A 57671-nucleotide genomic window follows, 5' to 3' on the forward strand; every position below is an offset into this window, starting at 1 on the left:
TTTTTGGGTTCAGGCGCGCGTGAGCGCGGGATCGGCGATGGCGTAGATCTGGCCCAAGGCGTCCTCATCGAAGAGCAGTCGCAGCCCCTGTGCGGCGACATCGGCACGGCGTACCAGGCCATGCACTTCCCGTCCCTGACTCAATTCGGCAAGACCGGTGGCCTCGCCATCCTGCAGGCCCGCCGGGCGCACTATGGTCCAGGCCAGCGCGCTGGTTTGCAGCCAGCTCTCCGCCAGGCTTTTGAGCCGCACCTCGTGACCGAAGGCGGCGCGAGCCCGCTCTGGCAGATATTGCCAGCTGTCGCCACAGCCGAGGGAGGTGACCAGCAGCAGGCGCCTGAGGCCCTGTTGTTCCATGGTATCGATCACATGGCTGTTGCCGAGATAGTCGACGGGGTCGTGCTGGCGAAAGCTGCCGAGGGTGGAGACAACATGGGCATCCTTGCCAGCGAGCGTGCAGGCTCGTGCCACGGCCCCCATATCCAGCGCATCCCCTTCAACGACGTCGACCCCCTGTGTGCGCAGCTCGGCGGCCATCTCGGGGCTGCGTACCAGCGCCACCACCCGGTGGCCTGCTTGCAGGGCGTGATCGGTAAAGGCGCGGCCCAGCCCGCGGCTGGCTCCGAAGATGAGTGTGGTCGGCATAGATGAGGTTTCCTTCAAAGAAAGGGCTAGCCTAGTGGCTGACTCTTTCGATGTAAATGAGAGCTGTTTTTATTTGTGGGGCAAAAGATAAAAAATGCGAGCCGCTTGGGCTCGCATTTTTGCACGGGCTCAGCCGCGATAGTTGCCGATGCTGGGGCGACGGCTGGGGCCGCTCAGGTGGATATCCACCGGGTTGAAGGCCTTGATCGCCTCGTAGCTGAAGTCACCGATCGCCTGATGCAAGGTCTGGGGCGTGTGGTTGGTGATGATGATGACGCTCTTTGACAGGTTGCGGCGCCGGCGCAGCAGGTGGCCGAGGAAGCTGGACTGGCTCTCCGCCATCTTGGCCCGGTTGGCCGACACTTCATCGATGATCAGTAAGTCCACCTCTTCCAGGGCACGGCGATACTGGTTGCGCTCGTCCTGATCGGGGATCACGTTGAAGAACAGCCGATCGACGATGGAGGCCCACTGCTGGAAGATCACCGACTTTTGGTGGCGCTCGATCAACTCATGGGCCACGGCACCTGCCAGGGTCGATTTGCCGGTGCCATAGTCACCGTAGATCAGCATGCAGCCGCCGCCGCTCTTCTCCCAGTGTTCGAAGCCGCTGATAAAGTAGCGGGCGGTTTCGATGGGATATTGCAACGCCGGATCACCGGCATCCATCTTGTCGAACACCCAGTCCGGGTTGAGGTCGGCCTGGGCGATCAGCTTCTGGATCCGCTCTTGGCGCGCCACCTTCTGCAGCTCGCGCACCTCGGCATTGGCCTTGGCATCGTACTCCTTGCGCAGGGTCTCGTAGTCGTACTGGCTGCCGCCGGTCTCCTGTTGTAGACGGCGAATTCGCTCCAGCAGGCTGCCGACGTGGCGTTTCAGCTCGGGGTCGTGGGCGCGTTGATCCTGCTTGGCCTTGGCAATTTTTTGGCGCTTGGCCTCGATCTCTTCCAGCTCCTGGCGCAGGGGATCGTACGGGTCAGTCATGGAGTGCTCCTTCTGCTTGATCAGGGATGGGGGGACAGGGGGCTGATTTTGCCTGTTGGCGGGGGCCTGTATCAATCATTATCCGGTGCCTCTGCTGCTTGTTGCCCCTGGGCCAGCCGTTTGGCCTCCTCGATCATCTCCTGGGCCCGCCGGCTCGGGCCAGCCTCCGCCGGCGCTGGCGTCACCTGTTGGTAACCCCTCACCTCCGTCGGCTGGCGACGGGCGTAGCGGCGGGTCTTGAGGGCGCGGATGAACTTGAGCATCCACTGGTGCTGGGAATCGAACACCTCGGGGCGCCCCAGCCAGTAGGCGATGAACTCCCCCAAGTCCTCTTCGCTGTAACTGGCATCGATCACTCCGCACAGGCGGGCGAGGGCGGGCAGCTCCTCGTCAGGGCGCCATTGCAGATGCATCTGGAACGGGCGATCAGGCAGCGGACTGCGTACCTTCTGGGCCAGCAGCGGCAACTGGAACGGGCACTGATGATAGTGCTCACTCTCGCTTTGTGCCTCGACTTGCAGGAGGCCCGCCTCCATCAGCTCGTCGAACAGCTCGGTCAGTTGGCGGGCATTGACCTGATAGGAGAAGCCGCAAGGATCACTCGGGTCGACCACAGCCAGCGCCCGGCCAAGCTCGGGGTAGTTGAGCCGGGCCAGCTGATTTTCCAGCACCAGTCTGCGCAGCTGCAGGGTATAGAGGCTGCGGGCCGGGTGGGAGAGTCTGGGATGGGCGAGGGCGCTGTATTCGGCTGGGGTCATGGTCTTCTTCATGCTCTGGAGTAAGGGGTATTATCCCCTATGGTGGGGGCTTGCACAATTCGCCCGGCCGGTGCGGGAAGAGGATATCCTTGATAGAAGGCCCGAGAATCCGGGCTCTTCCTCCCGACGGTCGTGCCACTTAGAAGGCTTCCAGATGAGCTGCCGTTATCTTGAATGGCAAAACCATTTCAAATACAGGGTTTTTGTGAGCAAGCTCGGGATTTGCGACCGTTTCTGACGAACTCGCTTCGGCGTTTTTGCCGATTTGGTCTAGTCTTATTGAGTAAATAACAGATTGACTAATAAGGATTTTATAACAATGTCAACAGCCGGGCTAAGGATCCTGGTGGTGGAGGACGAAGCCGTTTTTCGCCACTCGCTTGTGAGCTATCTGATGGGGGATGGGGCGACCGTTTTCCAGGCCGAGGATGGTATCGAAGGGCTGTCGGCTGCAGCGCTTTATCATCCCGATGTGGTGCTCTGTGATCTGAACATGCCGAATATGGATGGCCATGAGGTGATCGCCTGCCTCTCGGCTCGCAGCCCGGATATTCCGGTGATCGTGATCTCGGCCCAGAGCACCATGGAGGCGGTAGCTGCAGCCCTGCGTGCCGGTGCCCGGGATTACCTGATCAAGCCGCTCGACAATTATGTCCAGCTCGAGCGCAGTATTTCCGAGTGTCTGCACGGCGGTGTCGCACGCAGTCCACAGCTGGAACTGATGGATCATGTCGACTACTTTCGGGCTCACGACAGGGCGGCGACCCGCCTGCTGGCGGGTCTCAAGTCGCCGGGTGTGCAGGAGTGGGGCCCTTGGCAGGTAACATTCAAGGGGAGGGGAGCGCTGTTTCTCTCCGATACCTTCAAGGTGGCTGACAAGCTGCTGATGCTGATCATTGAATTGCCGGTGGCGGGAGCGGATGCGGCGTTTTGCGGCGCCCTGGTGCGTTCTTTGATGAACGTACCTTACCGCCAGTTTCAGCGCGAGGAGAGCCAGTTGCTGGAGCAGCCACACAGGCTGCTCGACTACCTCAATCACCAGCTGATGGAGTCCGGCCTGCGCCACTCGCTGGCCATGGCGGCCCTGCTCTTTGATCAGGAAGATGGTCTGGTCTTTGCCAATGCCGGGTTGACCTCCCCTCACTGGTTGATGCGAGCCGGCGGTTTGCCCCTGGGGCTGATGCGCAGCAGTCGCTATGCCTTGCACAGGCGCAGCTGGCATGAACCGTTCGAGCTGCAATTTCGCAACGAGAGTGGCTGCTCACTCCAGGTGCAGGTTCATCATCACTGAGTGAAAGCGAGCTTGCTCCAATAAAAGAGGGCGTCCCGTGGGACGCCCTCTTTACTTGCGTGATGCCAGCCTGTCAGGCAGTGGCAGATTGCAGTTTCTCGTCGCTTGTGTGCGGCTCTTTGGCCGGACCTTCGGCGCCATGCATCCAGTAGACCAGGCGGTTGGCCATGGCCAGCAGGATCAGGGCACTGATGATGGCAGCAAGCGCGATACCACCGAAGATGGCCAAGGGGCCGGACTCGCCAATAAAGGAACCGATAAGGCCGGCTGCGTAGTTGGCAACCGCGATGAAGCCAAGCCAGGCACCCATCATCAGGGAGGCCAGGCGCAGCGGAGCCAGCTTGGTCACCATGGAGAGGCCGATCGGAGAGAGGCAGAGTTCGCCCAGGGTGTGGAACAGGTAGGCTCCCACCAGCCAGAACATGGAGGTCTTGACGCTCTGATCACCGCCCTGCTCCAACACGGCACCCACCATGAACAGGAAGCCGATGGCCAGGAACAACAGACCCATGGCGAACTTGACCGGCGAGTTCGGCTCTTTTTTGCCGAGCTTGACCCAGATGGCAGCAACGATCGGTGCCAGGGTGATGATGAAGAAGGGGTTCAGGGACTGGAACCAGGCGGTCGGCACTTCGAAGCCACCGATCATCCGGTCAGTGTACTCCTGGGTGTAGAGGTTCATCAGACCACCGGCCTGCTCGAAGCCAGCCCAGAAGATGATGGTGAACAGGCCCAGCACCAGGATAACCTTGATGCGATCCACTTCCTGCTTGGTCAGCGGGGCCTTCTGTCCCTTGTCGCGCAGGGCGGCTGCGCGCTTGGCGGCAGGGATGCGGCCGATATCACCGAGGAAGCGTTGGGCCAGGGTTGCCTGCAACACCAGGGAGATCAGCATGCCGATACCGGCGCCGACGAAGGCAGCTTGCCAGCCATAGGCTGTGGCAGCGGCACCGCAGATCACGCCGGTCAGCAGGGAGCCCAGATTGATCCCCATGTAGAAGATGGTGAAGGCACCATCACGGCGGTGATCGCCCTCTTCATAGAGGTCGCCCACCATGGTGGAGATGTTCGGCTTGAACAGGCCGTTACCGATGATCAGCAGAGCCAGACCGGCGTAGAAGACGGTTACCACCTGATCCGGGAACATGCTGTGCGGCAGTGCCAGCGTGAATTGGCCGAGCGCCATCAGGACGGCGCCGATCAGAATGGCGCGGCGTTGCCCCAGGAAGGTGTCAGCCAGCCAGCCACCGATGAGCGGAGTGATATAAACCAGACCGGTATAGATACCGTAGAGCTTGAGGGCATCTGCCTGATTCCAGCCCAGACCACCGTTGGCAGTCAGGTCGGTCAGATAGAGTACCAGTACGGCACGCATGCCGTAGTAGGAGAATCTCTCCCACAGTTCGGTACTAAAGAGCAAAAAAAGCCCTTTAGGGTGACCTAAAAAGGTCCCTTTTGACGGGTTATTCATTGGAACTTCCACCTGTGTCTTATATTTTTTTAAGTTTTTTATGCAAGGGCGAGAAACACGCCTTAATCCTTATAGAACATGCGTAGATAAATTACAACATTATGATTTGATAGGGTTTTATTTATCAAAGATTGAGAAAGTGTTGCTGAAATGAAAAAGGAGCATCGTTTGATGCTCCTTTAATTTGTCTGTAGATAAGAGATTTATCAGCGATTACAACTGCTTGACGAACTGCTTCAGCCAGCCGATGAACTCGCCGTTAAGTTCGTGATGGCGTACGGCATATTCCACATTCGCCTTCATATAGCCCAATTTGCTGCCGCAATCGTGGCTCTTGCCCTTCATGAAGTAGGCGTTGACCTGCTCGCGCTCCATCAGCATGGCGATGGCGTCGGTCAGCTGGATCTCGTCGCCGGCACCGGCCGGGGTTTTTTCCAGCAGCGGCCAGATGTTGGCAGAGAGTACATAACGGCCGACCACGGCCAGGTTGGAAGGGGCCTCGTCACGGGGCGGTTTCTCGACGATGGCCTGCATCGGCAGTGACATGCCAGCACTCAGCTCTTCACCCTTGATATCGGCGATGCCGTATTTGTCCACCTCGCTCTCTGGAACCGCTTCCACCATGATCTGGCTGATCTGGTTTTCTTCGAACATGTGTACCATCTCGGCCAGGTTGTCCTGTTTCGGGTCGCTGGCGGCCTCGTCGATCAGCACGTCCGGTAGCAGCACGGCGAAGGGGTTGTCTCCGATGAGCGGGTGGGCGCAGAGCACCGCATGGCCCAGGCCTTTGGCCTCGCCCTGGCGCACGTGCATGATGGTGACGTCCTTGGGACAGATCTGTTGCACCTCTTCCAGCAGTTGACGCTTGACCCGCTTCTCGAGAGTTGCCTCCAGTTCGAAGCTCTTGTCGAAGTGGTTTTCGATGGAATTCTTGCTGGAGTGGGTGACCAGCACAATCTCCTTGATACCGGCCGCGATCGCCTCGCGTACCACGTACTGGATCAAGGGCTTGTCGACCACCGGCAGCATCTCTTTCGGGATGGCCTTGGTAGCAGGCAGCATGCGGGTGCCCAGACCGGCTACCGGCAGCACGGCCTTGCGAACAACAAGAGGTGTCTTTTTCATGGAGAGGTGTCCAGGAGGAATAAAGTGGGGCCATGATACCCGAAGAAAAATGGGGCAGCCATAAGCCGCCCCATCTGTAGCTTTTTCATCGGACGTTATTTGACCATCATCATATCCCTGTTGGCTTCCAGCGTGGCCGGGCCGATCCCCGTGACATCTGCCAATTGATCTACAGAGGTAAATTTCCCCTGTTTCTCACGATATTCGAGGATGGCCTGAGCCTTCTTCTCGCCAATACCCTTGAGGGTAGTGAGCTCGGCCAGGGTGGCCGTATTGAGGTTGAGTTTGCCACTCTCCTTGGCGGCGGTTGTGGTAGTGGTTTGCTTGGTCTGCGTCTGTTCGGCTGCCAGCGAGGGTTGGCTGAACAGGGGCAGGGTTGAGAGCAACATCACGGCGGCGAACTTGTGTATCTGCATTTTGCTTCTTCCTTCAATGACTGTTTGCATCAGCATATTGATAGATAGCGCAGCAGCAGAATGCGTCACTGTGATAAATGACAGCGGAGTTATCCGGCACTCTTTTTGAAGATTTGCTATAAGCGTTCTGGAAGTTACCTGATATTGATTTAACTGACTAATTCCAATCTGTTTTTACTGAGGTTTTTGAATCTGAGTTGTTGGGATTCATATTGATCTCAAGTGCGTATTCATGAGACAGCTGATACGGGGTTTCACTGGTGGAAATAAGCGTTGTTGGTATCTTTCACTGGTTGTCAAAAGAGAACCAATAAAAAAGGCTGCTCACCTTGGGTGAGCAGCCTTAATGATCTGTTTTTTCAGAGGGCGGACGATTACTCGGCCTGGGCTGCCTGAATACCGGTCAGGGCGATGGTGTAGACGATGTCGTCAACCAGGGCGCCGCGGGACAGGTCGTTGACCGGCTTGCGCATGCCTTGCAGCATGGGGCCGATGGAGACCAGGTCAGCGGAGCGCTGTACCGCCTTGTAGGTGGTGTTGCCGGTGTTCAGATCCGGGAACACGAACACGGTGGCCTTGCCGGCAACCGGGGAGTTCGGCGCCTTGGACTTGGCCACGTTCTCCATGATGGCCGCGTCGTACTGCAGCGGGCCGTCGATGATGAGGTCGGGGCGCTTGGCCTTGGCCAGCTCGGTCGCCTCGCGCACCTTCTCTACGTCCGCGCCGGCGCCGGAGGTGCCGGTGGAGTAGGAGATCATGGCCACGCGCGGCTCGATGCCGAAAGCGGCAGCGGAGTCGGCGGACTGGATGGCGATCTCGGCCAGCTGCTCGGCAGTGGGATCCGGGTTGATCGCGCAGTCACCGTAGACCAGCACCTGATCCGGCAGCAGCATGAAGAAGATGGAGGAGATCAGGGAAGAGCCCGGGGCGGTCTTGATGATCTGCATCGGCGGACGGATGGTGTTGGCAGTGGTGTGCACCGCGCCGGATACCAGACCGTCGACCTCGTTGCGCTCCAGCATCATGGTACCCAGTACCACGTTGTCTTCCAGCTGTTCGCGGGCAACCACTTCGGTCATGCCCTTGTTCTTGCGCAGCTCGACCAGGCGGGCCACATAACGCTCGCGCACCGCGGCGGCATCGATGATTTCGACGCGGTCGGTCAGCACTACGCCCTGCTGTTCGGCGACACGACGGATCTCTTCCGGGTTACCCAGCAGTACCGGGCGGGCGATGCCACGCTCGGCACAGATGGCGGCAGCCTTGATGGTACGCGGCTCTTCCCCTTCCGGCAGCACGACGCGCTTGTTGGCCTGACGGGCCAGCTCGGTCAGCTGATAACGGAAAGCCGGCGGGCTCAGGCGACGGGAACGGGTGGAGCTGACGGTCAGAGACTCGATCCAGTGCTTGTCGATGTGGCCGGCCACGTAGTCTTGTACCAGCTCGATACGCTCGCGGTCATCTTCCGGAATATCGACGTTGAAGTTCTGCAGGCTGACGGCGGTCTGCCAGGTGTTGGTACCGGTGATCATGATCGGCAGGCCGGTGGCCATGGCCTGTTGGCACAGGGCCATCACCTGGGGTTCCGGATGGTAGTTACCGGTCAGCAGCAGGGCACCCAGCTTGACGCCGTTCATGGCGGAGAGGCAGGCGGAGACGATGACGTCGGAGCGGTCGCCGGAGGTCACCAGCAGGCTGCCCGGGCGGAAGTGCTCGATCATGTTGTGGATGGAGCGGGCGCAGAAGGTCACGGTCTGCAGACGACGGCTGTCCAGCTCGCCCTGGTGCAGGATCTTGGCGGCCAGGTGCTTGGCGAGATCCTTGGCGCGCGGGGCGATCAGCTGGGTATTCCAGGGGATGCAGCCCAGGATGCGCAGCGGGCTCTTGCCAAAGACCTGCAGCACTTCCAGGTTGTGGCCGGTGTCGGCGCCATGGTGGTGGGCTTCGAACATCTCGGTCAGGTCGGGACGGGTTACACCGTGCTCGTCAACCGGGGCGCCGACTTTGTTGATGACGCAGCCCACGATGCGCGGGTTATTGACACCACCGAAGTTAGAGCAGGCCAACTCGATGCGCTCTTTGAGCTTCTGGCTGGAATCGTGGCCCGGGTGGGTGACGAACACCATGTCGGCGTCCAGCGCTTTGGCCACGTCGTAGTTCAGCTTGTTGGCAAACGGCTGCTTGTCGGTCGGCACCATGCCTTCGACCACCAGCACTTCGGCCCCGCTCGCTTTCACGTGCTCTTCGAAGCGGGCCACGATCTCTTCCAGCAGGATGTCGGTGTTGCTGGTGGTGATCATGTTCTCGGCGTAGGAGAGGGCGAACGGCTCGGGCGGATTGATGTTGGCAGCGGCGCGGATAACGGCGGTAGAACGCTCAGGACCGGTTTCACCCGGACGCGGCTGGGCAACCGGTTTGAAGAAGCTGACATTGACACCGTGACGTTCCATGGCGCGAACCACGCCAAGACTCACGGACGTTACGCCGACACCAGTGCCGACCGGGATAAGCATAATAGTGCGTGCCACTTTATACCCCTTGTTCATTTTTTGGGATCAGGAAAAGGCCGCCCGAGGGCGGCCTTGCTTTACAGCGAAATTAGGCGCCGACCAGTTCCAGCGCATCGTGGGCGATGACCCACTCTTCGTTGGTCGGGATAACCAGAGCCTTGGTGGAGCCAGCCTTGGTGATCTCGCCACCCTTGCCGAAACGGGCGGCCAGGTTGGCGTCGTGGTCGACGTCAAAGCCCAGCAGGCCCAGTTTGCCCAGAGTGATTTCACGGATCGGGGCGGAGTTCTCACCGATACCACCGGTGAAGACCACTGCGTCCAGACGACCGTCCATGGCGGCGGCGTAGGCACCGATGTACTTGGCAAGACGGTAGCAGTAGACGTCCATGGCGCGCTTGGCTTCTTCCTTGCTGTCGTAGTTGTCTTCAACGAAACGGCAGTCGGAGGTCACTTCGGTCAAGCCCAGCAGGCCGGATTCCTTAGTTAGCATGGTGTTGATCTGCTCAACGCTCATGCCCAGCTTGTCGTGCAGGAAGAAGATGATGGCCGGGTCCAGATCGCCGGAGCGGGTACCCATCACCAGGCCTTCCAGCGGGGTCAGACCCATGGAGGTGTCGACAGACTTGCCGTTCTTGATGGCGCAGACGGAGCCGCCGTTGCCCAGGTGGCAGTTGATGATGTTCAGCTCTTCCACCGGCTTGTTCAGCTGCTTGGCAGCTTCCAGGCTGATGTAGTAGTGGCTGGTGCCGTGGGCACCGTAGCGACGAATGCCGTTCTCTTTGTAGAGCTTGTACGGCAGGGCGTACAGGAAGGCCTCTTCCGGCATGGTCTGGTGGAAGGCTGTGTCGAACACGGCGACGTTCTTGTCGGCCAGGGCCGGGAACACGCGACGGGCTTCACGAATACCGATCAGGTGAGCCGGGTTGTGCAGCGGTGCGTACGGTACGGCGGCTTCGATGCCGGCGATCACGTCGTCGCAGATCACGACGGAGGAGGTGAAGCGCTCGCCACCGTGAACTACACGGTGACCGATGGCGATCAGGTTCTTGGCCAGTTCCGGATTGAGCGGCAGGATCTTGTTGACGATGAAGTCCAGCGCTTCCTGGTGAGCAGCCCCGGCGCCCAGATCGGCATTGCCTTTCTCGCCGTTCAGTTTCCACTTGATGCGTGCATCGTCGAGGTTGAAGCATTCGGCCAGGCCGGACAGCAGGTCATCACCGGTGGTTGCGTCAATGACGGCGAACTTCAGGGAAGAGCTGCCACAGTTAAGAACAAGAACCAGCTTACTCATGAATAAATCCTATCGCAGATTGGGTTGTGTAGGCGGATGGTGTTGGGCGCAGGGCGTCCAAAAACTTTCAACTTATCCTTATGAGGGTTGGCAATCTGTTGCTTGCCCCTTGTATAGTGATACAAGACCCGGAGTCCAGACGTCCCTGACAGGCCAACAGCAAGATGCGGTTGACGCAAAAATGGGCGTACAAAGGATAACCCGATTGTTGAAAAATAACAAAGTCATCCTCAACCTTTGTTACTTTGCATCAAAAAATGTCGAGGTTTTGCCGTCAGTGCGTTCAAAAAGCGCTCGGAGGTTGTATGAGCATGAACATTTTTGGAACTAAGTTACAGCAAGGCCACCATTATATGACGCTTTGGCCCCGTCGTCCCGAGCTCAATTCGATGTTTCCGGAAAATCGGGTGATCAAGGCCACCGAGTTTGCCCTCAAGATCATCCCCGCACTGGCAGTACTCAGCGTCATGCTGCAGTTCCAGTTTGGCGAGCAGCACTACTGGCCTTCCGTTATCACTTCCGTCCTGTTTCTGTTCAGCCTGCCATTGCAGGGTTTCTACTGGCTCGGCAAACGCGCCGATACTCGTCTGCCCCCCTCGCTGGCCAGCTGGTATCGCGAGATCAACGGCAAAATGAATGAGCAGGGCGGGCGTCGCCAGCTGGTTGCACAACCCCGTTATGAAGAGCTGGCCGATACCCTCAAGGCCGCCTTCCAGCAGTTGGATAAATCCTTCCTCTACGAATAATGCACCGCAAGCAAAACAAAGGCGCCATGGGCGCCTTTGTTTTTGTTGGGCATATCGACCATCAGGCCGCCAGCACCTTGCGGATCTCCTGGATGGAGAGCTTGTACTGGCGCGGGCACTGGCGCCACTCCACCAGCATGCGCTGGTATTTGCCGCGCATGGCGATGTCGCTGGAGAGCTCGTCGCACGGGCACTTGAGCTCGGGGAAGCGCTTGTCCACCTCCAGCAGGAAGCAGACATAGTCCGCCAGCTCACGCTCCTGGCTGCGGCTGTAGCCGTTGAATTCCAGCCGGCTGGCCGCGATCTCGGCCTGTTCGGCAGCCTCCAGGTTGCCCCAGGAGATGGCCAGCGCGTGATGCAGTTCCAGGGTGTCGATCACCTCCTGGCAGGTGGCCTGATCCAGGTGGCCGAAGTGCTTTTCCAGCTCGAGGAGTTGCAGGCAGTAGCCGCGCTCAATGATGGTGCTGGCCCGCTGATAGAAGGCCGCCTTTTCCGGATTGAGCTTGGCCAGGATTTCGTACTGGTTGCTCAGGATCAAACGCTCTGCATTACTGATGTTCATGGGATATCTCACTGGAAGATGACACTGGGGTCACGTTAACCCATATCTAGAATGAATTTTTTGATCTGGCGAGGCAGTTGGTGAGAAAAGCGGTGCTAAATGCCGGGGCGGCCGAGAGCACTGAGGCCTGCGGTTGCAGGCCCCGAAGTGGGGGAATTACCCCTTGAGGAATGCCAGTACCACCTGATGGTGAGCGCTGGTCTTGAACTTGGTGAAGTGATGGGCAACCTTGCCCTCTTCATCGATGAGGAAGCTCTGGCGATGGATGCCGTCATACTCCTTGCCCATGAACTTCTTCGGACCCCAGACGCCGAAGGCGTCAGCCACGGCATGCTCTTCGTCCGCCAGCAGGGTGAAGTTGAGCTGATCGCGCTCTTCAAATTTCTTCAACCGTTTGGCGCTGTCCGGGCTGATGCCGAGCACGACCACATTGAGAGCCGCCAGCTCGGCGTTGACGTCGCGCAGGCTGCAAGCCTGGGTGGTACAGCCCGGGGTCATCGCCTTGGGATAGAAATAGATCAGCACCTTCTTGCCGCGCAGATCGGCCAGGCGAACCGGGTTGCCATTCTGGTCCGGCAGGGTGAAATCGGGGGCGGTGCTACCTGCTTGTAAGGGTTGCATGGGATCTCCTCGAATAAACGCCCTCAGGCGTGTTTGCGATTGACGATAAACTCGAACGACTCGGCACCCAGTTCGCGACAGAATTCGGCGAAGGCCGCCTGGGAGCCTTCCGGTTCTCCCTGCTTGGCCAGATTGAGTTGGAAACTCGCTTTGAGCAAGTTGAATGGCTGCTGTTCCAGGGTCATGGTCTGCATCGCCTGGATATCCCAGCCGTGGTCGCTGAAAAACTGGGTGCACTGGCTGACGATACCATGCTCGTCACGGATCAGGATCTCGGCGTTGGCCCCGACATCGTACTGCAGTGACTGATGACGTTCGGTGCGTTTCATCATGGTAATGAGGTCCCACTCCTGACTGCGCAGGGGCAGGCTTATCTCGAGCTGCATCAGGCTGTTCCAGTCACCGGACAGCAGCATGATAAAGGTGAATTCATTGCCGAAGATGCCAAGGCGGCTATCCACTATGTTGCAACCACAGCCACTGACGTGGCGGGTGACCTCATTGACGATGCCGGGCCTGTCCGTGCCGATGGCCGTTACGACCAGGTAGTGAGTCATAAATCTTCTCTCATCCGTTATATGTTGCGAAAGCGCCGCAGGGCCACCGATGCGCTGGTCAAATGACGCTTCCCTGACAGGCGGTGCCGGCTTTCGTTCATGGCGTTTGGAACCGGATGGTAACACGGCTCGCCCCCTCTCTCCCTTGTTTTTCAAAGGGGGCAGCTTTACCATTACGCCCCTGAAAATCGGGAGAATTATCCATGTTACGCGGTAGTATTGTTGCGCTCGTTACCCCCATGCTGACTTCGGGTGAAGTTGACTGGGCCAGCCTGGCCAGATTGGTCGACTATCATGTCAGCGCAGGCACCAGCGCAATCGTGGCAGTTGGCACGACAGGGGAGTCGGTGACCCTGAGCGAACAGGAACACATCGCCGTTGTTGAAAAAACCGTTGAATACGCCGCAGGTCGCATCCCGGTTATTGCCGGTTGTGGCTCCAACAATACCGCCCATGCCATCGAGTTGGCCAAACGGCTGGCCAAAACCGGCGTGGTGGCGGGCCTCTCGGTGACACCTTACTACAACAAGCCCACTCAAGAGGGTCTCTATCGCCACTATTGTGCGATCGCCGAGGCTAGTGGTCTGCCCCAAATTCTTTATAATGTGCCCGGTCGCACCTGTTGTGATCTCAAGCCGGAGACTGTTGCCCGTCTGGCCAAGGTGCCCGGCATCATAGGTTTGAAAGAGGCGACTGGCGATTTGAGCCGCACCCCGCTGTTGCGTGAACTGTGTGGCCCGGATTTTGCGCTTTACAGTGGCGACGATGCCACTGGTTGTGATTTTATGCTGCAAGGTGGCGATGGCGTCATTTCAGTCACCACCAACATTGCAGCGGCCCGGATGGCCGACATGTGTCGTGCTGCGCTGGCCGGTGATGCCGGTCTGGCTCATGACATCGACAATCTCTTGATGCCGTTGCACAAGACTCTGTTCTGCGAACCGAGTCCGACCCCGGTGAAATGGGCCTGCGCCCGACTGGGACTGATTGCAACGGCCACCTTGCGTCTGCCGCTGGTTGACCTCACTGCCGAGGGCGAACAGGCGATGGCGCAAGCACTGACCACTGCGGAGTTGATGGCGAGTGTTTAAATCAAATGGAAAGGGAAATAGAGCCCGTCTGGTGCTGAGTGTCGCGACCGTTGCCGTGCTGGCGGGGTGCAGTACCCCCCAGGATCGCAAGATGGCCAACCGTGGTTTCGAATATGAAGATGCCCGTCTTGAGGGCCGTGCTTTCTTGATCCCCGCCGGATTGAGCGCCCCCACCTTCAACAGCCAGTTCGATATCCCGCCGCTTCCCGAAAGCAGCCGTGAAGGTGCCCTCGGTGCCAAAGTTGACGTACGTCCCCCTGCCCAGCTGCTGACCGTGGTACCGGGCAGCCAGGTAGTGCCCAATGCCAGCGAACCCACCATCGCCTACTATGCCCTGAGCTCTGGCCAGAGCGTGGAGCGCGATACCTGGTCGTTCCTGATGAACTTCCTGGCCAAGTACAAAGTCTCCACCGAGAAGCTGGATCAGCAGGCCGGCGTGTTGCAGACCGGCTGGTTTGACAACACAGTCGCCCTCGATGGCTGGGCTGAAGATGACGAAGACTTCAAAATCCGTCAGCGCTACCAGTTCACGGTTCGCAACGATGAGCAGCGCCATGCCGTCAACATGTCGGTACGGGTGCTGGATCACGAAGAAACCATCGACGGTGAGACCAGCAACCGGATGAGCGAGGCCGAGGCCCAGCGCTATGCCGCACGGGTGCTGAACCAGTTCTCCCTCTACTACGACAGCCAGCTCAAGGCTCGCGAACAGCACAAGGCCAGCGATGGCATGGGGCTTGAGCTGGGTCTGGACAACAACGAACTGGCTGCCTGGGTCGCCAACGGTTCCTTTGAACAGGTATGGCGCCGTCTCAATCAGGTACTGCCGAAGTACGGTTTCATCATCAAGGATACCCAGCAGTCGCTGGGCTGGATCGATGTCGAGTATGAAGAGCCGGGTGCCGAGTTCTGGCAGGCCAAGGGTAGCGAACCGTTCAAGCTGGACGAGGAAAAGTACCGCTTCCAGCTGGGCGAGATGGCCGGGGGCAAGACCTCCATCACCCTGTTCGACAAGGACAAGAAGCCGGTGTCGTCCGGTGTCATCTCCCAGATGTATATCAGCCTGTCCGAGGCCTTTGCCAAGGGCTTGGCCGACCAGGCTGCAAAAGCAGAATAACAACAGGGGCCTCGTGCCCCTGTTTTGTTAGGTTGATCCCCCTGTCAATACAGGGGTTGAAGCGCTTGATATGTTAATCCCCGGAAGCAGGAGCCCGGCGCTCTTGTTTCATTACACCCACAAACAGGAAGTGTTATTAGCCATGAGTCTTGCAGATCAAGTATTGGCGGTGAACGACGATTTGCCGATCCGCACCAATAAACCTGTCCATTCCGGCAAAGTGCGCAGCGTCTACTGGTTGACCCCGGCAGACAGTGCCCGACTCATCCAGGAAAAAGGCTACGATGTGCCCGCCGATGCGCCCCTCGCCCTCATGGTGATCAGCGATCGCATCTCGGCTTTCGACTGCATCTGGCAAGGTGTGGACGGGCTGAACGGCGTGCCGGGCAAGGGGGCTGCGCTCAATGCCATCTCCAGCCACTGGTTCAAGTTGTTCAAGGAGAAGGGACTGGCTGACAGCCACATCCTAGATATTCCCCATCCGTTCGTCTGGATCGTGCAAAAAGCCCGCCCCGTGCTGATCGAGGCGATCGCCCGTCAGTACATCACAGGCTCCATGTGGCGTGCCTACCAGGATGGTGAGCGCGAATTCTGCGGCATCACCCTGCCGGAAGGGCTCGAGAAGGATCAGAAGCTGCCGGAAATTCTCATCACCCCTTCCACCAAAGGCATACTGAAAGGCCTGGATGGCGTGCCGGAAGCGGACGACGTCAACGTCTCCCGTGCCGACATCGAGCGCCACTACCAGGCTTTCGGCTTCCGCTCTCCGGCTGACATTGATCGCTACGAAGTGCTGCTCAAAGAGGGCTTCAACGTGATCAGCGACGCCCTGGCCGAGCTGGATCAGGTCTTCGTCGACACCAAGTTCGAGTTTGGCTATGTCCAGGATGCCGCTGGCAACGAGAAACTGATCTACATGGACGAAGTAGGGACCCCCGACAGCTCCCGTATCTGGGATGGCCCCGCCCTGCGCGACGGCCAGATCGTCGAGAAGTCAAAAGAGGGTTTCCGCCAGTGGCTGCTCAACCACTTCCCGGATCCGGACATCCTGCTCAACAAGAACCGCATGCCGGAACGCTTCGCCCTGGCTCGTGACAACAAGCTGCCGACCGAGGTGATGATGGATATTTCCCACACCTACGTGGGGATTGCCGAGAAGGTCATCGGCCGCCCGCTGGTGCGCGCCGCCAATCCGAAACAGGAGATCATTGATGTCCTGCGCGATCAGTACGGTCTGATCGACTGAGGTTCTTGCTCTTTTTTTGTCGCCAGCAAACAAACGTTTGCTGGTGGCGAAATGAAGCATCGATATGACAAGCCGGCGGGCCCCAGAGCGGGGCCCGTTTTTATTGCCGTGATGACAAGCTACTACCTGCCAGCCCGGTTATTTTTTTGTCATCTTCCCTTGTTACCCTTCGCCCATCGTAGGGATAAGGAAGATGAAAGAAGATGAGTGGTTATCAAAGTTGGCGTAATTTGGCGCTGCTGTGTGCGGCAATGGGGACGGGGACAGTACAGGCCGCGGTTGAGGTGACGGTACCCGAGGATTTCCGGATCCTGGCGGTGAGCGAGGGTCGGCTGCACGACGAGCAGCACGCCACCCTGGCCGATGGAGAACAGCAACTGCTGGTGCGTTTCGAAGGGGTGATCCCCAGTCGAAACAGCAGCGAGAACGATCGCCAGATCCGCTCCGAGCCGCAGGTCCTGCGCTATCGGGCCGACAACCAGTCCTTGCAACTGAGCGCCAAGGTGCCGGACAAAGAGCAGGGGATGGAGGCCTATGCCAGGGAGCCCGTCATCGCGCTGCAGGCCGGTGGGCAGCCGCTGCAGATAGCGCTGGATGCGCTGGTGACCCGTGGCATGCTGATCGGCATGGACTGGAACGCCAGACTCGCAGAGTACAACCGTAGTGGTGGCAAGGCGGCGCTGCGTGTTGCTGCGCCCGGTGGTGCTGTTGTTGCCCCCGGTGGAGCGACAGCCGCGAGCGCGCCAGTGCTCCCGCAGAGCGAGCTTGAAGGGCAATTGCAACAGCTGTTCCTGCAGGCCGACCCGGTCCTTCGCAAGCGCTTCATCGGCTGGGCCGTGCCTCAGCTTTAAGTTTGCCCCCCGTTGCAGTAACGTGAGGGGCTTGCGGCGTGCCTTGCGCCCCTCCTTATACAACGAGGTCTTCATGTTTGAACTGCACTCCCGCCTTTTGGCGGATACCCGGCAGCTCGGGGATCTGCCCCTCTGCCGTGTCCTGCTGGCCAAGGACAGCCAGTATCCCTGGCTTATTCTGGTCCCCCGTGTGGCCAATCTGCGGGAGATCCACCACCTGGCGCCAGAGCAGCAACAGCAGCTGATGCAGGAGTCCTGCGCGGTAGCGAGCCTGATGGAACAGGCACTCAATCCGGACAAGATCAACATAGGGGCACTCGGTAATCTGGTACCGCAACTCCATGTGCACCATGTCGCCCGTTTCACTACCGACAAGGCCTGGCCGGGTCCTATTTGGGGAGCTCACCCATCAGTGCCTTATGAACCACAAGTTTTGCAGCAACAGGCCGATATATGGCGTGCCCGACTCGCCAGGCTGACCGGTTTTACCCCTTTGACTGCTGATAACGGAGTCAACTGAGAGGCACGTCGCTATTTCAGTCCCCGGCCAGCGCTATCTGTTAGAGTTATGGTATAGATAAGCCCATTTTCGATGTTCAGGAAGGTCCCATGATAGTAACAAGAGCCGATGACGATGCCGTATTGACCACAGAGGATGTGCTGCTCAGCCTGTGCAACTCGGTAACGGATGTCTTGAGTGCCGCGACCATGAGCCAGGTGCGGTTTTCCGGTATGGTGCAACGGATCAGCAAGACCTGCCTCAAGCCGGATATCGGCTGTTTCGTGCTGTTTGATGGCGGTTTTTCCGGCCTGGTGGTGATCAACTTCTCCGCCGCGGCCGCCATGGAGCTGTACGAGAGCTACATGCTCAGCATGGGGCTTTCCAAGGAAGATCTCGCCATCTCCCACACCTCGGATGAGGTGAGCAACGTGATGGGCGAGCTGATGAACCAGATCGTCGGCAGCTTCACCGTCAAGGTAGGGCGCGACATGCAGACCCACATCACCCAGAACCAGCCCAAGATGCTGGCCCTGAACAAGCAGGTGATGCTGAGTGTCGATACCAACCTCGACAACCCGGAATCGCGCCGGGTAACCTTCTTCACCGCCCGCAATAACATCTTCTATCTGGAGCTGGCGATGGACAAAACCGAGTTCATCCGTATCCACAGCGACGGCATGGATGAGGAGGAGCTGGATCCGGATGCCCTGATCGCCCAGGCCAAACAGGGGGCTGCCAAACCGGCATCTGCTCCGGCGCCAGCCGCCGGCAACGATCATGATGACCTGCTGGACTCCCTCGGCATCTGAATTGGTATCAGCCAGAAAACAAGAAGGCCACCCTCGGGTGGCCTTCTGCATTGTCGGGCTTTGCTATCAGAAGTTGTAGAGCAGGCCGGTGTTGAACAGCACGGCATTGCTGTCGTAGAAGTCGATATCGGAGTCGGATTTGGAGTAACCGGCGGTGAAGGTCGCCGAGAGTGGCTCGATACCGAACAGGCGATGCCAGAAGAAGGTACCGCTCACGGCAAACTCGTCGGAATCGGCGCTACGGCCAAAGATCGGGTTGGCTTCGTCATACTTGGTCTGACCCAGATAGAGGTTGCTGACGAATGACCATTGGGCTGCGCGCTTGCCATAGGTCAGCTGCAGACCGTTGCTCTCGTAACTCTGGGCGCTGCCGTCGAGATCGGCCTGACGATAGATGAAGGCGGGTTCGAGGATCTGGCCCGGCGCCAGGTGCCACTTGTAGGAGAGTTCCATGGCGTGGATCTTGCCGTTGCGATCCAGCTTGGCGGCGGTATCGGCACCATACTGGCTGCCGCTGCGCTCTTCATCCACCTCGATCTCGCGGGTGGTCAGGCTGCCGTAGAAGTTGCTGCCCCAGATGTTGTCCCAGGCAAAACGTACGCCTTTGGACTTGATGTCGGTGGATTGACGATCCACCCCGATGGCAAACGGATCGCTCCACTGCTCGATGGGCAGGACGTTGAACACCACGGAGCCGGCTACTATGCCCTTGTCCCCCATCTCCTGACGAATGCCGAGTTGCTGGGTGAAGTCGAAGCGGATGGCATCCTGGATCAGGTTGCCGAGGAACACCTGGGTGCGGGTATCGGCAAAGGTGTAGCGAATATCGGCATTGAGCAAGGGGTTGACGCTCTGAGTGCTGTCGGCGCTGCCCAGACCATGAATGCGACGATGGTCATCATCACTGCTGGCGAAGTTGGATTCGTAGTTGATGACATTGACCCCGCCGAGCAGGAAACCGGACCAGCCGGACTCCTTGGGGATGGTCCCGAGATCTGCATACGCACTGTTGGCTACCAGTAGACCCAGGCCGAGCAGGCTAGTGTTACGCATCAAATAGCTCCCAAATTAAACGATTTTTAATTAAGTGGCGGGGATTATAGAAACCCAGCCTTAATGGCAACTGACTGAATCGGGTCAAATATCCTAGCCTACTTCTTTATTCAGGGAATCATTAATTAATTGAGCGAGATAAGAAGAGTTCACCGGGTTGTGCTGGTATTCTGTACCGCGCATATCGGGGGATAACAATAAGATGAAACAGATCAAATCCTGGGCACAATATTACGTCGACCTGATGACCAAGCTGGGACTGGTGCGCTTCAGCATGTTCCTGGCCGCCGGCATTATCGTGCTGGCCGTCGCCATCCAGATGGGGGTCACCCTCTTCCTGCGCGGCAATATCGATGTCATCGACTTTGTCCGCTCGGTCTTCTTTGGCCTGCTGGTCACCCCCTGGGCCGTCTATTTTCTCTCCATCGTGGTGGATCAGCTGGAGGACTCCCGTCAGCGGCTGAGCCGCATGGTGCGCAAGCTGCAGGATATGCGCGAGCGGGATCTTGAGCTAAACAGCCAGCTGCAGGAGAACATCAGTCGCCTCAACGCCCAGATTGCCGAGACTAACCGGGCCGAGAGCCTGCGTCTGCAAGCCATTGAGGATCTGGAAAACGAAGTGTTCCAGCGCGAAAAAGCCCAGCTTCATCTCGGGGAGCGCACCGCCCTGCTGCGCTCCTTCATCGACTGCTCCCCCGATCTGGTCTACTACCGAAACGAAGACGAACAGTTCTCCGGCTGCAACCGCGCCATGGAGGAGCTGACCGGCAAGGCGGAGGCCGAGCTCATCGGTCTGACCCCGTTCGACGTCTACAAGCAGGAGATCGCCAACAAGGTGGTGGAGACCGACAAGCTGGTCTTCGCCAGCAACGAGCCTCTCACCTACGAACAGTGGCTGGAGTATCCCGATGGCCGCAAGGCCTACTTCGAGCTGCGCAAGGTGCCCTTCTTCGACCGGTTCGGCAAGCGGCTCGGTCTGCTTGGCTTTGGCCGTGACATCACCGAGCGCAAGCAGTATCAGGACAAGCTGGAGAAGGCGAGCCGCGACAAGACCACTTTCATCTCCACCATCAGCCACGAGCTGCGCACCCCGCTCAACGGCATCGTGGGCCTGAGCCGCATGCTGATGGATACGCCGCTCGATCCCAAGCAGCATCAGCAGCTCAAGACCATCCACCTGAGCGCCGTGACCCTTGGCAACATCTTCAACGACATCATAGATCTCGACAAACTGGACCGACGTCGGCTGGAGATTGCCCCGGCCCGTCTGGACCTGCCCGCCTTCCTTGATGAGCTGGAGACTCTATCGCGTATCCAGGCGGAGCAGAAGGGGCTCTATCTCCACTTCGATCGGGATGGAGACATGCCGCAATTCGTGATGGCAGACGGTACCAGGCTACGTCAGGTGCTGTGGAACCTGGTGGGCAATGCGGTCAAGTTTACCGATGAGGGTGGGGTGACAGTGCGCTGCCTCTCCCATCCGGCGGACGAACCGGGCAAGCTGGCGCTGCACTTCGAGGTGGAAGACACCGGAGTCGGCATCCCCCGAGCCCAGCAGGAGAAGATCTTCGCCATGTACTATCAGGTGCAGGGTCAGAAACACGCCACCGGTACCGGCATCGGCCTCGCGGTATCCCGTCAACTGGTACAGGCCATGGGTGGCCAGCTCTATGTGGACAGCGAACCGGGGGAGGGCTCCTGCTTCACCGCCGAGCTGGAAGTAGCCTGCGCCGAACCCGTATTGCCGGAGCTGGAGGAGGAGATGCCCTCCCTCGACATCCTGCTGGTGGAGGACGTGGAACTCAATGTGACGGTGGCCTGCGCCCTGTTGACCAAGCTGGGCCATCATGTCCAGGTGGCGCGGGATGGTGGTCAGGCGCTGGCGATGGCCAATCCCGATGATTTTGATCTGATTTTGCTCGATATCCAGTTGCCGGACATGACCGGCTTTGATGTGGCGGCCCAACTGCTTGATCGTTACGGTGACAGCCTGCCGCCCATGGTGGCGCTGACTGCCAACGTGACCGGTGATCGCCAGTATTATCTGGATCGCGGCATGCGGGATGTGATCAACAAGCCGCTGGGCTCGAAAGCGGTGCGGGAGGTGATTGGCCACCTGTTTGCCGATTTGGCGGAAGATGAGGCCGACGAGCAGGCCGATGCCGGCAATCAGGATGCACTGCTGGATATCCCCTTTCTCACCGATTACGCCGATACCGTCGGCAAGCCGGTGCTGCTCTCCAGCGTCGAGCTGTTCGAGAAGATGATGCCGGACTACATGGCGGTGCTCGATTCCAACATGGTTGCCCGGGATCAGGCCGGGGTGGTGGAAGAGGCGCACAAGATAAAAGGGGCGGCCGGCTCCATCGGCCTGCGCCGCCTGCAGCAGACAGCCCAGCTGATCCAGAGCCCGGATCACCCCGCCTGGTGGGAGAATGTCGAGGACTGGATCGAGACGCTGCGCCGCGAGTACCCAGGTGACATCGCCCGCTTGCGGCGCTGGTTGTTGTCTTGAGTCCGATGAAAGCCGCTGGCAAGGAGTCGCCTATGTATCGCCGTTTGATTACCCCCGAGCGCATCCACCCCTGGGGAGATGAGGAGCTGCTGGAGGCGACCGAGCAGGATCGTGCCCGAATTGTGCAGGCCGCCCCGGTGCGCCGTCTGCAGCAGAAGACCCAGGTCTTTCCCCTCGACGTGAAGGCGTCGGTGCGCAGCCGTCTCACCCACTCGCTGGAGGTGCAGGAGACCGGCCGCCAGATCAGCCGCCATATTCTGGCGGCCTTGCCGACCGGAATGGTTTGTGAAGGGGCCTTTATCAATCTGGTGGAGATGTCCTGCCTGCTGCACGACGTGGGCAACCCGCCGTTTGGTCACTTCGGCGAGCAGGTGATGAGCCAGTGGCTCGGCGAGATGCTCGATCCCCTCTATCAGCAAGCTTTGGGCCTGACGCCTTCATCCCAATGGGCGGAACTGCGCCAGGATCTGCTGCTGTTCGATGGCAATGCCCAGAGCCTGCGCCTGGTGCACAGCCTGCACGAACTCAATCTCACTTTGGGGCAGCTGGCGGCGCTGTGCAAATACCCGCAGCAGCCGCAGGCCGGGGTGAGCTATGGCCAGCATCATGGCTGGAGCAGCAAGCGGGGCATCTTCTTTAGCGAGCAGCCCCTCTATCGCGCTCTGGGCCAAAGCCTGGGGCTGGCCCAGGGCTGCCGTCATCCACTGGTCTACATCATGGAGGCGGCCGATGACATCTCCTACTGCATCGCCGATCTGGAAGATGCGGTGGATCGGCGCATCCTCACCCTCGGCGAGCTGCTGACGGCGCTGCGCAGCGCAGACGGGAGCGATTATCTGTCCGGATTGCTCGATGATGCGCTGGCTTCCGGCAGGGGCTTTTTCCCCCACTTTCGCCAGCAGTTGACCCGGGATCTGGTGGCGCTCGCGGCAAAGAGTTACGTGGATGAACACGATGCCATCCTGCGGGGCAGTTATCCCCAGGCGTTGTTACACGGTCAGGCGCCGGCAGCGCGGGTGCTCGACATGCTCAAGCAGGTGGCCCGCGAGCTGGTGTTCCGGCGCCCCGAGGTGGAGGCGCTGGAGCTGGAAGGCTATGCCGCCCTGCGCGGGGTGCTCTCTACTTACGCCTGCCTGTTGGCAATGCCGGCCGGGCAGTTTGCTCGCTTGCTGGCGGGGGAAGGGGGCAATGAACTGTTCTTCGCCCGGCGCCTCTACCACAGGCTCTCGGCCCGCCATCTCAAGGCCTATCGGCTGGCGGTAGCGACCCGTGATGCACGCTTTACCGACGAGGGGGAGCAGGAGTGGTATTACCGGGTGCGCCTGCTGCTCGATTACGTCAGCGGCATGACGGACACCTATGTGCTGGAGGAGTACCGGCTGCTGTCCGGCATCTGACGGCGATCCCGGTTTTTGTGATGGCCATGGCTTGCCAATGAAAACGTTTTTAAAAAGGTGCCATGAGAGACTTGTATTAGATGTGAAGATTTTTTAGACTGCTGCAACCTGTTCAACTTTTACCCGGTAAGGAGACGAAAATGCAAGATCTGATGCTCAACGTTGCATTTGCTCGTTGCCCACATGGCAGCGTGAAATCTCGTGCTCTTTTACCGCGTGGCGTAAACAGGTAACCCCTGCTTATTTTTATCACCCGCGGTTGTCCCGCAGGGTGATGTCCACTTTCTCCGGGGGAACCGCATGTTCAACTGGAGAATGTCATGTCAATCGAACTGGTTTTACTGCGCAGTGTAGAGTCCTTGGTCCAGAAGCGGATCGCCCATGTCGAGCGTCGCCTGACGCAGGTCAACCTTTCGCCGGCCTTGCTCAAGGATATCGGTCTGGAGGGGTATGAGGGGCAGGTTTCCCATGTCACCCACGTCCGTGAGCGGGAGTATCAAACCGGCTTTCGGCTCGGGAATCGAATAACCTGATCAAGGGGGGAGTCATCCCCCCAACCCCTGTGGCGTGACAGGCCAGAGCCTGTCACTTTTTCTGCCATAAAAAGTAGGTCTTTTATTCACTTTTATTAGATATACCTCTATCCTCTTGGCCCCGTTTGTGACGGATGCGTATGTTTTCTCGCCTTGTGGTGCAATTGCCAGCAAGATGGGCGATAGCTGCATTATCGATTTCACTCATCAGGACAAGACGTTCATGCCTCTTTTTCGCCACTTTTTCTTCGCCTGGCTCGCGTGGCTGCTACTGAGCAGTCCGTTAAGCGCTGCGGCGCAGTCTGCATATGAAGATAGCGGTACCGTCGAGCAGCAATCCGTACCCGAACTGGTGGTGGGGGTACCACGGGAAGGCTACCCACCATTTCTCTATGCCATGTCCGCCGGTCATTATGCTGGGCCCCAGCGGGAGCTGACCCTGCGTATTGCCGCCGAGATGGGAAGAGAGGTGCGTTATGTTCCCTACGCTTCCTATGTCGAAGCGCAACAGGCGCTGATCGACGGGAAAGTGGATGCGCTGTTTGGCATCCCGCGCGATAGCCTGGATCATCGCGAAGTCAGCCAGGTCGGCTATCTGGGGAGCTATGATAGGGTGGTGCTGCTGCGAGAACCTGCCCAGATGCTCACCCTTGAGCAGGCCAAGCAACTGCGCTGGGTGTGTGTGCGCGGGTTTGGTTCCTGCCAGATCCTGGACAGGATGGGGATAGAGAACGTCACCCAGCTCAACAGTCGTGACGAGGCCAGCTACAGGGTGAAACTGGGTCTGGCCGATGCCTATGTGGGTCTGGAGCCCGCGCTGAAGAACGCCATGGAGCACATGTCCGGCCCGCTGGGGATCGTCAATCCGGAGTGGTTGCAAGGCACAGTACTGACGATTGCGATCAGGAAGGGCAATATCGCCTTGAGAGATCGACTGCTCGAGGCTTACCAGCGGGTGCCGATCACCGATTCCAGGCTGCGTCTGGGGAGAGATGAATCTCCCGTCAGCCTCGCTCATCTGCTGGATGAAGAGGAGCGGGCCTGGTTGAAAAAGCGAGAAGTGGTTCGATTTGCGGTGGCACCGGCCTTCGCCGGGATCAGTGAAATCGACAAGGAAGGTGTGCTGCACGGCTACGCGGCGGATCTGATGAAGCTGCTGAGCCTGCGCACCGGTATTCGCTTCGAGTTGACGCCAACGGATTCATGGACCCAATCCCTCGAACTGCTGCGCCGCCAGCAGGTGGATCTTATCCCCCTCATTACAGTGATGGATGAGCGGCGAGGCTACGCCTCTTTTACGTCTCCTTTCCTGATGCTCAATTCGTACGTGGTCGCCAAGCGGGGGAGCAAGAACCTGGCCTCTCTCGCTGATTTGCGTGGTCATCGGGTTGGTGGTGTGGTGGGTTCTTACGAATCTTCGGTGGTCAATGCCAATGGTGGCATCCTGGTCCAGACCAGTACGGATAACGAGCTGCTGTCGATGCTGGATGACGGGCGAGCGGATTATGTGCTGCTGACCATGACCAACATCGGTCGTCAGGCGATGCAGGGCTTCAACGACAAGTACCAGGTCGTCTATGCCAGCAGCCAGTTTGGCACGCCGATCAGCATGGCGGTGGCGCACAGCCAGCCAGAATTGACCCGCATCATGGACAAGTTGCTGCTGACCATCAGCGACGATGAGTGGGCCCTGCTGGAGCGCAAATGGCTCAATATCTCCATCAACATGGAGCAGGACAATACGCTGCTTTACCGCTGGCTGGCCTTCTCTCTGGGCGGGGTGGTGGTCATAGGCGCGCTGGCGTTTATCTGGGTCAGGAGTCTGCGACGCCAGATAGCCCAGCGCCAGCGGGCGGAGCAAAAGCTCAACGAACAACTGGTATTTGTCCAGACCCTGCTCGATTCCTTGCCCAACATGGTGGCGCTGCGGGATCGCCAGCAGACCCTGACCCTGTGCAACAAGGCCTATCGGGAGACCTTCATCGGGGCCGAACTGGGGGATGGCTGGAGCAACATGCGTCCGGACGAGCGGGAGCAGATGCTGCGCGAGGAGCGCCAGATTTGGGCGACCGGTGAGATCATCGCCGGGGCGGGGCAGAGCAGCAATCGAGATGGCACCTTGTTCCACGTCATCTATGTGAAACTGCCCTACCGCGCTGCGGATGGGAGCATTCAGGGCGTACTGACGGTGCTGACCGATGTGAGCGCCATCAAGGCGGCCGAAAGCAAGGTGCGTGAAGCCGAAACCCGGTTGAAGGACATGACCGACAGCATGCCCGGGGTCGTTTATCAATATCTGTGGCAGGGTGCGGGGAAAGGGCGTTTTCTCTATGTTTCGCGTGGCGCCGAAGAGATCCTTGGCAAACCGGCGGAGAGCTTGTTGCAGGCCCAGCCTGGCGGGGCGGTATTCGATCTCGGTGAGGAGATGCAGCAGGCGTTCGTCAGCGAGGTGGCGGCCCATGCCATGGCCCTGACGCCACTGGATCTGGAAGTCATGGTACCTTCGCCTGCGGGGACGCGATATCTGCAGGTGCGGGGCAACTTCGTCCCGCAGGAGAGTGGCGATCTGATCCTCAACGGTGTGGTGCAGGATATCACCACCCTCAAGCAGCAAGAGCTCGAGCTGCGCGAGGCGCGCGCGTCTGCCGAGCAGGCCATGCAGGCACGCAGCCGCTTCCTGGCGACCATGAGCCACGAACTGCGAACTCCCATCTCCGGCATGCACGGCATGCTGGAGCTGCTGCGCATGAGTTCCCTCGACGAGGATCAGCGCTACCTGCTGCGCAATGTAGAGAGCTCCACCAACAATCTGCTCTATCTGGTCAACGATATTCTCGATTTTTCCAAGATGGAGGCGGGGCAGTTCCAGCTCGATTACCATCCCGGCCGCCTGCAGTCCGTCATCTGCGATGTGATCCGTGGCCATGCGGCCCAGGCCTACGGCAAGGGGTTGAAGGTGACGCTGCACTGGGAGTCGCAGATCCCCGACCAGGCGGTGCTCGATGCCATTCGCGTGGGGCAGGTGATCTCCAATCTGCTCAGCAATGCGGTCAAGTTTACCGAGCAGGGGAGCATCGGCATCCGGGTTGGCTATCGCGATGGCGCCCTCGTCATCACGGTGAGTGATACCGGCATCGGGATCGCCGAAGAGAAGCAAGGGTTGCTGTTTACTCCGTTCGAGCAAGTGGAGTCCGACATCAATCGCCGTTTTGGCGGCACCGGACTGGGGCTGGCCATCTGCGATCAGCTGGTGCGCAAAATGGGCGGAACACTCTCCCTCACCAGCCGGGCCGGTGAGGGGGCCAGCTTCAGCTTCACCATCCCGCTTTCCGACTGCCGGTGGGATACCCCGGCACTGGCCGGCAGCCACTGGTGGCTGCTCAGTGATGAGCCGCTGCTGCAGGCAACCATGATCCGTTTCGGTGCTACCCTGCATCCCATTGATGGCAGCCAGCTAGATGGGGAGCTGGAAGGCTTGCTGCTGGCGGATGAACAAAGCCTCGAGCGAGCGCTTGGCAGCGAATGGCAACGCTGGTTACAGCACGCCAGTCTCAAGGGGATAGTTATCTCCCCCCGGGAGGCGCTGCGGGGGCGGCTTGGCACCAGCCACTGGTGGCGACTCGGTCAATCCCCCCTCTACCCGGACCTGCTGCTGGAAACGTGCCGCGATCTGCTGGCCGACCATGCCATGCCAAGCCAGGACGAAGCAACGGCAACTCTGGATGGCCGTGTGCTGGTGGCCGATGATCACCCGGTGAACCGGGCCTTGCTGGTCCGCCAGCTGGCGATTCTTGGGGTCGACTGCGAGGTGGTGGATAATGGCGAGCAGGCACTGCGTGCCTGGCAAGGGCAGCGTTTTGCCCTGCTGCTGACCGATTGCCATATGCCGGTCATGGATGGCTATACCCTGGCGAGAACCCTGCGCAGCCAGGGAGAGCAGGCCCCCATCATAGGGGTGACCGCCGATGCGTCCGAGGAGGCGACCCAGAGCATGACGGCGGCCGGCATGAATGGCATGCTGATCAAACCCTATGCACTGGAATCGCTGCGCAAGTTGCTGACCAAGTGGTTGCCTGCAAGCGGCACCAATGCAGCTGAGCCAGCCGACTCGACTTCTGCCCTCGAGCAAGCCAGCCGCTGGCGGGATCTGTTTGGTGATGAGGCCCTGGCCTGCACCATGGCGCGAGAATATCTGGCATCAAATCAGGCTGATTGCCAAGAGATGATGGCAGCGACGGCGGCTCGTGATACCCGGGAATTGATGGAGATAGCCCATCGCATCAAGGGGGCAGCCCGCATGGTCGGTGAAGCCGCACTGGCGGAGCAGGCGGCCAGGCTGGAGTCGGCCGCCCGGTTGAAACAGCTGGATGAACTCGAGGCGTTGGCAGCCGGTGTGAATGCCGCCATGCATGAAGTAACACGCGAAATGGGACTGTGGATCCATGAATAAGAGAGAAGATGAGCTGGTTATCATGGTGGTGGAAGATCACGCCTTCCAGCGCAAGACCCTGTTGCACCAGATCCGCAGCCTCGGATATCAGCAACTGCTGGAGGCGCAGGATGGCCTCTCGGCGTTGGCGCTTTGCCAGCATCATCAGGTCGACATTCTTATCTGTGATCTGCGCATGCCCGGCATGGATGGCATGGCGTTGTTGCGCCGCCTCTCTCTGGGGGGCTTCAAGGGGGGCATTATCCTCTCCAGTGCCCTGGAGGATGACGTGGTGGCGGCAGTGCTGCGAATGAGTGCCGCCTATGGCCTGCAGGTGCTGGGGCGGCTCGAAAAGCCCTCAAGTCCGCAGCAGATCCGGCAACTGATCGACACCTGGTCCCCCGGACAAGAGCCACAACATAGCGAAGAGGGGTACGGCATCGACGTCGTCGAGTTGCAACTGGCCCTCGAGCGGGACCAGATCCTGCCCTGGTACCAGCCCAAGGTGAGCTTTGTGACCGGTCAGTGGGTGGGCATGGAGGCGCTGGCCCGCTGGCAGCACCCGGAATATGGCATGATCTCTCCCGCCCGTTTTATTCCCCTGGCGGAGAACAATGGGCTCATCGATCAGCTGACCGAGGTCATCATCAGCAAGTCGCTCCGTGATGGTCATCTCTGGGAAGAGACGGGTCTGTCATTGAATCTGTCGATGAACCTCTCCACGACATCCCTGATCGAGGGGGATCTCTGCCACTCCCTCATCAACCAGTGTCAACGCTGGAGCATCAATCCCGAGTTGATCACCCTGGAGGTGACCGAGAGCTCTTTCGTCCAGGATTTGGGCAAGTCCCTGGAGGTGCTGACGCGTCTGCGCATGCACGGTTTTGGCCTCTCCATCGATGATTTCGGTACTGGCTACTCCTCCATGCAGCAGCTGGCGCTGCTGCCGTTTACCGAATTGAAGCTGGATCGATCCTTTGTGGATCGCTGCTATGCCGATCCTTCTCGTCTGGCCATTATCGAATCCAGCATCGAATTGGCCCGTAAACTGGGGCTCAAGTCAGTTGCGGAAGGAGTGGAAGACGAGCAGACCTGGCGCCAGCTGGCGGTACTTGGCTGCGATGTCTGCCAGGGATTTTTCTCCGCCCGGCCGATGCCCCGTCACGAGCTGAAAAACTGGCATGTAGCCTGGTTGGAACGCTTGCCAGCACTGCTGTCTGGCTGATGGGGGCTGTGCCTGGCCTATGGGCTGGATAGTGCGGTTGGTGCCGAATGAGAAAGGTTGGCAGGAAAGAGGGTCGGCAGGTTCGAAAGCGGTGGCGGAGCAAGCCGCCACCTGGCGTTATCGCGGCTAATCGAGACGGCGGAAGGTGGCATTCTCGAGGCTGCAGGGGGTCTCCTGGTTGAGCAGGTTGACCAGCAGGATGGCCCGCTTCTCGCCATCGGGTTCCATATAGATGGCTTCAAAACCGGCGAAGGGACCGGTCTCTATCTTCACCTTGTCCCCCTGGCTGGGCAGCCTGGCGTAACTGGCTCTCGCCTCGTCACTGTCATCCTTGCTCATCAGCTGATAGACAAGCGCACTGTTGATGGGCGTCCATTCGCTGCCGAAGTGGATGATCCGGCTGATGCCGCGGGTCGACTTCAGGGTGATGGGGGTGACTTCGTTCAGATCGACGAAGATAAACAGGTAGTTGGGAAACATGGGTTCCCGAACGGGAACCCGCTTGCCCCGGCGCAGCTTCTCGATCTCCACCATGGGGTAATAGGATTCGATACCCTGGGCATCGAGATGGGCGCGGGCGCGGGCCTCTTCTTTTGGCTTGCAGTAGGCCAGATACCATTTTTTCATGTGATCAGTATGTTCGTGTTGCCGTGCTCGCGGATATGATAGCGGCGCTTAATAAAAAGGCCACGCAAAGCGTGGCCTTTTTTACCGAATGGATGATTACCAGCCTTTGACCAGGCCGCCCTTGAACAGCTCCTGACCTTTCTTGTAGACATCGTCAGTCTGGAAGGACTGGACGAACTGTTTGACCTTCTCGTCATCCTTGTTGTTCTCGCGGGCCACGATCAGGTTGACGTAGGGGGACTCCTTGTCTTCAACAAACAGGCCGTTTTCGCTCGGGGTCAGACCGATCTGGCCAGCGAAGGTGTTGTTGATGATGGCCAGATCCACGTCTTCCAGGGAGCGGGGCAGCTGGGCTGCTTCCAGCTCGACGATCTTGAAGTTACGCGGATTGTTGGTGATATCCAGTACGGTGGCTTCCAGGCCGGCACCCTCTTTCAGGGTCAGCAGGCCCTGCTTCTCCAGCAGGATCAGGGAGCGGCCCAGGTTGGTCGGGTCGTTCGGTACCGCGATCTGGGCACCATCCTGCAGCTCGTTCAGCGCCTTGATCTTCTTGGAGTAACCGGCGATCGGATAGACGAAGGTGTTGCCGACCGGCACCAGCTTGAAGCCGCGATCACGGATCTGGGCATCCAGATAGGGTTTGTGCTGGAAGGCGTTGACGTCGATGCTGCCATCGTTCAGAGCCACGTTCGGGGTGACGTAGTCGGAGAAGGTCACCACTTCGACGTTCAGGCCATATTTCTCCTTGGCGATCTTGGCGGCCACTTCGACCAGCTCGGTCTCAGGGCCGGCTATGGCGCCTACCTTCAGGCTCTTGTTCTCTTCTTTCTGGCCGCAGCCGGCCAGTACCAGGCCAGCCAGCAGGGCAGCCGCAACGGATTTGATGCCAAATTTCATAAAACCTCCTGTCAGAAATCGACGATTAACGATGATCGTATTTGTTGACCAGGCGCTCACCTGCGCTCTGGATGAGTTGAACCAGCACAACCAGGATAACCACGGTGACCAGCATGACGGTCGGGTCGAATCGCTGGTAGCCGTAACGGATACCCACATCACCCAGACCGCCCCCACCGATGGCACCGGCCATGGCGGAGTAGTTGACCAGGGTCACCAGGGTAATGGTGACGCTGTTGAGGATGCCGGGCAGGGCCTCGGGCAGCAGCACCTTGGTGATGATTTGCAGGGGCTTGGCGCCCATGGCCTTGGCTGCTTCCAGCAGGCCGTCCGGCACCTCCATCAGGGCCCCTTCCACCAGGCGGGCGATGAAGGGGATGCAACCGACGGTCAGCGGCACTATGGCGGCGATGGTGCCGATGCTGGTGCCGACGATCAGCCGGGTCAGCGGGATGATGGCCACCAGCAGGATGATGAAGGGCACCGAACGGCCGATGTTGACCACCATGCCGAGGGTGCGGTTGAGCAGCGGGTTGGCCAGGATCTGGCCGGCCTTGGTCACGTGCAGCGCCACGCCGAGCGGCAGACCGAGCAGGCAGCCGAACAGGGCGGAGGCAAACACCATGATGAGGGTGTCGCCCAGGGCCGTGAACAGCAGATTAATCATTGCTTCGGACATAACCCATTACCTCCAGCTGAATATGGTTGTCGATGAAGAACTGCTGGGTGGCCTCGCACTGGGCCTCATCCCCGAACAGTTCCGCCAGCAGGAAGCCGAACTTGACGCCGCCGGCGTATTCGATGTCGGCGCTCAGGATGCTGATGTCGATGTTGAAGCGGCGGCTCGCCTCCGAGATGAGCGGCGTGTCGACCGTGCTGCCGGTAAAGCCGAGCTTTACCAGCGGATAGCTGGCGGGTACCCGCTCCGTACTCATCCGATCCTGATACTCCTGGGGTACTTCCAGGTGGATGGTGGAGTGGATGAAATCCCGGGCCAGCTGGGTCTTGGCATTGCTGAAGAACCAGGCCACTTCGCCCTGCTCGATCAGCCGGCCGTCACTGATGATGGCCACTTCGTCGCAGATCCCCTTCACCACGTCCATCTCGTGGGTGATGAGCAAAATGGTGAGCCCCAGCTTGACGTTGATTTCCTTGAGCAGGGTCAGGATCGAGCGGGTGGTCTGCGGGTCGAGGGCCGAGGTGGCCTCATCGCACAGCAGCACCTTGGGGGCCGGGGCCAGCGCCCGGGCGATGGCGACCCGCTGCTTCTGGCCGCCGGATAGCTCTGACGGATAGGCGTGGGCGCGGGCTTCCAGCCCGACCAGCGCCAGCAGCTCGGTGACCCGATTCTGGATCTTGTCCTTGCTCCAGCCCGCCAGTTCCAGCGGGAAGGCGATGTTGGCGGAGACGGTACGGGAGGCCAGCAGGTTGAAGTGCTGGAAGATCATCCCGATCTGGCGGCGGGCCTGGGTCAGGTCCCGTTCGCTCAGGGTCACCAGATCCTGGCCATCGACGATGACCTGGCCCTCTGTCGGACGCTCCAGCAGGTTGACACAACGAATGAGGGTGCTCTTGCCGGCGCCGGAGGCACCGATCACCCCGAAAATTTTGCCTTGGGGCACATGCAGGCTGACATCACGCAGGGCGTGCACGGCATCACTGCCTTTACCGTAGACTTTGTTGAGACCGATCAACTTAATCATGGGATTCTTCCGTGCTAACAGCCTTAAAGCACAGGGCGCTACAGGCGGGTGAATTGGGCAGAGGTTTCACTGGGTGACACTGCCATCATGGAGGATGATGCTAAGATGTCTGGATGGCCGTGTCAACGACCATTTATACATCTAGACGTCTAAAAAAGTGAGAAAAAGGATGCCCTTCCCGAGATGATGTTTTGTGGCGAAGAGGGGCTAAATATTGAATTCATGAATGTGGCTATCAATCCGAATTTAACATGGAAATCCTGGCTTGAATGTCATTTATATTGGATTTTGCACGACCTTTTTGTTCTGCTTCGTTTGAAGCACCTATGCACGCCCCGCCCTATCTTTTTACTTTTTGTTGCACAAATCGTTCCCGTTTCCTCGTCTATGGCACTTCTTGCCCGTTCATTTGATATAGCGCAAGGGGCAGCGCGATCCTGATTGGGGCACGAAAGATGGTTTTTTATACTGGGATGGACATCAGACAAGGAGGGCAGTGCGATGAGATTCCAACAGATCAAACAGTTGCTGCACTATCTGGAGCAGGTACATCACCAGCTTGGGCTCTGCTACGGGCGCTTGGCCGCTCAGGTGGACAGTGAACGCAGCCGGATGTTGCTGGTGTATTTGCAGGGGCGGGAAGACGCCGCCTGCGCTCACCTGCACGAGTATGGCAGCCAGCTGACCGAGGCGGTAAGGGAGACCTGGCTGGAGCAGGGGTTTAGCGAAGACATGTTGCCCGGCATTCGCCAGTTCGAGCTGCCAGCCACGGCCCAGACCCAGGATATCGTCACCCGGGTGTGTAGTTGGGAAGAGCAGCTGGTGGGCGAGCTCAATCATCTGGCCCGCGAGTGCCCGACCTCGGATACGGCGGCGCTGCTCGAGAATCTGGCCCGGCTGGAGCAGACCCGCCTGACCCGGTTGGTACACGGGGTGCATCGCCTGGACGATTTGTAAGGCCATATGAAAGAAGGGCCCGGCATGGCTGTCGGGCCCCTTGATTATGGGAGGTAGTCACAATGCCGAAGTGTTCAGCCCTGATGCTGCTCGGCGGCATAGAGGGCTGCCCCTATGATGCCTGCTTGGTTGAGGCTGGCCGCCGGGATGAGCGGCGCCCGGGTCTGGATGCGGTCGACAAACTTCTCCAGTTTGGCAGCGCTGCCGCCCCCCAGGATGAAGAGGTCGGGGGAGAACAGAAACTCGAGGCGGGCCAGATACTTGTTGAAGCGCTTTCCCCAGCGGTTCCAGGAGAGATCTTCGCGCTTGCGCACCGCATCCGAGCAGTAGTGCTCGGCGACCATGCCTTCCAGAACGAGATGACCCAGCTCGGTATTGGGCAGCAGGTGGCCGTTGACAAACACCGCCGTACCGATGCCGGTGCCTACCGTGATAAGGATGATCACCCCCTGGCGCTCCTTGCCTGCGCCAAATTTCATCTCGGCCAGACCGGCGGCATCGGCATCGTTCAGCACGTAGCAGGGCTGGCCGGTGACATCGCTGAACAGGTGAACGGCGTCGGTTTCTATCCAGCTCTTGTCGATGTTGGAGGCATTCTTGGCGATCCCGTGGTGGATGGTGGCGGGAAAACCGCACCCCACCGGCCCTTGCCAGTTGAAATGCTCCACCAGTGCCTTGAGGGTATGGGCAATGGCGGCCGGTGTGGCCGGTTGTGGCGTGGCAATGCGATGGCGCTCGCCGATCAGCTCGCCGGTTTTGGTATCGACCAGACAGCCCTTGATCCCCGAGCCGCCAATATCCACTCCCAACATATGCATCTGTGGTGTCCTTTTAATGTGCTGACCGTGACGGATCGGCAGAGCATGAAAAAACTGCGGCGTGCCGGCAAGGGGCAGATCGCTCAGGCGTGATCCGGCAAACCTTTTTCGATGCAGCGGATCAGCAAGCGAGTCTTTTTGCTCTCCTCTTCCCGACGGCCGGCCAGGGTTGCCAGCGCCCATTCGATATGCTCAGCCACCAGGGGCTTGGCCTCGGCAAGGGCCTGTTGCAGGGCGTCAATCACTTCCGCTGTGGCCGGCCCGTTGCCGAGTGCCACCGCCAGATTGCGGCGCCAGCGCTGGTAGCCGATGCGGCGAATGGGGCTCCCTTCAGTGTGCTTGAGAAACTCGCTCTCGCTCCAGCGCCACAGCTCAAGCAGGGGCGGGCGGTGCAGATTGGGTCGCGCACTGAAGTCAGGCTCCGGGCTGGCGTCCGCGTAGCGGTTCCAGGGGCAGATGAGTTGGCAGTCGTCACAGCCATAGATGCGGTTGCCCATCAGCGGCCTGAACTCTGGCGGGATGGGACCGTCATTTTCGATGGTGAGGTAGGAGATGCAGCGGCGGCCATCCACCACGTAAGGGGCGACAATGGCGCCGGTAGGGCAGATGTTGATGCAGGCCATGCACTTGCCGCACCGTTCCTTTTCGACCGGTTCGTCCAGCGGCAGCGGCAGGTTGAGCAAGAGCTCTCCCAGAAAGAAGAAGGAACCGGCCGACTCATTGAGCAGCAGCGAGTGCTTGCCCACCCAGCCGAGGCCGGCCTTGGCTGCCAGCGGCCGCTCCAGTACGGGGGCCGAATCGACGAAGGGGCGCCACTCGCCGATGGGGTCGGTTGTGGTTTGAAACAGCTCAGCGCAGCGCCGCTCGATGCGTTCCCCCAGCTGCTTGAGCCGGTTGCGCAGCACCTTGTGGTAGTCGCGCCCGAGGGCGTAGCGGCTGATGTAGCCGAGAGCCGGATCGCGCAGGGTGGCGGCGAAGCCCGCCTCGAAGGGGAGGTAGTTCATCCGCACCGACAGCACACGCCGGGTGCCCGGCAGCAGCTCGTGGGGGCGGGCCCGCATCATGCCGTGACGCGCCATATACTCCATGCTGCCGTGGTGGCCTGCATCCAGCCAAGCCTGCAGCCTGGGCTCTTCGATGGCGAGATCCGTATCCGTGATGCCTGCCTGGTCAAATCCTAGCTCGCGGGCCCAGAGCTTGATATCTTGAGCCAACTGCTCAAAGTCGGGGGCCGTCATCCCGCTGCATGCCTTAATGAATTGATCTGCAAGGCAAACAGGAGTGGATGCTCAGGCATCATCATGGGCCGGGCTGGGCCGGTTCGGGACAATGGATAAGCGTCGGGAGCCGTCATGGTACAGGTCATCGGGGATGCTGAATGCAAGAAAGAGGCGGACAGTCTATCACAGGGGCTGTGGCGGACCGAACAGATCCGCGCCCGTGAACAGGAGTGGGCCAGGCGTGAAGGGCAACCGCTCTATGCCCTGATGGAGCGGGCTGGTGCGGCCCTCTTTGCCCATGCAATCCGACACTGGCCCGAGCGTCGCAACTGGTGGATCTTCACCGGCCCCGGCAACAACGGCGGGGATGGCTATGTACTGGCTCGCCTCGCCCGCCAGCATGGGTTGGAGCCCGTGGTGATTGCCGCAAGGGAGCCCGTTCAGTTGAAGGGGGATGCCAGAGTGGCCGCCGAGGCCTGGCTGGCCTGCGGGGGAAAGGTCTGGCTGGCCGAAGACCCGGTGCTTGCCAGCCTTCCTCCCCCCGATCTGGTCATTGACGCCCTGCTGGGCACGGGTGTCAGTACACATCTCGCTCCGTTACTGACAAAGATCGTCGCAACAATCAATGGCTTGGGTGTGCCCGTGCTGGCCGTGGATCTGCCTTCCGGACTCAATGGCGATACGGGGCGCGCCATGGGGGCCGTGGTGCGCGCCACCTGCACCCTCACCTTTATCGGCATCAAGCAGGGCATGCTCACCGGGGATGGGGTCGACTGTGTCGGTCGGCTTGAATGCGATGAGCTTGGCGTTATGCCCGATGAGCGTGTGCCGCCTTCAGCCTGGCGGCTCGATTATCCGGCGCTCAAATCGCAACTGGTGCCGCGCTTGCGTTCGGCTCACAAGGGGATGAATGGCAAGGTGCTACTGGTGGGCGGCAATCGCGCCATGCAGGGGGCCATCCTGCTGGCGGCCAGGGCCTGCCTGCGGACCGGCGCCGGATTGGTGCGAGTGTGTCAGCATCCGGTTCATCCGCCAGTCAGTCTATCCCAGCCAGAATTGATGGGAGGCGATGAGGCGGATGACGGGGGCTGGGCATCGGTGCGTGTCATAGGGCCTGGCCTCGGGCTGGATGAGTGGGCTCGCACCCGGTTCGAGCAGGCATTGACCAGCAAAATTCCTCTGGTTTTAGACGCTGATGGATTGAATTGGCTGGCGCAAGCTCCTCGTCATCAGGATAATTGGGTACTTACTCCCCACCCTGGCGAGGCCGCTCGGCTGCTGGGGTGTTCCATCGCCGAGATTGAATCCGACCGGTTTGCCGCAGTGCGCGCCTTGCAGCAGCGTTACGGCGGCGTTGTGCTGCTCAAGGGGGCCGGTACCCTGATTGCCGATGACGAGGGGATCGCGCTCTGTTGCGAGGGCAATCCCGGCATGGCAAGTGGCGGCATGGGCGATCTGTTATCTGGTATAATCGCCGCCCTTTTGGCTCAGGGCTGGTCCGCCACCATGGCTGCCCGGCTGGGGGCCGTGCTCCACGGAGAGGCTGCCGATCTGGCCGCCGCTGACGGAGAGCGGGGCATGCTGGCGTCCGATCTGTTGCCCTGGATCCGCAAACTGGTTAATCCCGACACCATTACAAGTTAAAGAAGAACATGGCAAAACAGTTGATGATGACACTGCCGGACGAGGCAGCAACAGTGGCTCTGGGTGGCCGTCTGGCACAGGCCTGTCAGCAGGCGACCACGGTGTTTTTGCATGGCGCCCTGGGGGCCGGTAAAACGACCCTGACCCGGGGCTGGGTACAGGGGCTGGGCCATCAGGGCAAGGTAAAGAGTCCGACTTATACCCTGGTCGAACCCTATGAGCTGGATGGCTGGCAGGTCTACCACTTCGATCTCTACCGTCTGGCCGATCCCGAAGAGCTGGAGTTCATGGGGATCCGCGACTACTTCTCTGCCAACACCCTCTGTTTGGTGGAGTGGTCCGAGAAGGGGGAGGGCTGGCTGCCGGCACCCGACCTCGAAATCACCCTCACCTATGTAGGCGAGCAGCGCGAGGCCCTGATTGAGGCACGCACTGCTATTGGCGAAGCCATTCTGGAACGGTTGTCATCTACGTGCGCTTGATCCTTCTTATTGCTTTCTCCTTGATGGCCTTACCCTCCTGGGCGAATCAGCTCAAGAGCGTGCGGATCTGGCCATCACCGGACAACACCCGGGTGGTGCTCGACATGAGCAGCGCCCCCAATTACAACTACTTCACCCTGACCGGTCCGGATCGCCTGGTGATCGACCTGAAAGGGGCGAACGTGGCCACCAACCTGGCTCGCGTCGAGAACAACAGTGAACTGGTGCGCAAGGTGCGCCAGAGCACGCCCCAGGAGAAGGGCGACCTGCGGCTGGTGCTGGACCTGAGTTCAGCCATCAAGCCGGTGGTGTTCCCGCTGGCCCCGGCCGGCCCCTATGGGCATCGGCTGGTGATCGACTTGCCCTATGAAGAGAAGCGCTCGGCCGCCGCCGTGCGATCGGCGCCGGTGGGCGGCAAGGGCAAGGGGGTGGTGATTGCCATCGACCCGGGTCATGGCGGGGAAGACCCTGGCTCCATCGGCCCGCGTCGCACCTACGAGAAGCGGGTGACCCTGGCGGTTTCCCAGAAGCTGGCGGTTCTCATCGACCGTGAGCCCGGGATGCGTGCCATCCTGACCCGCCGTGGTGACTACTTCGTCGATCTGAACAAGCGCTCCGAAATCGCCCGCAAGGCGAAGGCTGATCTGCTGGTGTCCGTTCATGCCGACAGCTTCCATAACTCCACGCCACGTGGTGCTTCCGTCTGGGTATTGTCGACCAACCGCGCCAACCGCGAGATGGGCAGCTGGCTGGAGAAGCAGGAGAAGCAGGGCGAACTGCTTGGCGGGGTCGGCAAGGTATTGGCCGAATCCGATCCCAACCCCTATCTGGCACAGACCTTCCTCGACCTCTCGATGGACAAGTCCCGTGCCGAGGGCTATGACGTCAGCCGCCAGATCCTGCGCTCGATGGGTAAGGTCGCGAGGCTGCACAAGAAGGCGCCGGAACACGCCAGCCTGGCGGTGCTCAAGGCGCCGGACATTCCCTCCGTGCTGGTGGAGACGGGGTTCATCTCCAACCACGCCGAAGAGAAGTTGCTGGCCACCTCCAGCTATCAGGATCAGCTGGCTCGCGCCATCTTCGAGGGGATCCGCAATTATTACCGCGCCCACCCGACCAAGGGGGCCATGCTGACCGGCAAGAGCGTGGCGAGCCAGCCAGCTGCGGCGCCCAGACAGGTGGCCGCGAGCAAACCGGCTCCCCAACCCCAAGTGACCAACCGGATGCCGGCGACTGTGCGTGACAGTGGTGCACCGGTCAGCAGCGTGGGCAGCGCCTCCGGCGCCGGGGTGATCAAACCCTACTCGGCGACCACCAGTGCCGGGGTCAACGACAAGTCGAAGATGATCCGCCACGTGGTCACCCGCGGCCAGAGCCTCTCTCGCCTTGCCGAACGGTACGGGGTGAGCCAGGCCCGTCTGGTGGAGATCAACAAATTGAAATCGCGGGAAATCCAGATAGGGCAGGTGCTCTACATTCCCAAAAAATAAAGCAGGAGCCAGCGATGCCAATCCGTATATTGCCTCCGATTCTGGCTAACCAGATTGCCGCAGGGGAGGTGGTGGAGCGGCCCTCTTCCGTCGTCAAGGAACTGGTGGAAAACAGCCTGGATGCGGGCGCTGACCGGGTCGAAATCGATATCGACAAGGGGGGTGCCAAGCTGATCCGCATTCGTGACAACGGCTGCGGAGTTGCCCGGGATGAACTGGTGCTGGCGCTGTCGCGCCACGCCACCTCCAAGGTCGCGACCCTGGACGATCTGGAAGGGATCAACAGCCTGGGATTTCGCGGCGAGGCGCTCGCTTCCATCAGCTCGGTTTCCCGGTTGACCTTCACCTCCCGCACAGCGGAGCAGGCCGAAGCCTGGCAAGCCCAGGCCGAGGGGCGCGAGATGAGCGTCACCGTCAAACCGGCGGCCCATCCGGTGGGTACGACAGTGGAGGTGGTGGATCTCTTCTTCAACACCCCGGCGCGGCGCAAGTTCATGCGCAGCGAAAAGACCGAGTTCGCTCATATCGACGAGCTGGTGCGCCGCATCGCGCTCTCCCGCTTCGACGTCACCCTGATCCTGCGCCACAACGGCAAGGTGGTACGCCAGTACAAGGCTGCCAATACGGTGCCGGAGCAGGAGCGCCGCCTTGCCGCCGTCTGTGGCACGCCCTTCATGCATCATGCGCTGGCGGTGGAGAGCGAACACAGCGACGTGCGACTGTGGGGCTGGCTGGCCACTCCGCAGGGGGCCAGGCCGCAAAATGATCTGCAATACACCTACGTCAATGGCCGCATGATGCGCGACAAGCTCATCAACCACGCCATCCGCCAGGCCTACGACGAGCTGTTGCCCGCCGATCGCTTCGCCGCCTATGTGCTCTATATCGAGCTGGATCCCCGCCAGGTGGACGTCAACGTCCATCCGGCCAAGCACGAGGTGCGCTTTCATCAGGCCCGTCTCATTCATGATTTCATCTTCCAGGGGCTCTTTACCGCACTGCGCCGTGAAGGGGCTGGTAGCGCCACCGATGAGCCGCTGGCCGAAACCCTGGTGGAACTGCCGGTCACTCCGCAGATCGAATATCCCGGGCAGGCGCCTCGTCCCGAATGGTATGGCGCCGAGCACAACTACCGTGCGCCGTCTCAGGTGCGAGAAGGAGGTGCGGGAAGCGCCGGCAGCTACCAGCCACCCGAGCCCCCGAGCCGCGAGGCGATGCGGGGCATGGGAGCGCTGCTCACCACCTTGCCCATCGCCGAATCGGCACAAGTTGCGACAAACGCCCCTGCTGACGCTCCCAGGCCACCCGCACAACAGGGTTGCCGGGCGCTTACTCTGGTGGAGCAGGCCTATCTGCTGATAGAGCGGGATGGCCAGCTGGCACTGTTGTCGCTGGTGCGGGCCGAACGCCTGCTGCTGCGTCACTGGCTGCTGGAGACCTGGGGCCAGGGGCTGGCGGCCCAGCCACTGTTGTTGCCGGTCTCCTTCAAGTTGCCCAAAAACCTGATGACCCTGGTGGAGGCGCAGGAGCGTTTGCTCAAACGGATGGGGCTGGAGTTGAAAAGCGGTGGGCGCGACACCATGATCCTGACTCGGGTACCCGCCTTGCTGCGTCAGACCGACCTGGTACGGCTGTTACCCGAATTGCTGCAAATCATCGAGGGTGGATCTGACAGTGATGCCGGCCAGCAGGCTGAAGTATTATGCCAATGGCTGGTGGAGCAGGGGATAAGCCGCGAGAAAGTATACGATTTTTCAACTGCCAGTCGGTTGCTGACGGAACTTGTTGCCGATCACGCTGACCAACTGGCAGACGTTCGCATGGTGCGCCCGCTCTCGCTGGCGGCCGTGCTGGAGGAGTTCAAGCATGGCGAGTGACTTGCCGACTGCAATTTTTTTGATGGGGCCGACGGCCTCCGGCAAGACGGATCTCGCCATCGAACTGTGTCAGGCGCTGCCCTGCGACATCATCAGCGTCGATTCGGCCCTGATCTATCGCGGTATGGATATCGGCACTGCCAAGCCGACCCCGGCCGAGCTGGCGCTGGCGCCTCACCGGCTGATCGACATCTTGGATCCGGCCCTGAGCTACTCGGCGGCGGATTTTTGCAAGGATGCCCTGCGGGAGATGAAGGATATCGCCGATCGCGGCCGCATTCCGCTGCTGGTGGGTGGCACCATGCTCTATTTCAAGGCGTTGCTGGAGGGGCTGTCACCCCTGCCTTCCGCCGATCCGGCCATTCGTGCCGGCATTGAAGAAGAGGCGGCCCGCCTCGGCTGGCAGGCGTTGCACGACGAGCTGGTGCGCATCGACCCGGTAGCCGGTGCCCGCATTCATCCCAACGATCCGCAGCGGCTCAGCCGGGCGCTCGAGGTCTACCGCATCAGCGGCAAGACGCTCACCGAATTGACCCAGGTACAGGGAGAGGGGTTGCCCTATCGGGTGCAACAGTTTGCCATTGCGCCGAAGGATCGTGCCGTGCTGCATCAGCGTATCGAACAGCGTTTCGACAAAATGCTGCAAGGGGGCTTCGAACAGGAGGTGAGGGCCCTGATGGCCCGCGGCGATCTGACACCGGATCTGCCCTCTATTCGCTGCGTCGGATATCGCCAAATGTGGGACTATCTGAACGGTGAGATAGAGTATGATGAGATGCGTTATCGTGGCATCGTTGCCACCCGCCAATTGGCAAAACGACAGATGACCTGGTTGCGCGGTTGGCCCGATGTGACCTGGTTGGAATCTGGTGAGTCTGGCAATCTGGAACGCGTGCTTGCTCGCGCTGGTGCGGCTTGACACTCCCTGTATAATCAGGTTGTTATATTGAGATTCGATGTTTAAAAACAACAAACTATAAGGAAAAGAAAAATGGCTAAGGGGCAATCTCTCCAAGACCCGTTTTTGAATGCGCTGCGCCGTGAGCGTATTCCTGTTTCTATCTATTTGGTGAACGGCATCAAACTGCAAGGTCAGATCGAGTCTTTCGATCAGTTTGTCATCCTGCTGAAGAACACCGTGAGCCAGATGGTTTACAAGCACGCCATCTCCACCGTGGTGCCGGCCCGTGCCGTCAACCATCACCAGCCTGCTCCCAACGGCGGTGCTGATGAACAGGGTGACGCCGAGGCGTGATATCCCGGGACGAGTCCACTCGTCAACTCAGATTCATCATGATTCCTGTTAAGGAGCAAGCGCTTGTTTGACCGTTATGAAGCTGGCGAACAGGCCGTTCTGGTGCATGTCAACTTCAGTGATGAGGGCGAACGGGAGGATCTGGAAGAGCTCAAGATGCTGGTGAGCTCTGCCGGAGTCAATGCACTGGCGGTGATAACCACCAGCCGCAGTGCCCCAAGCGCCAAATTTTTTGTCGGCAGTGGCAAGGCTGAAGAGATCGCGTCCCAGGTCCAGATGCTGGACGCCGACGTGGTGATCTTCAACCATGCCCTGACTCCTGCCCAGGAGCGCAACCTGGAGCGTCTGTTCCAGTGCCGGGTGGTGGATAGAACCGGCCTGATCCTCGATATCTTTGCCCAGCGGGCCCGAACCCACGAAGGTAAACTGCAGGTCGAACTGGCCCAGTTGCGCCATCTTTCTACTCGCCTGGTGCGAGGCTGGACCCACCTTGAGCGTCAAAAAGGGGGGATCGGTCTGCGCGGTCCGGGGGAAACCCAGCTTGAAACCGACCGACGCCTGCTGCGTGAACGCATCAAGGCGATTTTGCGTCGGCTTGAAAAGGTAGCCAAGCAGCGGGAACAGGGGCGCCGCGCCCGCAATCGCAATGAAGTACCGACAGTATCCCTGGTTGGTTATACCAACGCCGGAAAGTCTACTTTGTTCAACCAACTTACAGCTGCCAGCGTGTATGCTGCCGACCAACTGTTCGCAACCCTGGATCCCACCCTGCGTAAACTGGTGATCCGGGATGTGGGTGATGTGATTTTGGCAGATACTGTTGGATTTATTCGGCACTTGCCCCATGATCTGGTCGCTGCCTTCAAGGCAACCTTGCAGGAGACCCGCGAAGCGGATCTGTTGCTGCATGTGGTGGACTGTGCCGATGAGCAGATGCAGGAGAATATCGGCTCCGTGCAGCTGGTGCTGGCCGAGATCGAAGCAGACGACCGTCCCCAACTGATGATCTGCAACAAGATCGACAAGCTGGCGGACCGTCCGGCTGGCCTGGAGCGGGATGAAGAAGGACGCCCGTTGCGCGTCTGGCTGTCTGCCCAAACCGGTGAAGGGTGTGAATATCTGTTTCAGGCCCTGACCGAGCTGCTGGCTGGCTCCATGGTGCATCACACCCTGCAGTTGCCGCCTTCTGCCGCGAGATTGCGCAGTGCGCTCTATCAGTTGAAAGGGATTGAGCAGGAAGGTTTTAGCGAGGAGGGGGATTTTGTGCTGGAAGTCCGCTTGCAAGTGGCCGACTGGAACCGCCTCGTGAAACAGGAAGGTGAGAGTTTACAACGCTTTATCAGACATTGATTCGTCGGTGAATGCTGACAGGCTTCATCAACGATGAGGGTTCGATAGAGATGATATCCATCCGCAAGTATTAATGGAGACGCTGATGGCTTGGAATGAGCCTGGTAACAACGGCAAAGACCGTGACCCTTGGGGGAACAACGGCAAGAATCAGGGGCCCCCTGATCTGGATGAAATGCTGCGCAAGGTGAGTCGCCGTTTCGGTGGCCTGCTGGGTGGCGGCAAGTCTGGCGGCGATGTGGGCCGCTTTGGTATTTCCATCGCGCTGGTGGTCGCCGTGGTGGTGTGGGTCGTCAGCGGCTTCTACACCATTCGTGAAGCCGAGCGCGGTGCCGTGCTGCGCTTTGGCAAGTTTTCCCACATTGTCGAGCCGGGCCTGCGCTGGAAGCCGACCTTTATCGATCAGGTGATCCCGGTGGACGTCGAGTCCGTTCGCTCCCTGCCGGCTTCCGGTTTCATGCTGACCCAGGATGAGAACGTGGTGCGGGTCGAGATGGACGTGCAATACCGTGTCGTCAATCCCGAGCAGTACCTGTTCAGTGTGACCAATGCCGACGAGAGCCTGAGCCAGGCGACCGACAGCGCCCTGCGCTACGTGGTGGGCCACACCAAGATGGATGACGTACTGACCACTGGTCGGGAAAAGGTCCGTCAGGAAACCTGGGAAGTGATCGATGGCATCATCGAGCCCTACCAGATGGGTCTGCAGATCGTGGACGTCAACTTCCTGCCGGCTCGTCCGCCGGAAGAGGTGAAGGATGCGTTTGATGACGCTATCGCCGCCCAGGAAGATGAACAGCGCTTCATCCGTGAAGCGGAAGCCTATGCCCGTGAAGTGGAACCCAAGGCCCGTGGCCAGGTGAAGCGTCTGGAGCAGGAGGCCGAAGCCTACAAGTCCCAGATTGTGCTGAAGGCCCAGGGTGAGGTTGCTCGCTTCAACGAGCTGCTGCCCCAGTATCAGGCTGCGCCCGAACTGACCCGTAACCGTATCTATCTGGAAACCATGGAAGAGCTGTACCAGCAAGCCAACAAGGTGCTGGTCGACATGCCTGCTGGCAACAACAGCATGATCTATCTGCCGCTCGACAAGCTGTCTGGCAAGCCGAACGTAGCCCAGCCACAGCGCTCGACCGTGGCACCGACCGTAGAGCCGGCGCCGGTTTCCAACGAGGGGAGCAACTCCACTCCAATGCCGCTGCGTAGCGGTGACCGCTTCAGCTCAGGGAGAAACTGATAGATGAAAAAGCTAGCTATTGGTGCAATCGCTGTCGCGGCCATGGTCTGCTTCTCCTCTGTCTTTATCGTTGATGAAGGTCAGAAGGGGATCGTGGTGCAGTTTGGCAAGGTGAAGCGGGTTGATTCCGGCGAGCCGCGCCTCTATGAGCCGGGCCTGCATTTCAAGGTGCCGCTCATCGACCAGGTTCGCAAGATGGATGCCCGTATCCAGACCATCGACAGCCAGGCCGACCGCTTCGTCACCTCCGAGAAGAAAGACCTCATCATCGACTCCTACGTGAAGTGGAAGATCGAGGACTTCTCCAAGTACTACTTGGCGACCGGTGGTGGCAACAAACTGCAGGCCGAAGACCTGCTCAAGCGCAAGATCAACAACGGTCTGCGTTCCGAGATCGGTAACCGCACCATCAAGGATATCGTCTCCGGCGAGCGTAGTACCGTGATGGAAGATGCCCTGAAGAAGATGGCGCGCTCCTCCGAGCTCGGCATCAAGGTAGTGGATGTGCGGATCAAGCAGATCAACCTGCCGGTGGAAGTCTCCAACTCCATCTATCAGCGGATGCGCGCCGAGCGTACCGCGGTGGCCCGTGAGCATCGCTCCCAGGGTCGCGAGAAGGCAGAGATCCTGCGTGCCGACATCGACCGCAAGGTGACCGTGATGATCGCCGATGCCGAGAGTAATGCCCGTCAGCTGCGTGGTGAAGGGGATGCCGAGGCCGCCAAGATCTATGCCGACAGCTACAAGAAAGACCCCGAGTTTTTCAGCTTCGTGCGCAGTATGGAGGCCTATCGCAAGAGCTTCTCCGGTGGCAATGAGCTGATGGTGCTCAAGCCGGACAGCGAGTTCTTCCGTTACCTCAAGTCGCCGAACGGCAGCAAGTAAGCCGTTGGGAAAAGTAGTTGCAAAGGGTCTGCATTGTCAGACCCTTTTCTTTTTCTTGGGTGCCGGCCACAGTGGTGGCGGCAGAAGAGGGGAGCAGAAGGGAACAAGATGCTGACATCTGTACTGATGGGATTGGGCTTGTTGCTGCTGTTTGAAGGACTGGGTCCGCTTTTGATGCCAAGAGCCTGGCAGCAGATGCTGCGCCTGCTGAGCGAGCAGCCACCCGAGCAGTTGCGCCGCATCGGCGGCTCTCTGGTGGTGGCCGGAGGCGTGATCCTCTGGATGCTTGCACGTTAAGCCAACCGGTGTGAATCCGAAGATAAAAAAAGAGGCCGTTCGGCCTCTTTTCGTGTGTGGTTGAGCCTTGACTCAGGCGCTGCGCTGCACTGCCATATGTGCCAGAGTCTCCAGCGCCTGCTTGTGCTGGGAGTCCGGCAGAATGGCGAGGGCGGCGATGGCTTTGTCGGCCTCCTCGCGAGCTCGCATGCGGGAGTATTCCAGAGCGCCGGTGCGCTCAAGGATGGCCAGGATCTGATCGAGATGCTCCATGCCGTTGCGGTGCTCAATGGCATCGCGTACCAGCTGGCGCTCTTGCGGCGTACCTACTTCCATGGCCCGCAACAGCGGCAGGGTAGGTTTGCCTTCGGCCAGATCGTCCCCCACGTTTTTGCCCATGTCGTCGCTCTGGGAGCAGTAGTCCATCACATCGTCGATGATCTGGAAGGCGGTACCCAGATACATACCGTAGTCGGTCATGGCTTGCTCGACCGGCTCAGGCTGATGGGTCAGCACGGCGGCGAGGCGAGTGGCGGCCTCAAACAGCTTGGCGGTCTTGCAATAGATGACCGTCATGTAGCTCTCTTCGGTGGTGTCGGGATCGTTGCAGTTCATCAGCTGCAACACTTCCCCTTCGGCGATGGTGTTGGTGGCATCCGACAGGATTTCCATCACCCTCAGGTTGGAGAGCTCGCTCATCATCTGGAAGGAGCGACTGTAGAGGTAGTCGCCCACCAGGACGCTTGCAGCATTGCCAAACAGGGCGTTGGCGGTTTCCCGGCCGCGGCGCAGATCGGATTCGTCGACCACGTCGTCGTGCAGCAGGGTAGAGGTGTGAATGAATTCGATGATGGCGGCCAGCTTCAGGTGATCTTCACCCTCGTAGCCCAGCGCACGGGCTGCCATGACGGTCAGCATGGGGCGCATCCGTTTGCCGCCGGCGCTGACAATATAGAAACCCAGCTGATTGATCAGACTAACGTCGGACTGAAGTCGAGCCAGGATCAGTTCATTGACCGCCGTCATGTCGGCGGCACAGAGCGCACGGATAGTCTGTTGGTCCATAAGTCTCGTAACGTGACGGCAGCAATAACTGCGATTTTTAGTAATGGCGGGGATTCTACACGATTTCACAATGGGTTACAGTTAAGCGTTTATCCACGGCGGCAGATATGCGCACAAAATAAACTTTTTGCTAAATTGGCCTTGCCTGAGCAGATCGATTTGCGTAGAATGCCCGCCCATTGTTATAGGTTTTTGCGCATGTCTGGCCTTGAGCAAAAGACATGCCTTTACGGAGTTAATCAAATGTACGCGGTATTCCAAAGCGGCGGAAAACAACACCGTGTGGCCGAAGGTCAAATCGTTCGTCTGGAAAAGCTGAACGTTGAGACTGGCGCTACCATCGACTTCAACGAAGTGCTGATGGTTGCTGCAGGCGACACTTTTAAAGTAGGTGCTCCTTTCGTTGAAGGTGGCAAGGTTGTAGCTGAAGTCGTGGCTCACGGCCGTGGCGAGAAAGTGACTATCGTCAAGTTCCGTCGTCGTAAGCACCACCGTAAGCAAGCGGGCCACCGTCAGTGGTTCACTGAAGTCAAAATCACTGGCATCAGCGCTTAATTAGAGGAGTCCGATAGATGGCACACAAAAAAGCTGGCGGTTCATCCCGCAACGGTCGCGATTCTGAAGCTAAACGCCTGGGCGTGAAGCGTTTCGGCGGCGAAACAGTTCTGGCTGGCAGCATCATCGTTCGTCAGCGCGGTACCAAGTTCCACGCTGGTGAGAACGTTGGTCTGGGCAAGGACCACACCCTGTTCGCTACCGCGAACGGCAAGGTGCAGTTCGAAGTCAAAGGTCCGCTGAACCGTAAGTACGTTAGCATCGTTGCTGAGTAATTACGGACCGCAAGGATCCGAAGCCCCGCCAACAGGCGGGGCTTTTGTTTTTCTGACGTCTTTTTGATGTTATTGACGAAAAAACGGAACGCAGCCGACCCCGGTTCTGCAGGGCATGATTGGCAAGATGCGTATCGCCCGCAGGGGTCTGTACCACTATAATTGCGTATCGGTTTTTCGAATTAAGGTGACGGTTACCTATGAAGTTTGTTGATGAAGTCCAGATTCGAGTCGATGCCGGTGACGGTGGTAACGGTTGTGTAAGCTTTCGCCGTGAAAAATACATCCCGAACGGTGGCCCGGATGGTGGTGACGGTGGTGATGGTGGCGACGTTTATCTGATCGCCGACGAGAACCTCAACACCCTGATCGACTATCGCTTCGAGCGTTTCCATGCAGCCGAGCGTGGCGAGAATGGCCAGAGCGCCAACTGTACTGGTCGCCGCGGCAAGGACAAGATCCTGCGCGTGCCGGTCGGTACCCGCGCTACCGATGAAGACACCGGCGAGCTGCTGGGTGATCTGACTCACCACGAACAGAAGCTGCTGGTCGCCAAGGGCGGTTTCCACGGTCTTGGCAACACCCGTTTCAAAAGCTCGGTCAACCGGGCGCCGCGCCAGAAGAGCAACGGCACCTCGGGTGAAGTGCGTACCCTGAAGCTGGAGCTGCTGCTGCTGGCCGACGTCGGCATGCTGGGTCTGCCCAATGCTGGCAAATCCACCTTTATCCGCGCCGTTTCCGCCGCTCGTCCGAAAGTGGCCGACTACCCCTTTACCACCCTGGTGCCAAACCTGGGCGTGGTGCGTGGCGAGAACTCCCGTTCCTTTGTGATTGCCGACATTCCGGGCCTCATCGAAGGGGCTGCCGAAGGTGCTGGCCTCGGTATCCGCTTCCTCAAGCACCTCGAGCGTTGCCGTGTGCTGATCCACCTGGTGGATATCTGCCCCATCGATGGTTCCGATCCGGCTGAAAATGCCGTGACCATCGTCCGCGAGCTTGAGAAATACAGCCCCGAGCTGGCGAGCAAGCCGCGTTGGCTGGTGTTCAACAAGATGGACCTGATCCTGGAAGAAGAGGCTCAGGAGGTGATGGATCGGGTCAAAGCTGCCCTGAACCATGAAGGGCCCGTCTACGCCATCACCGCCATCAGCAAGGAAGGGACCAAGAAGGTCTGCTACGACATCCTGGATCTGCTGGACACCATGCCCCGTCAGCTGGAAGCCGATGCGAAAGAAGCCATCGAGAAGGTTGAGTTCAAGTGGGATGACTACCACAAGAACCAGCTGGCCAAGGCCGAAGCCGAGGCGCTGGCCGCGTCCATGGCCTTCGACGAAGGGCTCGACGATGATGACTGGGATGAAGATGACGACGATGGCGTCGAAGTCATTTATGTCCGTGACTGAATCCCGTCACAGGCATAAAAAAACCGGAGCCTGCGAAGGCTCCGGTTTTTTTATGCCTGTCAGTCGGATTCAATAGATATATTTGTGATGCTGCTTATTGCCTGTGATGGCCAACCGATTATACTGCCCACCTGAATTAACAGTAATGAAACAATCTGCTAGCGATGTCGAATGAATCGATATGCGCTTCTGTAACGGATTGTTTTGATGGATGGTTTTCCTGTAAAAATATCTATGCGCAGATTTACCGATAAAAAGGTTTTTTGTGCATTTTTTTGGAGTATTCTTGCGCCCGTTTTGCCGGGTTATGCGTGAGTATGCAGGTTGACCAGGCTAAGGAAAGTAACGTTAAGGTTGTCACATCATGTTGGAAAAGAGTCTGGAAGCACCGGCGGTCAACACCCGCCGCAACTTGTTGATGTTTTTGATCCCGTCCCTCATCGGGATCCTGCTGTTCATGACGCCGGTCGTCTATGAAGGCAATGTCACCATCCCGGTCGCCGTGTTGGCGAAGCTGGTTCAGCTGGTCTTTGCCGACTATCTGGTTGCCATGGTCAGCGCCGTGATCACCACCACCATGCTGATGACGATCATCGCCTGGTTGTTCAAACCGGCCATCCTGGTTCGCCGTCCTTTCCTCAACAGCCTGTTCAATGTCTCCCCCTTCTGGGCCAGCGTGCGGGTGCTGGGCGGCATCTTCGTCTTGCTAACCTTCTTCCAGGTGGGGCCTGAGGTGCTTTATTCGGGCGCCACCGGCGGGCTGGTGTTGCACGATCTGCTGCCGGTACTGTTCTCCGTGTTCATCTTTGCCGGCCTGCTGCTTCCCCTGCTGCTCGATTTCGGTCTGCTGGAGTTCGTCGGTACCATGATGACCCGCATCATGCGTCCCGTGTTCCGTCTGCCGGGTCGCTCCGCCGTGGACTGTTTCGCCTCCTGGCTGGGGGATGGCAGCGTCGGCATTCTGCTGACCAGCAAGCAGTATGAAGGCAAGTTCTATACCCAGCGTGAAGCGGCCGTGATCGGCACCACCTTCTCTGCGGTTTCCATCACTTTCTGTCTGGTGGTGATCTCCCAGGTGAAGCTGGAGCACATGTTCGTGCCCTTCTACCTGACCGTCTGCCTGGCCGGCGTGGTGGCTGCCATCGTGGTGCCGCGTCTGCCGCCGCTCTCCTGGAAGAAGGATGTCTACGCCGATGGCTCTCCCCTGTGCCGCAAGCAGGAGGCGGTACCGCATCGTCACAGCGTGCTGAGCTACGGTTACGAGCGGGCGCTGACCAAGGCCGAGAGCGTGAGCGACCTCGGTGCCGTAGCGCGGGAAGGGGTGAAGAATGCACTGGATATGGTGTTTGGCGTGTTGCCCGTGGTGATGGCCATCGGTACCTGTGCCCTGATGCTGGCCGAGCACACTCCCATCTTCAATTGGCTGGGGGCTCCCTTTGTTCCCTTGCTGGAGTTGCTGCAACTGCCGGAGGCCGAGGCTGCCTCCAAGACCATCATGGTTGGCTTTGCCGACATGTTCATCCCGGCGGTGCTGGCTTCCACCATCGAAAGCGAGATGACCCGCTTCGTCATCGCCGCCATGTCGGTGACCCAGCTCATCTATATGTCGGAAGTGGGCGCCCTGCTGCTGGGCAGCAAGATCCCGGTCAAGTTGTGGGAGTTGTTCGTCATCTTCCTGCTGCGCACCCTGGTGACCCTGCCGGTCATCGCCGGTGTGGCGCACCTGCTGTTCTAAAACAGCCATTGCGGACTAAAAACGGTCAACTTCGGTTGGCCGTTTTTTTATGGTCAACATTAGACCAAAGTGAATCTTCTCAAGAATTGGTGGTTACATTAATGTAACAAATTGAACCCGTGCCAGCCGAGCAGTAGGCAATTCCAACCCATGTGGCCAGGAGTCACCCATGACCTCACTGCTCAGCTACCGGACCGGTCCCTGTGACCAACCTCTGCTATCCCAGACCATTGGCACTTATCTGCAAGAGATAGCCGAACGCTTTCCAGACCGCCCCGCCGTGGTGGTGCGCCACCAGCAGATCCGCTGGAGCTACCGCGAATATCTGGCCCGGATCGACAGACTGGCAAAGGGGTTGCTCGCACTCGGGATCAAGCCGGGTGACAGGGTCGGCATCTGGTCACCGAACAACATAGAGTGGTGCCTGGTGCAGTTTGCCACCGCTCGCATCGGCGCCATCATGGTCTGCATCAATCCCGCCTATCGCAGTTACGAGCTGGAGTTTGCCATCAACAACGTGGGTTGCCGTGCCCTCATCTGTACCAGCGCCTTCAAGGGAAGCGATTACCTCGCCATGTTGAACGAGCTGGCCCCCGAACTGGCCGGCAGTACGCCGGGACGGCTCGCCGCCGCCCGTCTGCCAACCCTGGAGATGGTGATCCGGCTCGGGGAAGAGATGACCCCCGGCATGCTGAATTTTGATGCCGTGCAGGCCTTGGGGGAGGGAGTGGATCCCGTTGTCCTGGACCGAATTAGCGCCAGCCTCAAGCCGGAGGATGCCATCAATATCCAGTTCACCTCGGGCACCACGGGCAACCCCAAGGGGGCCACCTTGAGCCATCGCAACATCCTCAACAATGCGCGACTGGTGGCGAGCGGCATGGCGTTCAGCGAGCAGGACAAGCTCTGTATCCCGGTGTCGCTCTACCACTGCTTTGGCATGGTGCTTGGCAATCTGGTCTGCATCAGCGTGGGGGCCTGCGCCCTGTTTCCGTCGGAGGCCTTCGACCCGGTGGCAACCCTGCAGATGGTGAGCGAGGAGCTGCCACAGTTCGCCAGCTTCGATCTCTCCTCCCTGCGCACCGGCATCATGGCCGGGGCCATCTGCCCCGAACCCCTGATGCGCAAGGTCCAGAGTCTGATGCACATGACCGAGGTAACCATTGCCTACGGTCAGACCGAGTGCAGCCCGATCAATCACATGACCGCCATCGATGCGCCGCTGGACAAGCGGGTGACCACGGTGGGCCGTGCCCTCGCCCACACCGAGATCAAGCTGGTCGATGCGAGCGGCGAGACGGTCCCCATCGGTGATAAGGGGGAGATCTGCTGTCGCGGCCATGGGGTGATGCAGGGCTATTGGCAGGATCCGGCCAAGACGGCGCAGACCATAGATGATGACGGCTGGCTCCACTCCGGGGACATCGGCATCATGGATGAAGAGGGGTATGTCCAGATCGTTGGGCGCATCAAGGATCTGATCATCCGTGGTGGCGAGAACATCTATCCACGGGAGGTCGAGGAGCGCCTCTACGAGCACCCGGCGGTGCAGGATGCGGCCGTGTTTGGCGTTGACAGCGAACGCTACGGCGAGGAGGTGTGTGCCTGGGTCAAGCTCAGGCCGGATCAGGTGGCGAGCGAGGAGGAGATCAAGCACTTCCTCTCGGCCCGCATCGCCTATTTCAAGGTGCCGCGCTATATCCGCTTCGTGGAGGAGTACCCCATGACGGTGACCGGCAAGCTGCAGAAATTCAGGATGCGGGAGATGATGACGGCCGAGCTGACTCGCCAGTATGTCGAGGCTGGCGGCTGATACGATCTGCCAAGAGAAGCAGGGGCCCGTGGGCCCCTTTTCAATGTCGTGGTGGCAACTAGCTGGCCAGCAGTATCTCCTGATCCACTTCGTCCAGCTGTTCCGGGGTCAGGAAGCGCTTGGCATAGTCGCGCCAGATACCGCTGCTGACGAACAGGGTAAACAGGGCCGGATCGATATGCTGTTCTCGCACCATGTTCTGCATGATGGCCAGGGACTGGGAGACCGTCTTGCCCGATTTGTAGGGGCGATCGCTTGCGGTCAGCGCCTCGAAGATGTCGGCGATGGCCATGATGCGGGCCGGGATGCTCATCTGTTCCCCCAGCAACTGGCGCGGGTATCCCTTGCCATCCATCCGCTCATGATGGCCGCCGGCAATTTCCGGCACGCTGCGCAGATGGCGCGGGAAGGGGAGGTGCTCCAGCATGCGGATGGTCTGGATGATGTGCTCGTTGATCTTGTAGCGTTCCTCCTCGGTGAGGGTGCCGCGGCCGATGGCCAGGTTGTAGCGCTCCCCGCGGTTGTAGAGATGTTTGGGCACCTTGACCTTGAACCCCCAGGGATTGCCATCGTCAAACCTGTCCTGCTGGGGCCGCGGAATAAGATGGGAGGGTTTGTCGGCCAACAGCTGCTCAACACAAGGCAGGGTCGACGCCGGCTCGCTTTGATGCAACTTGAGCTCCTCGCGGCTGATGCCGAGCCGATCGTCCAGGGTGCGCAGCCAGGTGCGGCTGGCGATGGCGTCGAGCCGCTCAATCTTCTCGGGGGCCATCCACTCGCCACCCAGATTGCATTCGGCCACGAACGCAAACTCCTCGTCCAGTTCCGACCAACGCGGAGCCACCGCTTCGCGGCAGGCGATCCGCTCGGATTCCGGCAGCCTGGTGGAGAGGGCCTCAATATAGGCATCGCGCTTGACTACCTCGAAACGGGTGCGTATCTCGTGGATCCGGTCGTAGATGGTCTCCAGCTTGGTGGCCTTGTCGACCACGAACTCCGGGGTGGTGACCTTGCCGCAATCGTGCAGCCAGCTTGCGATATGGATGGCTTCCCACTCCTCCTCATTGAGACTGAAATCGGCAAACGGGCCCTGTCGCTGGGCGCAGGCCGCCTCGGTCAGCATCTTGGTCAGCTCGGGCACGCGTTGGCAGTGACCACCGGTATAGGGGCTCTTGGCGTCGATGGCGCCCGCCATCAGCTCGATGAAGGACTCCAGAAGTTGCTTCTGCTCTTCCAGCAGGCGCTGGTTCTCGATGGCGGAGGCGGAAGTCCCTGCCAGCGCTTCGATCAGGCTGATCCGCGAGACCAGTTCCCGTGGCGAGCACTCGGGCAGGATCAGAAACAGGTAACCGATCAACTCCTGGCGGTGATTGCGCAGGGGCTCGGCGACCAGTTCACTGGGGCCGGGGAAGGAGCCCCAGCTGCTCATGTATTGCTGCCAGCCCGTTTGGTCGATGCCGACGGAGAGCCGGTTGGCGGCGACCTGAGTCCCGAACAGTGCCGGTTGCCAGGGTACCTGTTCGATTGGCAAGTCGCCCTGCAACCAGCGCGCATTGACCGCCACCATCTGCTGATCTTGCGCCAGATAGAGGCAGCCTCCTGTAGCCTGTACCGCTGACGTGGTCTCGTGCAGGATGCGGCTGATCAGGGAGTCGAAGCGATGCTCGGCAGCCAGTGCCCGACCCATGTTCATGAAGTTGCCCAGGGTCAGGCGCATGCCGGACATGGTACGGGCCAGATCATCGATCTCGCGGATCGCCGATTCGGGCTCCTTGCTGGCCGTAAAATCGAAATGCTGGATCCGCTCCGCCTCCCGGGTCAGGGCTTGCAGCGGGGTGGCGGTGCGGCGGGATACCCACCAGATCACCGGCAGCAGCAACAGCAAACCGATCAGGGTGCGGGCCAGATTGACCAGTGCCGCGTCGCGCGCCTGCTGGTAGAGCACATCGGTCGAGACCAGTAGGGCAATATAGAAAGGCGAGCCCTCGCCGAGGGGGGCCAGGTTGGCCAGCCAGCTGTTGCCGTCAGGCAGGCTGATATCCAGCTCCACCGGGGTGTCCAGCAGCCCGGGCTCACCGGTGATCTGCTGCTGCAACCGTGCCAGGGCGGGGTGAGCGAGGGCCGACAGCATGGGCAGCTGTTTTAACTGCTCGAAGCTGGGCAGATCCTTGGGATCGGCGGCCAGCAGGGTGGCATGATCATCAAACAGAACCACCTGGCTATGTTGTGGCAGGCGCAGCTCACCGATGAGGGCCGACAGTCCCTCGACGCTGGTATCGAGCCCAAGCACGGCGCGTTTGTCCTTGCTCTCCACCGCCAGGGTCATTCCGGGTTCCTTGGTGGTGAAGAAAAGATAGGGGTGGGTGACGGCAATGCCTGGATGGCGACGCGCTTGCTTGTACCAGTCACGACTACGGGGATCGTACTGGTATTGCGGCATGGCCCGGCGCTCGAGCAGCGTCAGATGCTGGTCAAAGTAGAGGAATTCCCCCTTGCCCTGATGCAGGCTCTGCACCATCAGGGTGCTGGCGAGGGGAACATTTTCCAGCTGCGTTCTGGCCCGACTGGTCAGCTTGCGTACCAGAAAAAAATCGCCGTTTTCATAGCCTGCGTAGACGGCACCATAGCTGGCGCTGTTTGCCAGCACCTCGATCAACTGCGGCAGGTAACCGAGCCGTTCATCCAGGCTCTCCATGCCCGCCAGCCGGCCTGTGCGCAGCAGGCTGAGGGACATGCGGGCGGGACGTTCGTTCAACTGCAAGGCCAGGGCAAGCTGCTCCCGGTATTGCAAAAAATTCTGTCGCTCATGCTCGAGCCCTTGCTGGGTATCCTGCTGGAACTGAAGCGTGATAAGCGCCCCTCCCAGAAAGGTAAACAGCAAGATAAAGAGGGTGGCGATATGAACATAGAAGGGTTTACGACCAGGCCTGGCAGTTGTCATGGACACATCCTTGTCACACGTGCGGTTGCAGAAAAGATCAGTCAGCAGTGTGGCAATAGAGCCTGTAAATCCAATTGTGTAACCGCCCACGAATAAGTAACTTTTTCAAAAGGATACCTTCGTGGGTAAGCAAATGGACCAAGACAAACTCAAAGCACTGGCCGCTGAGCTGGCCAAAGACATCAAGTCTGAAAAAGATCTCGGCACCCTCACCCAACAGCTGATCAAGCTCACCGTCGAGACCGCGCTCAATGCCGAGATGGACGAACATCTGGGCTACGAGAAACACGCCCCACAAGGCCGCGGGACCGGCAACAATCGCAATGGCTATTCCGCCAAACGCCTAAAAGGGCAGCACGGAGAGGTCACTATCCAGGCGCCTCGTGACCGTAACTCGTCCTTCGAACCTCAGTTCGTCCGCAAGGGCCAGTCCCGCCTGACCCAGATGGACGACCAGATCCTCGCCCTCTACGCCAAGGGCTTGAGCACGCGGGATATCGTTGACGCATTCAAAGAGATGTATGACGCCGACATCTCGGCGGGGCTGGTATCGAAGGTGACCGAACGTGTCATCGAGCAGGTCCACGAATGGCAAAACCGGCCGCTGGATCCGCTCTATCCCATCGTTTATCTGGACTGCATTGTGCTGAAGATCCGCGCGAACCAGAGGGTGATCAACAAGTCGCTCTATCTGGCACTGGGCATCAATATGGAGGGGCACAAGGAGCTGCTGGGCCTGTGGCTGGCCGAGACCGAAGGGGCAAAGTTCTGGCTGTCGGTCCTGACCGAGCTGAAGAATCGCGGCTTGGAAGACATCCTGATTGCGTGTGTGGACGGTCTCAAGGGCTTCCCTGATGCGATTGCTGTGGAGTATCCCCAGACCAAGGTGCAACTGTGTATCGTCCACATGGTGCGCAACTCGCTGCGCTATGTCTCCTGGAAGGACTACAAGGCGGTGACGGCGGATCTGAAGCAGATCTACCAGTCTGCGACGGAACGTGAGGCTCAGCAGGCGCTGGCGGCCTTCGGCGAGCGCTGGGATAGCCAGTACCCGCAGATAACGCGCTCCTGGCAGGGCAACTGGGATAATCTGATCACACTGTTCGAGTATCCCCCCGCCATCCGGAAGGTGATCTACACCACCAATGCTATCGAGTCGCTGAACAGCGTGCTGCGCAAGGCGACCAAGCAAAGGAAGCTCTTCCCGACCGACGACTCGGCGCTAAAAGTGGCGTACCTCGCGATACAGCAGGCTTCAAAGAAATGGACCATGCCAATCCAGAATTGGAAGCTTGCCCTGAATCGCTTTATTATCGAGTTCGGTGATCGTCTGAACGGTCACCTGTAATGGAGTGGGCAGTTACACAGAATTATTTACAGGCTCTGGCAATAAAATGACTAAAAAAACAGTAATGATTTCAACC

At 59.5% G+C, this 57671-nt stretch carries 50 protein-coding genes; 30 read left to right on the forward strand and 20 right to left on the reverse strand.

Annotated features, from left to right (window positions below; genetic code table 11):
• Positions 1–9: 9 nt before the first annotated feature.
• The 3 genes from MRK42_RS03825 to MRK42_RS03835 all read right to left on the reverse strand — a co-directional run bounded on the left by MRK42_RS03825 (position 10) and on the right by MRK42_RS03835 (position 2387).
• A complete protein-coding gene (locus MRK42_RS03825; RefSeq protein ID WP_042070157.1) occupies positions 10–645 on the reverse strand; it encodes an SDR family oxidoreductase in 636 nt (211 codons plus the stop codon).
• A 129-nt stretch (positions 646–774) separates the two neighbouring features.
• Positions 775–1629 carry a DnaA/Hda family protein gene (locus MRK42_RS03830; RefSeq protein ID WP_042070155.1) on the reverse strand — a complete coding sequence of 285 codons (855 nt, stop codon included), beginning with the start codon at positions 1627–1629 and terminating at the stop codon, positions 775–777.
• A gap of 71 nt (positions 1630–1700) precedes the next feature.
• Positions 1701–2387 (reverse strand): DnaT-like ssDNA-binding domain-containing protein, encoded by a 687-nt coding sequence (locus MRK42_RS03835; protein WP_042070154.1) that lies wholly within the window; start codon positions 2385–2387, stop codon positions 1701–1703.
• A 319-nt stretch (positions 2388–2706) separates the two neighbouring features.
• Here MRK42_RS03835 and MRK42_RS03840 point away from each other — a divergent pair, with 319 nt between their 5' ends.
• The gene (locus tag MRK42_RS03840; protein ID WP_042070153.1) at positions 2707–3678 is read left to right on the forward strand and encodes a response regulator; all 972 of its coding nucleotides are present in this window, start codon (positions 2707–2709) and stop codon (positions 3676–3678) included.
• Positions 3679–3751: 73 nt separating this feature from the next.
• Here MRK42_RS03840 and MRK42_RS03845 read toward each other — a convergent pair whose 3' ends face one another.
• The 5 genes from MRK42_RS03845 to MRK42_RS03865 form a co-directional block, all read right to left on the reverse strand.
• Positions 3752–5149, reverse strand: a complete 1398-nt coding sequence (locus MRK42_RS03845) for a peptide MFS transporter (RefSeq protein WP_042028771.1) — start codon at positions 5147–5149, stop codon at positions 3752–3754.
• A 213-nt stretch (positions 5150–5362) separates the two neighbouring features.
• Positions 5363–6274 (reverse strand): UTP--glucose-1-phosphate uridylyltransferase GalU, encoded by a 912-nt coding sequence (gene galU, locus MRK42_RS03850; protein ID WP_026455884.1) that lies wholly within the window; start codon positions 6272–6274, stop codon positions 5363–5365.
• A 95-nt stretch (positions 6275–6369) separates the two neighbouring features.
• Complete coding sequence (locus MRK42_RS03855; protein ID WP_026455883.1) at positions 6370–6690, reverse strand: ComEA family DNA-binding protein; 321 nt, start codon at positions 6688–6690, stop codon at positions 6370–6372.
• A gap of 374 nt (positions 6691–7064) precedes the next feature.
• A complete protein-coding gene (pta, locus tag MRK42_RS03860) occupies positions 7065–9236 on the reverse strand; it encodes a phosphate acetyltransferase (RefSeq protein ID WP_338611771.1) in 2172 nt (723 codons plus the stop codon).
• 52 nt (positions 9237–9288) lie between these two features.
• Positions 9289–10491, reverse strand: a complete 1203-nt coding sequence (locus MRK42_RS03865) for an acetate kinase (RefSeq protein ID WP_026455881.1) — start codon at positions 10489–10491, stop codon at positions 9289–9291.
• A gap of 305 nt (positions 10492–10796) precedes the next feature.
• On the opposite strand from MRK42_RS03865, the gene yfbV reads away from it, so the two are divergent.
• On the forward strand, positions 10797–11237 hold the full coding sequence (gene yfbV / locus MRK42_RS03870) for a terminus macrodomain insulation protein YfbV (RefSeq protein ID WP_026455880.1): 441 nt from the start codon (positions 10797–10799) through the stop codon (positions 11235–11237).
• Positions 11238–11298: 61 nt separating this feature from the next.
• Here yfbV and MRK42_RS03875 read toward each other — a convergent pair whose 3' ends face one another.
• From MRK42_RS03875 to MRK42_RS03885, 3 genes are all read right to left on the reverse strand, one after another.
• Positions 11299–11799 carry a YfbU family protein gene (locus MRK42_RS03875; protein WP_042028775.1) on the reverse strand — a complete coding sequence of 167 codons (501 nt, stop codon included), beginning with the start codon at positions 11797–11799 and terminating at the stop codon, positions 11299–11301.
• 156 nt (positions 11800–11955) lie between these two features.
• Complete coding sequence (bcp, locus tag MRK42_RS03880; RefSeq protein WP_042070149.1) at positions 11956–12420, reverse strand: thioredoxin-dependent thiol peroxidase; 465 nt, start codon at positions 12418–12420, stop codon at positions 11956–11958.
• Positions 12421–12443: 23 nt separating this feature from the next.
• Positions 12444–12977 carry an ACT domain-containing protein gene (locus tag MRK42_RS03885; RefSeq protein ID WP_026455877.1) on the reverse strand — a complete coding sequence of 178 codons (534 nt, stop codon included), beginning with the start codon at positions 12975–12977 and terminating at the stop codon, positions 12444–12446.
• Positions 12978–13180: 203 nt separating this feature from the next.
• Here MRK42_RS03885 and dapA point away from each other — a divergent pair, with 203 nt between their 5' ends.
• From dapA to MRK42_RS03915, 6 genes are all read left to right on the forward strand, one after another.
• A complete protein-coding gene (gene dapA / locus MRK42_RS03890) occupies positions 13181–14068 on the forward strand; it encodes a 4-hydroxy-tetrahydrodipicolinate synthase (RefSeq protein ID WP_042070147.1) in 888 nt (295 codons plus the stop codon).
• A complete protein-coding gene (gene bamC / locus MRK42_RS03895) occupies positions 14061–15185 on the forward strand; it encodes an outer membrane protein assembly factor BamC (protein WP_042028779.1) in 1125 nt (374 codons plus the stop codon). Before dapA ends, bamC begins: the two co-directional genes overlap by 8 nt.
• A 142-nt stretch (positions 15186–15327) precedes the next feature.
• Complete coding sequence (locus MRK42_RS03900) at positions 15328–16431, forward strand: phosphoribosylaminoimidazolesuccinocarboxamide synthase (RefSeq protein ID WP_338611772.1); 1104 nt, start codon at positions 15328–15330, stop codon at positions 16429–16431.
• A 203-nt stretch (positions 16432–16634) separates the two neighbouring features.
• Positions 16635–17282 carry a DUF2057 domain-containing protein gene (locus MRK42_RS03905; RefSeq protein WP_338611773.1) on the forward strand — a complete coding sequence of 216 codons (648 nt, stop codon included), beginning with the start codon at positions 16635–16637 and terminating at the stop codon, positions 17280–17282.
• A gap of 73 nt (positions 17283–17355) precedes the next feature.
• A complete protein-coding gene (locus tag MRK42_RS03910) occupies positions 17356–17802 on the forward strand; it encodes an HIT domain-containing protein (protein ID WP_082791926.1) in 447 nt (148 codons plus the stop codon).
• An 89-nt stretch (positions 17803–17891) separates the two neighbouring features.
• A complete protein-coding gene (locus tag MRK42_RS03915; RefSeq protein WP_042028786.1) occupies positions 17892–18593 on the forward strand; it encodes a DUF3334 family protein in 702 nt (233 codons plus the stop codon).
• Between the two features lie 66 nt (positions 18594–18659).
• On the opposite strand, the gene MRK42_RS03920 is transcribed toward MRK42_RS03915, so the two are convergent.
• Positions 18660–19646 carry a DUF2860 family protein gene (locus MRK42_RS03920; RefSeq protein WP_338611774.1) on the reverse strand — a complete coding sequence of 329 codons (987 nt, stop codon included), beginning with the start codon at positions 19644–19646 and terminating at the stop codon, positions 18660–18662.
• Between the two features lie 202 nt (positions 19647–19848).
• On the opposite strand from MRK42_RS03920, the gene arcB reads away from it, so the two are divergent.
• The 5 genes from arcB to MRK42_RS03945 all read left to right on the forward strand — a co-directional run bounded on the left by arcB (position 19849) and on the right by MRK42_RS03945 (position 29745).
• Positions 19849–22161, forward strand: coding sequence for an aerobic respiration two-component sensor histidine kinase ArcB (arcB, locus tag MRK42_RS03925; RefSeq protein WP_338611775.1), 2313 nt, complete (start codon positions 19849–19851; stop codon positions 22159–22161).
• A 32-nt stretch (positions 22162–22193) separates the two neighbouring features.
• Positions 22194–23558 (forward strand): dGTPase, encoded by a 1365-nt coding sequence (gene dgt / locus MRK42_RS03930; RefSeq protein WP_201942138.1) that lies wholly within the window; start codon positions 22194–22196, stop codon positions 23556–23558.
• 320 nt (positions 23559–23878) lie between these two features.
• Positions 23879–24091, forward strand: a complete 213-nt coding sequence (locus tag MRK42_RS03935; protein ID WP_026456921.1) for a hypothetical protein — start codon at positions 23879–23881, stop codon at positions 24089–24091.
• Between the two features lie 223 nt (positions 24092–24314).
• Positions 24315–28541: a transporter substrate-binding domain-containing protein gene (locus tag MRK42_RS03940; RefSeq protein WP_354688902.1), complete on the forward strand. Its 4227-nt coding sequence runs from the start codon at positions 24315–24317 to the stop codon at positions 28539–28541.
• Positions 28534–29745 carry an EAL domain-containing response regulator gene (locus tag MRK42_RS03945; protein ID WP_201942132.1) on the forward strand — a complete coding sequence of 404 codons (1212 nt, stop codon included), beginning with the start codon at positions 28534–28536 and terminating at the stop codon, positions 29743–29745. Before MRK42_RS03940 ends, MRK42_RS03945 begins: the two co-directional genes overlap by 8 nt.
• 126 nt (positions 29746–29871) lie before the next feature.
• On the opposite strand, the gene rfaH is transcribed toward MRK42_RS03945, so the two are convergent.
• The 4 genes from rfaH to metN form a co-directional block, all read right to left on the reverse strand.
• Complete coding sequence (gene rfaH, locus MRK42_RS03950) at positions 29872–30372, reverse strand: transcription/translation regulatory transformer protein RfaH (RefSeq protein ID WP_042028240.1); 501 nt, start codon at positions 30370–30372, stop codon at positions 29872–29874.
• A 96-nt stretch (positions 30373–30468) separates the two neighbouring features.
• A complete protein-coding gene (gene metQ / locus MRK42_RS03955) occupies positions 30469–31269 on the reverse strand; it encodes a methionine ABC transporter substrate-binding lipoprotein MetQ (protein ID WP_042070136.1) in 801 nt (266 codons plus the stop codon).
• Positions 31270–31294: 25 nt separating this feature from the next.
• Complete coding sequence (locus tag MRK42_RS03960; protein WP_042070135.1) at positions 31295–31948, reverse strand: methionine ABC transporter permease; 654 nt, start codon at positions 31946–31948, stop codon at positions 31295–31297.
• Positions 31929–32972 carry a methionine ABC transporter ATP-binding protein MetN gene (metN, locus tag MRK42_RS03965; RefSeq protein ID WP_201942127.1) on the reverse strand — a complete coding sequence of 348 codons (1044 nt, stop codon included), beginning with the start codon at positions 32970–32972 and terminating at the stop codon, positions 31929–31931. Before metN ends, MRK42_RS03960 begins: the two co-directional genes overlap by 20 nt.
• A 501-nt stretch (positions 32973–33473) precedes the next feature.
• Between metN and MRK42_RS03970 the strand changes: the two genes are divergently transcribed.
• A complete protein-coding gene (locus MRK42_RS03970) occupies positions 33474–33929 on the forward strand; it encodes a hypothetical protein (RefSeq protein ID WP_026457144.1) in 456 nt (151 codons plus the stop codon).
• Between the two features lie 74 nt (positions 33930–34003).
• On the opposite strand, the gene ppgK is transcribed toward MRK42_RS03970, so the two are convergent.
• Together ppgK and queG are read right to left on the reverse strand one after the other, a co-directional pair.
• Complete coding sequence (ppgK, locus tag MRK42_RS03975) at positions 34004–34747, reverse strand: polyphosphate--glucose phosphotransferase (RefSeq protein WP_042070132.1); 744 nt, start codon at positions 34745–34747, stop codon at positions 34004–34006.
• Positions 34748–34830: 83 nt separating this feature from the next.
• Entirely contained in the window at positions 34831–35985 is a 1155-nt protein-coding gene (gene queG / locus MRK42_RS03980; protein WP_042070131.1) for a tRNA epoxyqueuosine(34) reductase QueG, read from the reverse strand.
• Positions 35986–36099: 114 nt separating this feature from the next.
• Between queG and MRK42_RS03985 the strand changes: the two genes are divergently transcribed.
• The 10 genes from MRK42_RS03985 to MRK42_RS04030 all read left to right on the forward strand — a co-directional run bounded on the left by MRK42_RS03985 (position 36100) and on the right by MRK42_RS04030 (position 46481).
• Positions 36100–37611 carry an NAD(P)H-hydrate dehydratase gene (locus MRK42_RS03985; protein WP_216993014.1) on the forward strand — a complete coding sequence of 504 codons (1512 nt, stop codon included), beginning with the start codon at positions 36100–36102 and terminating at the stop codon, positions 37609–37611.
• Between the two features lie 8 nt (positions 37612–37619).
• The gene (gene tsaE, locus MRK42_RS03990; RefSeq protein ID WP_042028249.1) at positions 37620–38093 is read left to right on the forward strand and encodes a tRNA (adenosine(37)-N6)-threonylcarbamoyltransferase complex ATPase subunit type 1 TsaE; all 474 of its coding nucleotides are present in this window, start codon (positions 37620–37622) and stop codon (positions 38091–38093) included.
• Positions 38094–38116: 23 nt separating this feature from the next.
• Positions 38117–39583: an N-acetylmuramoyl-L-alanine amidase gene (locus MRK42_RS03995; protein ID WP_223380415.1), complete on the forward strand. Its 1467-nt coding sequence runs from the start codon at positions 38117–38119 to the stop codon at positions 39581–39583.
• Positions 39584–39597: 14 nt separating this feature from the next.
• Positions 39598–41460, forward strand: a complete 1863-nt coding sequence (gene mutL / locus MRK42_RS04000; protein WP_042070127.1) for a DNA mismatch repair endonuclease MutL — start codon at positions 39598–39600, stop codon at positions 41458–41460.
• Positions 41450–42379 (forward strand): tRNA (adenosine(37)-N6)-dimethylallyltransferase MiaA, encoded by a 930-nt coding sequence (miaA, locus tag MRK42_RS04005; protein ID WP_042070125.1) that lies wholly within the window; start codon positions 41450–41452, stop codon positions 42377–42379. The genes mutL and miaA overlap by 11 nt, the downstream gene beginning before the upstream one ends.
• A gap of 72 nt (positions 42380–42451) precedes the next feature.
• A complete protein-coding gene (gene hfq / locus MRK42_RS04010; protein ID WP_026456017.1) occupies positions 42452–42715 on the forward strand; it encodes an RNA chaperone Hfq in 264 nt (87 codons plus the stop codon).
• A gap of 63 nt (positions 42716–42778) precedes the next feature.
• A complete protein-coding gene (gene hflX, locus MRK42_RS04015) occupies positions 42779–44065 on the forward strand; it encodes a ribosome rescue GTPase HflX (protein ID WP_042070124.1) in 1287 nt (428 codons plus the stop codon).
• Between the two features lie 85 nt (positions 44066–44150).
• On the forward strand, positions 44151–45299 hold the full coding sequence (gene hflK / locus MRK42_RS04020) for an FtsH protease activity modulator HflK (protein WP_042070122.1): 1149 nt from the start codon (positions 44151–44153) through the stop codon (positions 45297–45299).
• Positions 45300–45302: 3 nt separating this feature from the next.
• Positions 45303–46184, forward strand: coding sequence for a protease modulator HflC (gene hflC / locus MRK42_RS04025; RefSeq protein ID WP_026456015.1), 882 nt, complete (start codon positions 45303–45305; stop codon positions 46182–46184).
• Positions 46185–46292: 108 nt separating this feature from the next.
• Positions 46293–46481: a DUF2065 family protein gene (locus MRK42_RS04030; protein WP_026456014.1), complete on the forward strand. Its 189-nt coding sequence runs from the start codon at positions 46293–46295 to the stop codon at positions 46479–46481.
• Between the two features lie 72 nt (positions 46482–46553).
• Here the strand turns inward: MRK42_RS04030 and ispB are convergent, their stop codons facing one another.
• Positions 46554–47525, reverse strand: a complete 972-nt coding sequence (ispB, locus tag MRK42_RS04035; protein WP_026456013.1) for an octaprenyl diphosphate synthase — start codon at positions 47523–47525, stop codon at positions 46554–46556.
• Between the two features lie 243 nt (positions 47526–47768).
• Between ispB and rplU the strand changes: the two genes are divergently transcribed.
• From rplU to MRK42_RS04060, 5 genes are all read left to right on the forward strand, one after another.
• Positions 47769–48080: a 50S ribosomal protein L21 gene (gene rplU / locus MRK42_RS04040; RefSeq protein ID WP_005304210.1), complete on the forward strand. Its 312-nt coding sequence runs from the start codon at positions 47769–47771 to the stop codon at positions 48078–48080.
• Positions 48081–48097: 17 nt separating this feature from the next.
• Complete coding sequence (gene rpmA / locus MRK42_RS04045) at positions 48098–48355, forward strand: 50S ribosomal protein L27 (RefSeq protein ID WP_005304202.1); 258 nt, start codon at positions 48098–48100, stop codon at positions 48353–48355.
• Positions 48356–48555: 200 nt separating this feature from the next.
• Positions 48556–49758, forward strand: coding sequence for an Obg family GTPase CgtA (gene cgtA, locus MRK42_RS04050; RefSeq protein ID WP_354688903.1), 1203 nt, complete (start codon positions 48556–48558; stop codon positions 49756–49758).
• Between the two features lie 364 nt (positions 49759–50122).
• A complete protein-coding gene (locus tag MRK42_RS04055; RefSeq protein WP_338611787.1) occupies positions 50123–51493 on the forward strand; it encodes a YjiH family protein in 1371 nt (456 codons plus the stop codon).
• Positions 51494–51662: 169 nt separating this feature from the next.
• Positions 51663–53306 (forward strand): AMP-binding protein, encoded by a 1644-nt coding sequence (locus tag MRK42_RS04060; protein ID WP_338611788.1) that lies wholly within the window; start codon positions 51663–51665, stop codon positions 53304–53306.
• Between the two features lie 58 nt (positions 53307–53364).
• On the opposite strand, the gene MRK42_RS04065 is transcribed toward MRK42_RS04060, so the two are convergent.
• Positions 53365–56247, reverse strand: coding sequence for an HD domain-containing phosphohydrolase (locus MRK42_RS04065; RefSeq protein ID WP_338611789.1), 2883 nt, complete (start codon positions 56245–56247; stop codon positions 53365–53367).
• Between the two features lie 133 nt (positions 56248–56380).
• Between MRK42_RS04065 and MRK42_RS04070 the strand changes: the two genes are divergently transcribed.
• A complete protein-coding gene (locus tag MRK42_RS04070; protein ID WP_042657696.1) occupies positions 56381–57595 on the forward strand; it encodes an IS256 family transposase in 1215 nt (404 codons plus the stop codon).
• Positions 57596–57671: the final 76 nt, after the last annotated feature.

Origin of the sequence: Aeromonas sp. 19NY04SH05-1, from assembly GCF_040581895.1 — a bacterium.
Lineage (GTDB): Bacteria > Pseudomonadota > Gammaproteobacteria > Enterobacterales > Aeromonadaceae > Aeromonas > Aeromonas enteropelogenes.

Excerpts from the sequence above, each read along its gene's own strand:
- MRK42_RS03885 (WP_026455877.1), bottom strand. The coding sequence starts at position 12,977 with ATGACTCACTACCTGGTCGTAACGGCCATCGGCACGGACAGGCCCGGC.
- tsaE (WP_042028249.1), top strand. The coding sequence starts at position 37,620 with ATGGCAAAACAGTTGATGATGACACTGCCGGACGAGGCAGCAACAGTG.
- rplU (WP_005304210.1), top strand. The coding sequence starts at position 47,769 with ATGTACGCGGTATTCCAAAGCGGCGGAAAACAACACCGTGTGGCCGAA.
- MRK42_RS04065 (WP_338611789.1), bottom strand. The coding sequence starts at position 56,247 with ATGACAACTGCCAGGCCTGGTCGTAAACCCTTCTATGTTCATATCGCC.
- MRK42_RS03840 (WP_042070153.1), top strand. The coding sequence starts at position 2,707 with ATGTCAACAGCCGGGCTAAGGATCCTGGTGGTGGAGGACGAAGCCGTT.
- cgtA (WP_354688903.1), top strand. The coding sequence starts at position 48,556 with ATGAAGTTTGTTGATGAAGTCCAGATTCGAGTCGATGCCGGTGACGGT.
- MRK42_RS04060 (WP_338611788.1), top strand. The coding sequence starts at position 51,663 with ATGACCTCACTGCTCAGCTACCGGACCGGTCCCTGTGACCAACCTCTG.
- MRK42_RS03875 (WP_042028775.1), bottom strand. The coding sequence starts at position 11,799 with ATGAACATCAGTAATGCAGAGCGTTTGATCCTGAGCAACCAGTACGAA.
- rpmA (WP_005304202.1), top strand. The coding sequence starts at position 48,098 with ATGGCACACAAAAAAGCTGGCGGTTCATCCCGCAACGGTCGCGATTCT.
- metQ (WP_042070136.1), bottom strand. The coding sequence starts at position 31,269 with ATGAAATTTGGCATCAAATCCGTTGCGGCTGCCCTGCTGGCTGGCCTG.
- MRK42_RS03920 (WP_338611774.1), bottom strand. The coding sequence starts at position 19,646 with ATGCGTAACACTAGCCTGCTCGGCCTGGGTCTACTGGTAGCCAACAGT.
- galU (WP_026455884.1), bottom strand. The coding sequence starts at position 6,274 with ATGAAAAAGACACCTCTTGTTGTTCGCAAGGCCGTGCTGCCGGTAGCC.
- MRK42_RS03945 (WP_201942132.1), top strand. The coding sequence starts at position 28,534 with ATGAATAAGAGAGAAGATGAGCTGGTTATCATGGTGGTGGAAGATCAC.
- MRK42_RS03855 (WP_026455883.1), bottom strand. The coding sequence starts at position 6,690 with ATGCAGATACACAAGTTCGCCGCCGTGATGTTGCTCTCAACCCTGCCC.
- MRK42_RS03845 (WP_042028771.1), bottom strand. The coding sequence starts at position 5,149 with ATGAATAACCCGTCAAAAGGGACCTTTTTAGGTCACCCTAAAGGGCTT.
- dgt (WP_201942138.1), top strand. The coding sequence starts at position 22,194 with ATGTATCGCCGTTTGATTACCCCCGAGCGCATCCACCCCTGGGGAGAT.
- hfq (WP_026456017.1), top strand. The coding sequence starts at position 42,452 with ATGGCTAAGGGGCAATCTCTCCAAGACCCGTTTTTGAATGCGCTGCGC.
- MRK42_RS03960 (WP_042070135.1), bottom strand. The coding sequence starts at position 31,948 with ATGTCCGAAGCAATGATTAATCTGCTGTTCACGGCCCTGGGCGACACC.
- arcB (WP_338611775.1), top strand. The coding sequence starts at position 19,849 with ATGAAACAGATCAAATCCTGGGCACAATATTACGTCGACCTGATGACC.
- MRK42_RS03835 (WP_042070154.1), bottom strand. The coding sequence starts at position 2,387 with ATGACCCCAGCCGAATACAGCGCCCTCGCCCATCCCAGACTCTCCCAC.
- ispB (WP_026456013.1), bottom strand. The coding sequence starts at position 47,525 with ATGGACCAACAGACTATCCGTGCGCTCTGTGCCGCCGACATGACGGCG.
- MRK42_RS03900 (WP_338611772.1), top strand. The coding sequence starts at position 15,328 with ATGAGTCTTGCAGATCAAGTATTGGCGGTGAACGACGATTTGCCGATC.
- pta (WP_338611771.1), bottom strand. The coding sequence starts at position 9,236 with ATGAACAAGGGGTATAAAGTGGCACGCACTATTATGCTTATCCCGGTC.
- MRK42_RS03910 (WP_082791926.1), top strand. The coding sequence starts at position 17,356 with ATGTTTGAACTGCACTCCCGCCTTTTGGCGGATACCCGGCAGCTCGGG.
- metN (WP_201942127.1), bottom strand. The coding sequence starts at position 32,972 with ATGATTAAGTTGATCGGTCTCAACAAAGTCTACGGTAAAGGCAGTGAT.
- ppgK (WP_042070132.1), bottom strand. The coding sequence starts at position 34,747 with ATGCATATGTTGGGAGTGGATATTGGCGGCTCGGGGATCAAGGGCTGT.
- MRK42_RS03935 (WP_026456921.1), top strand. The coding sequence starts at position 23,879 with ATGTCAATCGAACTGGTTTTACTGCGCAGTGTAGAGTCCTTGGTCCAG.
- MRK42_RS03825 (WP_042070157.1), bottom strand. The coding sequence starts at position 645 with ATGCCGACCACACTCATCTTCGGAGCCAGCCGCGGGCTGGGCCGCGCC.
- miaA (WP_042070125.1), top strand. The coding sequence starts at position 41,450 with ATGGCGAGTGACTTGCCGACTGCAATTTTTTTGATGGGGCCGACGGCC.
- MRK42_RS03970 (WP_026457144.1), top strand. The coding sequence starts at position 33,474 with ATGAGATTCCAACAGATCAAACAGTTGCTGCACTATCTGGAGCAGGTA.
- MRK42_RS03830 (WP_042070155.1), bottom strand. The coding sequence starts at position 1,629 with ATGACTGACCCGTACGATCCCCTGCGCCAGGAGCTGGAAGAGATCGAG.
- hflC (WP_026456015.1), top strand. The coding sequence starts at position 45,303 with ATGAAAAAGCTAGCTATTGGTGCAATCGCTGTCGCGGCCATGGTCTGC.
- MRK42_RS03995 (WP_223380415.1), top strand. The coding sequence starts at position 38,117 with ATGGCCTTACCCTCCTGGGCGAATCAGCTCAAGAGCGTGCGGATCTGG.
- bcp (WP_042070149.1), bottom strand. The coding sequence starts at position 12,420 with ATGCAACCCTTACAAGCAGGTAGCACCGCCCCCGATTTCACCCTGCCG.
- MRK42_RS03865 (WP_026455881.1), bottom strand. The coding sequence starts at position 10,491 with ATGAGTAAGCTGGTTCTTGTTCTTAACTGTGGCAGCTCTTCCCTGAAG.
- MRK42_RS03915 (WP_042028786.1), top strand. The coding sequence starts at position 17,892 with ATGATAGTAACAAGAGCCGATGACGATGCCGTATTGACCACAGAGGAT.
- yfbV (WP_026455880.1), top strand. The coding sequence starts at position 10,797 with ATGAGCATGAACATTTTTGGAACTAAGTTACAGCAAGGCCACCATTAT.
- MRK42_RS04070 (WP_042657696.1), top strand. The coding sequence starts at position 56,381 with ATGGACCAAGACAAACTCAAAGCACTGGCCGCTGAGCTGGCCAAAGAC.
- MRK42_RS03985 (WP_216993014.1), top strand. The coding sequence starts at position 36,100 with ATGGTACAGGTCATCGGGGATGCTGAATGCAAGAAAGAGGCGGACAGT.
- MRK42_RS04055 (WP_338611787.1), top strand. The coding sequence starts at position 50,123 with ATGTTGGAAAAGAGTCTGGAAGCACCGGCGGTCAACACCCGCCGCAAC.
- rfaH (WP_042028240.1), bottom strand. The coding sequence starts at position 30,372 with ATGAAAAAATGGTATCTGGCCTACTGCAAGCCAAAAGAAGAGGCCCGC.
- MRK42_RS03940 (WP_354688902.1), top strand. The coding sequence starts at position 24,315 with ATGCCTCTTTTTCGCCACTTTTTCTTCGCCTGGCTCGCGTGGCTGCTA.
- MRK42_RS03905 (WP_338611773.1), top strand. The coding sequence starts at position 16,635 with ATGAGTGGTTATCAAAGTTGGCGTAATTTGGCGCTGCTGTGTGCGGCA.
- dapA (WP_042070147.1), top strand. The coding sequence starts at position 13,181 with ATGTTACGCGGTAGTATTGTTGCGCTCGTTACCCCCATGCTGACTTCG.
- mutL (WP_042070127.1), top strand. The coding sequence starts at position 39,598 with ATGCCAATCCGTATATTGCCTCCGATTCTGGCTAACCAGATTGCCGCA.
- MRK42_RS04030 (WP_026456014.1), top strand. The coding sequence starts at position 46,293 with ATGCTGACATCTGTACTGATGGGATTGGGCTTGTTGCTGCTGTTTGAA.
- hflK (WP_042070122.1), top strand. The coding sequence starts at position 44,151 with ATGGCTTGGAATGAGCCTGGTAACAACGGCAAAGACCGTGACCCTTGG.
- queG (WP_042070131.1), bottom strand. The coding sequence starts at position 35,985 with ATGACGGCCCCCGACTTTGAGCAGTTGGCTCAAGATATCAAGCTCTGG.